Genomic DNA, 55,927 nt, shown 5'->3' with positions numbered 1-55,927 from the left:
TGCGGAATGCCCGGTCCGAACCGCTTCTTCTCGGTGGCCTCCGGCGGCTCCGTCTGCGTCGACTGCCGGGTGCCCGGCAGCGTCGTACCCTCGCCGCAGACCCTGGTACTCCTCGGCGCGCTGCTTACGGGAGACTGGGAGACGGCGGACGCGTGCGAGGCGCGCTACGTCCGGGAGGGCAGCGGGCTGGTGTCCGCCTACCTGCACTGGCATCTGGAGCGCGGACTGCGCTCCCTCCGCTACGTGGAACAGTGAGCAAGGGAGACGAGAAGCACATGGTCGTACGCGGGATCCTGGGCCGCCAGCGCCGCGAGTACAAGTCGCCGGAGCCGCACCCGTCCGGTGCCCGCGCACCGAAGCTCCCGGGCGAGCTGGTGCCGAACCACGTGGCGATCGTCATGGACGGCAACGGCCGCTGGGCCAAGGAGCGCGGGCTGCCCCGCACCGAGGGCCACAAGGTCGGCGCCGAGCGGGTGCTCGACGTGCTGCAGGGCTCCATCGAGATCGGCGTCCGCAACATCTCCCTGTACGCCTTCTCGACCGAGAACTGGAAGCGCTCGCCCGACGAGGTCCGCTTCCTGATGAACTTCAACCGCGACTTCATCCGCAAGACCCGCGACCAGCTCGACGAGCTGGGCATCCGGGTGCGCTGGGTGGGCCGTATGCCCAAGCTGTGGAAGTCGGTCGCCAAGGAGCTGCAGGTCGCCCAGGAGCAGACCAAGGGCAACGACCTGCTCACGCTGTACTTCTGCATGAACTACGGCGGCCGTGCCGAGATCGCCGACGCCGCGCAGGCGCTCGCCGAGGACGTGAAGGCGGGCCGCCTCGACCCCTCCAAGGTCAACGAGAAGACCCTCCAGAAGTACATGTACTACCCGGACATGCCGGACGTGGACCTGTTCCTGCGCCCCAGCGGCGAGCAGCGCACCTCCAACTACCTGCTCTGGCAGAGCGCGTACGCCGAGATGGTCTTCCAGGACGTGCTCTGGCCCGACTTCGACCGCCGCGACCTGTGGCGGGCCTGCATGGAGTTCGCCTCCCGCGACCGCCGCTTCGGCGGGGCCGTCCCGAACGAGGAACTCCTCGCCATGGAAGCCGCGATGAAGGGTGACGCCACCTCCTAGCCATCGGCGGTTCACGCGGGCCGCCGAGGATGCGGGACTCATGAGACGTCTCACGCCTGTCCTCGCCCTCGGCGCCCTGCTGCTCACCGCGCTGCCGGCCCACGCGTCCGACGGTCCCGCGCACCGGGACTCCTACGGCACCAAGGCGCCCTACACGCCCGAGCAGAACCCGCGCACCTACCAGCGGACCCCCGCCGGCTACACCCCCGTCTTCACCGAGAACGTCTCCCGGCACGGCTCCCGAGCCGCCACCGACAGCGAGGACGGCGACCTGATCCTCGCCCTGTGGGACAAGGCGCAGGAGCAGGGACAACTCACCCGCAAGGGCGAGGAGTTCGGGCCGACGGTACGGGCCCTGCAGGCCGCCATGGCGCAGGTCGGCTACGGCAACCTCAGCGGACGCGGCAAGCAGGAGCTGAAGGACACGGCCGCGCGCATGCAGCAGCGGCTGCCCTCCCTGTTCGGGAAGATCGCCGCGGACGGCGAGAAGATCGACGTGGTCAGCTCCGGCCAGGGCCGGGCCGTCGACAGCGGCACCGCCTTCACGGGCGCGCTGGCCGAGGCCGACCCGGCGCTGGGGCCGCTGATCGGGCCCACCCGCACCGACAAGGACCTGCTGTACTTCCACAAGGCGGCGGGCGGCGCGGCCTACCGCGACTACATCGCGCACGACCGGCGCCTCGCGGACACCCTGAAGTCGATCACCGACCAGCCCCGGACGCACGAGGTCGCCCGCGGCGTCCTGCGCAGGATCTTCAAGGACGACTTCGTCGACCGGATCGCCGACCAGGTTCCGGCCGCCCAGGCCGTCTACAACCTGTACGCCATCGCGCCCGCGATGAGCGAGGAGAGCCCCGACGGGCGCGGCTGGGGCATGGAGCGGTACATCTCCCGCTCGGACGCGGCCTGGTTCGGGTACCTCGGCGACGCCGAGGACTTCTACGAGAAGGGTCCCGGCTTCGCCGACAGCGACATCACCTACAAGATGGCCGGCGTCCTCCTGGACGACTTCTTCAAGCAGGTGGAGGCCGAGCGGGACGGCACCAGCGACCTCGGCGCCGAACTGCGCTTCACCCACGCCGAGGAGATCATCCCGCTGGCCGCGCTGATGGGCCTGCCCGGCAGCACCGAGCCGGCGACACCCGGGAAGCCGTACACCTACGCCGACAACCCCTGGCGCGGTGCCTCCGTGTCCCCCCTGGGTGCCAACATCCAGTGGGACGTCTTCCGGAACAACGGCGACGACTACCTGGTCCGCATGCTCTACAACGAGAAGGAGACGGCGTTCAAGGCGGGCTGCCGTCCCATCGCCAAGGGCAGCGCCTTCTACGACCTGGACGAACTGGAGCGGTGCTTCGGGCGCGACTGATCAACCCTGAGGCTGATCAGCGCTTCGCGGCGCACTCCGCACACGTGCCGAAGATCTCCACGGTGTGCGCCACGTTGACGTAGCCGTGTTCCGCCGCGATGGCCTCGGCCCACTTCTCCACCGCGGGGCCCTCGACCTCGACCGCCTTGCCGCAGCCGCGGCAGACGAGGTGGTGGTGGTGTTCGCCGGAGGAGCAGCGGCGGTAGACGGACTCGCCGTCGGAGGTGCGCAGGACGTCGACCTCACCGGCGTCGGCGAGGGACTGCAGGGTGCGGTAGACCGTCGTCAGGCCGACCGAGTCGCCCTTGTGCTTGAGCATGTCGTGCAGTTCCTGCGCGCTGCGGAACTCGTCGACCTCGTCGAGGGCCGCCGCCACGGCTGCGCGCTGCCGGGTGGAGCGGCCCTTCACGGGCGGTCCAGCGGTCGTCACCGTCGTCTCCTCACGTCTCGCGTCTGCCCGGGCCATTGTGCCAGCCCGGGCTGTGCGCGGTCAGACGCCGACCTCGTCGCCCGCCCCTCGCGTGGCCGGAATCGAGCACTCCGCGGGGTCGCCCGCGGGCTGTGCCGCGGCGGCCGCGCGGGCGCGTCGGCGGGCCAGCGGGGTGGCCAGGGCGGTGAGGACGACGAACGCCCCGATGGTCAGCAGGACGATCGTCGCACCGGGCGGAACGTCCTGGTAGAACGAGGTGACCGTGCCGCCGATCGACACGGTGACGCCGATGGCGACGGCGATCGCGAAGGTCGCGGCGAAGCTGCGGGTGAGCTGCTGCGCGGCGGCGACCGGTACGACCATGAGCGCGGAGACCAGGATCAGGCCGACCACCCGCATGGCGACGGTCACCGTGACCGCCGCCGTGACGGCGGTGAGCAGGTTCAGGGCGCGCACCGGCAGCCCGGTGACCCGCGCGAACTCCTCGTCCTGGCTGACCGCGAACAGCTGGCGGCGCAGTCCGAGGGTCACGGCGACCACGAACGCGGCGAGGATCATGATCGCGGTCACGTCCGAGGGGGCGACCGTCGACAGCGAGCCGAACAGGTACGACATCAGGTTGGCGTTGGAGCCGCCGGGAGCGATGTTCACGAACATCACGCCGCCGGCCATGCCGCCGTAGAAGAGCATCGCGAGAGCGATGTCTCCGCGGGTCCTGCCGTACCAGCGGATCAGTTCCATCAGCACCGAGCCGAGCGCGGCGACGGCCGTGGCCATCCACACCGGCGAGGCGTTCAGCAGGAAACCGAGGCCGACGCCGGTCATCGCCACGTGCCCGATGCCGTCGCCCATCAGGGGCTGGCGGCGCTGGACGAGGTAGATGCCGATCGCGGGCGCGGTGATGCCGACCAGGACGGCGGCGATGAGCGCCCGCTGCATGAAGGCGTAGTCGAGGAGGTCCATCAGCTCAGCAGTCCCGTGCGGAGAGGTTCGGTGCCCGCGGGTGCGTGCGGGTGTACGTGGTCGTGGCCGGGCAGGGCGTGCTGGCCGACCGCCTGCGGGGGCGGGCCGTCGTGCAGCACGCAGCCGTCGCGCAGGACGACCGCCCGGTCGATCAGGGGCTCCAGCGGGCCCAGTTCGTGCAGGACCAGCAGGACCGTCGTACCGGCCGCGACCTGCTCGCGGAGCGTGCGCGCGAGCACCTCCTGGCTGGCCAGGTCGACGCCCGCCATCGGCTCGTCCATGATCAGCAGCTGGGGCTCGGCGACCAGGGCGCGGGCGATCAGCACCCGCTGGTGCTGGCCGCCGGAGAGCGCGGTCACCGAGTCCTTGGCCCGGTCCGCCATGCCGACCAGCTCCAGGGCGCGCTGTACGGCCGCCCGGTCCGCCTTGCGGAAGACGCCGAAGCGGGTGCGGGCCAGGCGGCCCGAGGAGACGATCTCGGTCACCGTGGCCGGGACGCCGCCCGCGGCCGTGGTGCGCTGCGGCACGTACCCCACGCGCGCCCAGTCCCGGAAGCTGCTGCGCGGGGTGCCGAACAGCTCGATCGAGCCGCCGCTGACCGGCACCTGGCCGATGACGCTGCGCACCGCCGTCGACTTGCCGGAACCGTTCGCGCCGAGCAGCGCGACGACCTCGCCGCGGCGCACGGTGAGATCGATGCCGCGCAGGACCGGGCGCGAGCCGAGTTCCGCGCTCACCCCGCGCATGGCGATGACGGGCTCGCCCATGGTGTCGTCCTCCGTGCCGGTCACTTGGCGCCCAGGGCCTGCTGGAGGGCCTTGAGGTTGGCCTCCTGGACCGAGAAATAGTCGGTGCCCCGGGACTTCTTCGTGATGCCCTCGATCGGGTCGAGGACGTCCGTCCTCAGGCCCGCGTCACCCGCGACGGTCTTCGCGGTCTTGCCGCTGACGAGCGTCTCGTAGAAGACGGTGGTGACGCCGTCTGCCTTGGCCATCGTCTCCAGGTCCTTCACGCGCGCGGCGCTGGGCTCCGACTCGGGGTCGAGGCCGCTGATGGCCTCCTCGGTGAGGCCGTAGCGCTCGGCGAGGTAGCCGAAGGCGGCGTGCGTGGTGATGAAGACCTTGGTCCTCGTGTTCGCGAGGCCGTCCTTGAACCGCGTGTTCAGGTCGTCCAGCTTCTTGACCAGCGCCGCGGTGTTCTTCCGGTAGTCGGCCGCGTGGTCCGGGTCGGCCTTCTCGAAGGCCTTGCCGACGCCCTCGGCGACCTGGGCGTAGCGCACCGGGTCGAGCCAGAGGTGCGGGTCCTTGCCGCCGGACTCCTCGCCCTCGTGCGTGTCGTGCGCGGCCGCGTGGCCGCCGACCTCGTTGCCGTGCTCCTCCAGCGTGGTCAGCGAGGCCGCGTCGATCTTCGTCCGCACCGGGGACTGGGCCACCGCGGCGTCGACGGAGGGCTGGAGGTTCTTCAGGTACAGGACCGCGTCGGACTCCTCGAGACCGGCGATCTGCTGCGGGCTGATCTCCAGGTCGTGCGGTTCCTGGCCGGGGGTGGTCAGCGTGGTGACGTGGACGTGGCTGCCGCCGATCCGCTCGGCGAGGAAGGCCATCGGATAGAACGACGCGACGACGTCGAACTTGCTCGTGTTGCCCGCGGCGCTCGCGCCGGAGCAGGCGGAGAGGGTGGCGAGGCCGAGGGCGGTGACCGCGGTCGTCGCCACCGCGGGTATGAGCTGTCGTCGTACGTTCATGACAGTCATTTTCAACAAACATGGAAACCGTTGTCAACAAGGCTTGTGAGAGGCTCAAGGTGGGGGGCCGATTTGGCCGTGGGGGAGGCTGCGCCGGTAACCTGAATCATTCGCTGGAAGCATCTCGCTTCAACGCCCGTCGTCGTAATGAAGAGAGCACCGTGGCCGCCGACAAGATCGACACCATCGTCAGCCTGAGCAAGCGCCGTGGCTTCGTTTTCCCCTGCAGTGAGATCTACGGCGGACAGCGTGCCGCCTGGGACTACGGACCGCTGGGTGTCGAGCTCAAGGAGAACATCAAGCGCCAGTGGTGGCGCTACATGGTGACGTCGCGCGAGGACGTCGTCGGTATCGACTCGTCCGTCATCCTGGCCTCCGAGGTCTGGGTCGCCTCGGGCCACGTCGCCACCTTCACCGACCCGCTGACCGAGTGCACCTCGTGTCACAAGCGGTTCCGCGCCGACCACCTGGAAGAGGCGTACGAGGAGAAGAAGGGCCACGCCCCGGCGAACGGCCTGGCCGACATCAACTGCCCGAACTGCGGCAACAAGGGCCAGTTCACCGAGCCCAAGCAGTTCTCGGGTCTCCTCTCCACCCACCTCGGCCCGACCCAGGACTCCGGCTCCGTCGCCTACCTGCGTCCCGAGACCGCCCAGGGCATCTTCACCAACTTCGCCCAGGTGCACACCACTTCGCGCAAGAAGCCGCCGTTCGGCATCGCCCAGATGGGCAAGTCCTTCCGCAACGAGATCACGCCCGGCAACTTCATCTTCCGCACCCGCGAGTTCGAGCAGATGGAGATGGAGTTCTTCGTCAAGCCGGGCGAGGACGAGAAGTGGCAGGAATACTGGATGGAGCAGCGCTGGAACTGGTACACCGGCCTGGGTCTCCGTGAGGAGAACATGCGCTGGTACGAGCACCCGCAGGAGAAGCTCTCCCACTACTCCAAGCGCACCGCCGACATCGAGTACCGCTTCCAGTTCGGCGGCAGCGAGTGGGGCGAGCTGGAGGGCGTCGCCAACCGCACCGACTACGACCTCGGCGCCCACGCCAAGGCCTCCGGCCAGGACCTCTCCTACTTCGACCAGGAGGCCGGCGAGCGCTGGACTCCGTACGTCATCGAGCCCGCGGCCGGCGTCGGCCGCACGATGCTGGCCTTCCTGCTCGACGCCTACGTCGAGGACGAGGCGCCCAACGCCAAGGGCAAGATGGAGAAGCGCACCGTGCTGCGCCTGGACCACCGCCTGGCCCCGGTGAAGGCCGCGGTGCTCCCGCTGTCCCGCAACCCCGAGCTGTCCCCGAAGGCCAAGGGTCTCGCCCAGGCGCTGCGCCAGCACTGGAACATCGAGTTCGACGACGCCGGCGCCATCGGCCGCCGCTACCGTCGCCAGGACGAGATCGGTACGCCGTACTGCGTCACCGTCGACTTCGACACGCTCGAGGACAACGCGGTGACGGTCCGCGAGCGCGACACGATGAAGCAGGAGCGTGTCTCGCTGGACCAGATCGAGGGCTACCTCGCCAGCCGCCTGCTGGGCTGCTGACCCACAGCTCGTCCCGGTGCCGGGCCCCTGTCCACAGGGGCCCGGCACCGCTGTGTTTCACAGGTCCAGGTCCACGAACAGCGCCGCGTGGTCGGAGGCCGCGTTGCCCTTCGACGTGACGGTGTCGAAGGACTTGATGCCCTCCGCGAACAGGCCGCGGGTCTCCAGCCCGACGTGCTGCACCTCGGGCCACAGCGGCGGCGGGAGCAGCAGGTAGTCGAGCTTGTCGCGCTCGCTCTTGCAGTCCCCGTGGGTGCCGGGCAGCCCGCGATAGGCGTGGTGCGTCATCACGTCCCGCAGATCGGTTTCCCCCAGCTCCACGGCCGGCGCGCTGTTCGGCTCGTCGTTGAGGTCCCCGGCGACCACGACGTGCGGGGTACGCTCCAGCGCGGCGCGATAGATCTCCACGACCTGCCTCGCCTGGGCCAACCGCAGGTCCGGGTCGTCATGGGACTTGCTCTTGAGGTGATTGCCGAGGATCACGAGCGGCGTGCCGTCGAGCTGGATCTCGAACTCGGGGCAGTCACGGCTGAAGAGGCGCTGGTCGGGGCGTTCCGGGTGGGTGTCGAAGACGTGGGTCCGGACGGACGTGATCGGGTGCCGGCTGAAGATCCCGATGTCGATGCCGCGGGGGTCGTTGCCGTCGATCAGCAGGTTGTAGGGGTACGGCCGCCTGCCGAGCGCCCCCTGAAGGACCTGCGTGTTGAAACGCTCCAGGGCGAGCCGGTCCTCGACCTCCACGGTGAGCAGGATGTCGGCGTCGACCTCCGACACCACCCGCCCGGTGTTGCGCACCGTGTCCAGGTCCAGGTCGTCCTGTCCCAGTTCGGCCCAACCGGCCCATGCGGCACGGCCCTTGGCGGTGACCTCGACCGTGGTGTTCTTCCCCGACCCGGACGTCTTGAACAACCCGGAGCCCTTGCCCGGGCGAGACTGGTTGATGAAGATCAGCGGCGGGTCCTGCGGGTCGATGCCGAACGCCCGGTACTTCGTGATGAGCCGGGCGATCTCCGCCTTGTCGGCGTCCTGATACACCGGCAGGTCGAGGAGAGTGACCAACTTGGCGAAGTCACCGAGGACGTCCTCGCGATCGGCCGGGTTCGAGAGGCGGAAGGCCGTGGGCCGGCGGAAGAGGTTCTCCATGTTGAAGGTGGCGATACGGATGCTCATCGCGGGCCTCCCCGGCGGCGCATGAGCACCGCACGGCCGACGGCAGGCGCCGCCTGAGAGACTGCGCGCCGGCACTCCCATTCTCCGAGCCCCGCCGAACCGTGTCCAACGGAGCCGGTCCTTTCGAATTGGTCCTCCATGAAGGCCCGGGATTGGCTCTGTCCGGGGATCACCCGGGTCACCAGGGTGGCCTCATGAGCCTTGCCTTCCTGCTGACCACCCTGGTGGTCGTCGCCACCCCGGGTACCGGCGTCGTCTACACCCTCGCCGCCGCCCTGTCCCACGGCCGCCGGGCGAGCGTGGTCGCCGCGTTCGCCTGTGCGCTCGGGATCGTGCCGCACGTCCTCGCCACCGTCACCGGGCTCGCCGCGCTGCTGAACGCGAGCGCGGCCGCCTTCCAGATCCTCAAGTACGCCGGTGTGGCCTATCTGCTGTACATGGCGTGGGCGACGCTGCGGGACAAGGAGGCGATCGTCGTCGAACGGGACAGCGGGCCCCGGTCGGCGACGCAGGTGATCGTCAGGGGCGTGCTGATCAATCTGCTCAACCCCAAGCTGACGATCTTCTTCTTCGCCTTCCTGCCCCAGTTCGTCAGCCCCGACGAGCCGCACGCGCTCCCGCGCATGCTGGTCCTGAGCGGCGTCTTCATGCTGCTGACCTTCGTCGTCTTCGCCCTGTACGGGGTGCTGGCCGCCTCCGTGCGCCGTCACGTCACGTCCCGGCCCAGGGTCATGGCCTGGCTGCGACGGAGCTTCGCCGGGTCCTTCCTCGCACTCGGCGCCAAACTCGCCCTCACCGCCCGCTGAAAGGCGGCTGCCGGAGCTGATGGCGCAGCAGGGTCGTCAGCGGCCCTGAAGCGCCTTCACGTTGTCGCCGAAGGTCCAGTTCTTCGATCCGTCCCAGTTGATCGACCAGGTCATCAGGCCCTTGAGCGAACTGCCGTAGTGCTTCCAGGCCTGGGAGACCAGGGACGGTGACATGTAGCCGCCGCCCGCGCCCGACTGCGCCGGCAGGCCCGGCACCTGCTTGTCGTACGGCACCTTGACGGTCGTGCCCTGCACCACCAGGCCCTTGTCGAGGCAGTCGGTCTGGGCGGTGAAGCCCGCGACGGTGCCCGCCGAGTAGGAGTCGCCCGAGCAGCCGTACATGCTGCCGTTGTAGTACTGCATGTTCAGCCACCACAGCCGGCCGTTGTCCGCGTACTTCTTGATGATCGGCAGGTACGCGCCCCAGATCGAGCCGTAGGTGATGCTGCCGCCGGTGACATAGGCGGTCTCCGGGGCCATCGTCAGGCCGAAGTTGGACGGCATCCGGGCGAGAACGCCGTCGATGATGCGGATCAGGTTGGCCTGGGACGCGGACGGCTGGGCGATGTTCCCGCTGCCGACCAGACCGGTCTCGATGTCGATGTCGATGCCGTCGAAGTTGTACTTCTTCAGGATCGGGACGATGGTCGCCACGAACCGGTCGGCGACCGCGCTGGAGGAGAGGTCGATGCCGGCCGCCGCGCCGCCGATCGACAGCAGTATGGTCTGGCCGGACGCCTTGGCCGCGCACATCTCCGCGGGCGTGGCCACCTTCACGCCGCTGTCCATGCCGTCCTCCCACAGGGCCGTGCCGTCCGAACGGATCACCGGGAAGGCCGCGTTGACGACGTTGTAGCCGTGCGCGGGGATGCGGGAGTCGGTGATGGGGGTCCAACCGAAGGGCGGGTGGACGCCGTTGGCCGAGCCGTCCCAGTTCTCCCAGTAGCCCTGGAGCACCTTTCCGGCCGGGCGGGACTTCACGGCGCAGGTGTCGGCGGCCGAGGCGGTGGGAGCGGCGGCGACCGCGAGGGGGGCGAGGACGGCCGTGGTGAGCGCTGCGGTGAGCAGCCTGAGCGTGCGGCGGAGCATGCGGATCCTCCCGGTGGGGGTGCGGTGAGGTGTCGTAGGCATGTCGGTGCGTCATGCGTGGGGGTGTGCTGTCCATGACAGTGCATGTGGTCCAGACCTCTCGTCAATAGGTCTGGACCAAGCTGGGGCCAACTGGCGATCCGGGGAGGGTCGGCGAGGGCTGACAAGTATGGACTGACAGATATTGAAATCTGTCATCTGTCATGGCAAGGTGGAGGGCATGACGATGCGAACCCGAACCCTCGGAACCACCGGCCCCCAGGTCTCCGCCCTCGGCCTCGGCTGCATGGGCATGTCCGCGCTGTACGGCGACGCCGACCGCGCGGAGTCCGTCGCGACCATCCACGCCGCCCTGGAGGCCGGCGTGACGCTGCTGGACACCGGCGACTTCTACGGCATGGGCCACAACGAGATGCTGATCGGCGAGGCCCTGCGCTCCGCGCCCGCCGCCCGGCGCGAGCAGGCACAGGTCAGCGTGAAGTTCGGCGCCCTGCGCGGCCCCGACGGCGACTGGACCGGCTACGACGGCCGCCCCGCCGCGGTGAAGAACTTCGCCGCCTACTCCCTGCAGCGCCTCGGCGTCGACCACATCGACGTCTACCGGATCGCCCGCCTCGACCCGGACGTGCCGATCGAGGAGACCGTCGGCGCCATCGCCGAACTGATCGAGCAGGGATACGTCCGACACGTCGGCCTGAGCGAGGTCGGCGCCGAGACCGTCCGGCGGGCCGCCGCCACCGCGCCGATCGCGGACCTGCAGATCGAGTACTCCCTCATCTCCCGCGGCATCGAGGCGTCGATCCTGCCGGTCACCCGTGAACTGGGCATCTCCGTCACCGCGTACGGAGTCCTCTCCCGCGGCCTGATCTCCGGCCACTTCCCCCGCGACCGGCAGCTGGCGGCGAACGACTTCCGCGCCTACTCGCCCCGTTTCCAGGGCGACAACCTCCAGCACAACCTGAACCTGGTCGACGCACTCCGCAAGATCGCCGAGCAGAAGGGCGTGACGGTCGCGCAGATCGCCATCGCCTGGGTGCTCTCCCGCGGCGAGGACATCGTGCCGCTGATCGGCGCCCGCACCCGCGAGCGGCTGAGCGAGTCGCTGGGCGCGCTGGACGTGACCCTGGACGAGGCCGACCTGACGGCGATCGAGCAGGCCGTACCGGCGGACGCCGCGGCCGGCGACCGCTACCCGGCCGCCGCCATGGCCCACCTCGACAGCGAGCGCTGACCATGGCGCCCGGTACGGTCTAGGCATGGCACCGCCCACCGAGACCCTGACCGCCGAGCGCATCCTCGCAGCGACCGAGGAGGTGCTGCGCCGGCACGGCCCGGCCAAGGCCACCGTGGTCGACGTGGCCCGCGCGCTCGGCGTCAGCCACGGCAGCGTCTACCGGCACTTCCGTACCAAGGCGGCGCTGCGCGAGGCGGTGACCAAGCGGTGGCTGGACCGGACGTCGGAGCAGCTCGCCGACATCGTCACCGCGGGCAGCACCCCCGAGCACCGGCTGCGGGCCTGGCTTGGGGCCTTGTTCGAGGCCAAGCGGCACAAGGCCGGCGACGACCCCGAACTGTTCGCCACCTACACGGTGCTGGCCGACGAGAACGGCATGGCGGTCGGCGAGCACATCACCGACCTGACGGGCCAGCTCACCCGGATCATCCAGGACGGTGTCGCCGTCGGCGTCTTCACCGCCCCCGATCCGGCCGCCGCCGCCCGCGCGGTCTTCCAGGCCACGGGCCGCTTCCACGACCCGTGCTACGCCCGTGAGTGGGAGCAGCCCGGGGTCGAGGAGGAGTTCACCGCGGTGGTGGATCTGCTGGTGCGGGGCCTGCGGCCCTAGCCTCAAGACGCTGGTCTGATCCTGCTGTCCCGCCCTTGCCCAGCGAGGATCCCGGCTCGTTCACCGTGCCCTGGCCGCTGCAGGGGGTCATCAGGGGCGGCACGGTGAATCCGTCGGCTGGTGCGTCCAGGTGCCGTCTGCCAGGGCTGCCACGACGTGTTGCTTAATGGCGGCACGCCGGGCACCGGAAACGAGTGACAGGGGGAGGAAGCCGTCGCGCTCCTCGTACGGGCGCAGCACGGCACGGATGAAGGCGTACTCGGACGGGTGCCGTTCCACCAGGAGCCGGCTGGCTTCCGCCTTGGCCTCGGTCAGGGCGATCACCTGCGGCTGTTCGCGCGCTCGCTCGCGCAGTGCCTGGGTGATCTGGCGGACGTACCGCTTGCACTCCAGGCGCCGCTGCTGGACCGCCGCGAGGAACCGGCGGGCGTTGAGCACCCCGGTCGCCTCCGCCGGGGGGAGCGCGTAGAAGTCGTCCGGGAGGGTTCCCAACGCGTGCGGAGTCTGGGCGCGAGCCGCTTTCACCGTCATCTCGCCCAGCTCCGCCAGGGCGCTCTCCCAGCGTCCCAGCAGTAGCGGATGCCGCAGCGCCGGGTTGCGTCCTTCCTGGTCCTTGGCGTCGTCGGCCGCGGCGAGTCTTGTGTGGGTGTCGGTAGCGGCGAGCAGGGCGTCGACGTCCGCGGTGCGCGGCGCAGTGAGCCGACCGCGTGCCCAGGCGTACTCGATCTGCTCGTACACGTCGCGGAACGAGGGGTCCTTGGGTACGTCGTCCACGTTCCGTCGAGCACGCTCCTGGTGCAGAAGCTCCGCGTATTCGTCCGGAAACGCGTTCCGTAGCCAGCCCTCGGCGGTCAGGCGGGAGCTCGTTCCGCTCTTGCGTTCCGTGCTGTTGTGGAAGTCGGTGCGGCGCAGCTTCTTGACCAGGACACCGGCCTCGTTGGTGCGGAGCCGCACGCGACGCAGTCGGCGCTCGGTGACCTCCAGACGCGGGTCGCCGGTATAGCGCATCCGTTCGGTGGCGACCTGGAGTTCTCCGCAGGCGCAGAGCAACGCGTCCTGCCAGTCCAGTCGCCATTCCGCCTTCCGCAGCAGTCGGCGGGTGCGCTGCGGAATGTAGCCATTGGTGGCTTCCGCGACGGCTGCGGTGACGAGGTTGTCGAAACGGTCGCTGATCAGTGTTTCGAGCTCGTCCGTCGGAAGGTGTTCGACATCGGCCAGTCGTAGCCGTTCCCCCATGCGCACCTGCTTTCGACCCGCTTCGCCGCCCCACGATGGCCGCGGTTGCCACCGTCCCCGGTCAGCCTAACGAGCTTCACCGGTAACGGTGTTGGAACCGCCCGCCGTGCTCCGCCAGAAGTCCCGCATCAGCGGCGTCAATGTCGGATCGGCCATCCCCACCTGGGTGAGGAGCAGCTTGACCGTGCCGGTGGCCGGGACTAGGTGGGCCGTGGTGCCGGTGACGTCGACCCAGCCGTAGCGGCCGAGCACGTTCCAGGGCTCGGCCGGGGTGACGTCGACCCGGCCGCCGTAGCCCCAGCCCTGACCCTGCAGGAAGAGGCGGCCGATCTCCCGCTGGCGCTGATGTGATTGCATGCGGCCCGCCGAGGTGGGCGACAGCAGGCGCCGGCCGTTCGCCTCGTCGGTGACCAGCAGCATGCGGGCGAAGGCCAGGCAGTCGTCGGCCGTCGAGACGAGGCCCCCACCGCCGGAAGTCATCGCCCGTGCCCGGTCCGTCAGCGGGGCGGCTGCCCGCTGCCCGCCGGGTCCACCGTCGCCTGATGGGCCTCGGCCAGATGTTCCTCCGCCTTCAGCCAGGGCAGGAACTGGGCGCTCTTGCGCCAGCCGCAGGTGTCGCATCTGATCGTGCGCTGCACACCCGTGCGCTGCACCCGGACCACGTGCTCCCGGCCGTGCTGGTCCCAGCGGCTGACCTTGCTCGTGCTGTTGTCCTGCGGCATGACGCCTCCCCGCGTCCGGCACACCTCGACGGCAGGAGTGTGCAGCAGGACCAACATCGACAGGGAGAGGTTCACGGCGAGTTGGCCAAGCTGTGTCCCGGCTCAGCCGACCGCGCGGGGCAGCCGCAGGGTCCGTCAACAGTGGATCGATTGGCCTGGGTTTTCTGGGTTTTCGCTGGTTCCACAGAAGCGTCGTACGGGGGTGCGTAACCCGGATGGAGGTTTGATCGTTGGTGTGATCGTCGGGTTGGTGCGGGGTGTGTAAGGGGGTGGGGTGTGCGGCGGAAGGTGGTGCTGGGCGAGGGGGAGGTGCAGCAGGTCGCGGCGGCCTGCGCCCGTGCCGTGCGTGGTGTGGATACGACGACTGGGGAGCAGCTGGACGAGGCGGCCTTGGTGACGCGGGCGGGCTGGCTGACCGGGCTCGTCGAGGCCTTGGTGGCGGCCGTGGTGCGCGAGCACTGGAACGGGGCCGATCTGGCCCAGCTCGCCTCCGGCGTCGACCCGGCGGGCGCATCGTTGCCGTCTCAGGGGTGGATGGCGTTGCGGCGTCTGGGCTGGACGGTGACCCTTCCGGAGGGCGTGTATGTGCCGGACCGGGTGGTGCGCATCGTGCAGGAGCAGGCGGGGCGGGTGCTGCGGTCGGCCTGGTGGCGGGCCGAGGTCACCGCCGCGCTGCTGGCTACCTGGCCCGCCGATCCCGCCCGGCGCACCGAGGCGGAGTGGCAGGCGCTGCGCGTCGTGCTGCCCGAGGGCGAGGTCGTGCCCGGTGCTGTACTGCTGGCCAGGACCCGGCAGATCGCCGCCTTCCAGGCCCGCCACCGGCGGCTGCCGGCGGGCCTGACCGAGTGTGAGCAGGCGCCGGGTGGGGGTGGGCAGGTGGTGCTCGCGGCGGTCGACAAGCAGCTCGCCACGCTTCAGCGCTGCCCTGAAGACCCGGCCCGCTACGCGGTGTTGAGCCTGCGGCTGCCGGTGCGGCCCGCTCCCGCCACCCGGGCCGACTGGCATCCGGTCCGGATACGGTTCCGGCTGCCACCCCACGTGCCTGCCCACGCGGTGCTGTGCCCGCCGACCCTGCGCATCCGCCAGGGCCGCCTCCTCCTCGATGTGCCCTACGCGCTCGCCGTGGCGAAACCGCAGCGGGCCGGACACCGCACCGCGGTGGCGTTCGACTGGGGCCTGAACACCCTGCTCACCGGCGGCACCCTCCGCCTGACCGACGAGACCCAGCCGCGGGTGCTGACCGACGCCCGCCCCGTGTTCTTCCGCGCGGCCGGGGTGCTGGCCAAGGCCGACCGGCTGCGCATCCTGGGCGAGCGCATCGGCGCCCGCATCGACCGCCTGCGCACTCTGATCGCCTCCCGCGAGGACCGCGGTGAGCGTCCCAGTCCGCACCTGGTGGCGAAACTCGCCCTCCTTGAGACCGAGCGGGACCGCATCGCCGCTCGCCGCACCCGGCTGAATGCGGCGCTCGCCAGGGCCGCCGCCCGCTTCATGACCGATACCGCGATCGCTGTCGGGGCGAGCGTCATCTACCTCGAGGACCTGCGGGACATGGAGGCGCGCGGCAAGGGCCGCACGCTGAACACCCGCCTGTCCCAGACCGTGCGCGGCGCGATCGTCACCCATCTGCGCCACCGGGCCGCCGCCCACGGCATCACGGTGGTCATCGTCCCGCCCCGGGGCACCTCGAAGTACTGCCCCCGGTGCCTGGGCGAATTCCGCCACCACAAGGCCCCCAACGACCGGGCGGCGGGCTGGGCCTGGGCGACCTGCCCGAACACCGCCTGCGGGTACAGCACCGGCCGCGACAACGCCGCCTGGCAGAGAATCGGCGCCCGCGGCCTGACCCACCAGCACAAGACCAGCCTCGACCGCACCAGCGGGACGTATCTGATCCGCACCGTGACCGAGGCCCTGGACCGGGAAAGCTGGGTCCAACTCCAGACCCGGGACCGCACCAAGAGCGGCCCCACGAACAGATGCCCTGTGCCCGGGAAGCGGCGCAAGGCCCCCGCCCCACCCGGCCACCATGCCTCCACGGCACGGCCGGGTGGACAGCGTCCGGCGGGGCGGACCCCCACGCACCCGACACACTCCAGCCAGGAGCGGAGAAGGCAGCAGGGACCGAACACGATCGGCACCCCCGCACGGCCACACCGGCCGGACGGGGCCAGACTCGGGGCAGGCTTCCACCGCCACGCCCACACCACCCCCATCCGGGGACGGCCGAGTCACCCTCCCGAGCGATCCCGAACACCCAGGATCACCCAGGAAACCCAAGCCGATCAGAGACGCTCCAGGCACCCGGGGCCAGCCCGCACCAAGACGAAGGAGTTCGTCAACCCGTACGTGGGCCACCTGACCTTGGAACACACGGATCTGTGGCTGGGGCCTGAGGTGGGGGCGAGGATGGTGACCTACTCCCCGAAGAACGAGGAGGCGCGACAGCGCCTGGAGAAGCTGTACGAGCTGGCACTGGGGAGTTAGGCGCGCTCCGAAGCCCCCACAACCTGCCGCACCTCAGCCGACTCCAGCATCTCGGCCGTACGCTCAGCAGTCCTACGGGCCCACCGCCCACTGCTCACCCACCCAAGGACAAGCACGGCCACCCCACACGCCGTCAGAATCCACCAGCCGGGCCGGGCCGCCGACACGAACGTGTCCTTGTACGGCGACGAGCCGACCCCCGCGGCGAGCACCGCTCCCACGATCGCCACGCCCAGCGTCTGCCCCAACTGCCTGCTGGTGGAGGCAACCGCAGCCGCGACCCCCGCCTGAGCCCGCGGCATGCCGGACACCGCCGTGTTCGTGATCGGCGCGTTCACGAACCCGAACCCGATCCCGAACAGCACATACCCGGCGAACAGCATGGCATCGGAGGTCTCCGCCTCGAACGCGGCGAACAGCACCCCGCTCGCGGTCATCGCGGCGCCGGCCACCAGCAACGGCACCCGCGGCCCCCGGCTGCCCACCAGCCGTCCGGACAGCGGCGCGCACAGGAACGTCGGCCCGGCCATCGGCAGCATCCACAGGCCCGCGTGCAGCGCGTCGAGGCCGCGCACGTTCTGCAGATACAGCGTGGACAGGAACAGGAAGCCGCCGAGCGCGGCGAAGGCGCTGATCGCGATCACGGTGGCCCCGCTGAACGGAGCGGAGCGGAAGAAGCGCAGGTCGATGAGGGGTTCGGCGCGCCGGGGCTCGTACCGGAGCAGTGCCAGCAGCGCGGCACAGGCCACCGCGGCGAAGGGGAGGACCGTGCCGAGCCCGGAGTCCGGTGCCTCGATGATCGCGTACGTCAGCGAGCCGAACAGGGCGATCACCAGCACCTGGCCGACCGGGTCGGGGCGGCGGGCCTTGGGCGCGCGGGACTCGGGGACGAAGCGCAGGGTGAGCAGCAGGGCCGCGAGGCCGACCGGGAGGTTGACCCAGAAGATCGAGCGCCAGCCGACCGACTCCACCAGCAGACCGCCGGCGAGGGGTCCGGCCGCCATGGAGATGCCGACCACGCCGCCCCAGACGCCTATCGCGCGGGCGCGTTCGCGTGCGTCGGTGAAGGTGTTGGTGATGATCGACATGGCGACCGGGTTGAGCATCGAGCCGCCGACCGCCTGGACCATGCGGAAGACGACCAGCAGTTCCAGGCTCGGCGCGAGCGAGCACAGCAGGGAGCCGATCGAGAAGACGACCAGGCCCGCCATGAACACCTTCCGGCGGCCGATCCGGTCGGCCGTGGAGCCCGCGAGCATCAGCAGCGAGGCCAGCACCAGCGTGTAGGCGTCGATCGTCCACTGCAGGCCGGAGGTGGGGGCGTCCAGGTCCCGCTGCAGCGAGGGCAGCGCCACGTTCAGGACGGTGTTGTCGAGGCTCACGATCAGCAGGCTCATGCAGCAGATCGCGAGGATGAGCAGACGTCGGCGGTGGCTCAGCTCCGGCATGCGGCCCATCGTACGCCGATTTCAATAGTGCGGCTAACTAATGACTGTTACATGATCTTTGCCGATACGCGACAATGGGGCAATGCCCACGCCCGAGTCGCCCTTGCAGATCGGCCCGCACATCGTGCAGCCGCCCGTTGTGCTGGCCCCCATGGCCGGCATCACCAACGCGCCCTTCCGCACCCTGTGCAGGGAGTTCAGCGGCGGCAAGGGCCTGTTCGTGAGCGAGATGATCACGACCCGGGCGCTGGTCGAGCGCAACGAGAAGACCATGCAGCTGATCCACTTCGACGCGAGTGAGAAGCCGCGCTCGATCCAGCTGTACGGCGTCGACCCGGCGACCGTCGGCAAGGCCGTCCGCATGATCGCGGAGGAGGACCTCGCCGACCACATCGACCTGAACTTCGGCTGCCCGGTCCCGAAGGTGACGCGCAAGGGCGGTGGCTCGGCTCTGCCGTACAAGCGGAACCTGCTGCGGGCCATCCTCCGCGAGGCCGTCACCGGCGCCGGGGACCTCCCCGTCACCATGAAGATGCGCAAGGGCATCGACGACGACCACATCACCTACCTCGACGCCGGCCGCATCGCCGTCGAGGAGGGGGTGACGGCGATCGCCCTGCACGGCCGCACGGCCGCCCAGCACTACGGCGGCACCGCCGACTGGGACGCCATCGCCCGCCTGAAGGAGCACGTCCCGGAGATCCCGGTGCTCGGCAACGGCGACATCTGGACGGCCGAGGACGCGCTGCGGATGGTGCGGGAGACGGGCTGCGACGGCGTGGTCGTCGGGCGGGGCTGTCTGGGCCGGCCCTGGCTCTTCTCCGACCTGGTGGCCGCGTTCGAAGGCCGTACGGAGGACATTGAGCGGCCCACCCTCCGCGAGGTGGCCGACATCATGGTCCGCCACGCCACCCTGCTCGGGGAGTGGATCGGCGACGAGGCGCGGGGCGTCATCGACTTCCGCAAGCACGTCGCCTGGTACCTGAAGGGCTTTGCGGTCGGCTCGGAGATGCGCAAGCGCCTCGCGATCACGTCCTCGCTGGAGGAGCTGCGGGCCGGCCTGGACGAGCTGGACCTCGAACAGCCCTGGCCGACCGGCGCGGACGGCCCCCGCGGCCGCACGTCCGGCAACAACCGAGTGGTGCTGCCGGACGGCTGGCTGAAGGACCCGTACGACTGCGCGGGCGTCAGCGAGGACGCCGAGCTGGACACCTCCGGAGGCTGATCAACCCCGCTTCGGGTGCGGGGTGGATCCGTACGCCGTCAGGAAGCGGTCGCGGAACGCGCTCATCTTCCAGACCGGGGCGCTGTGCGCGGGGCGCAGGCCGTCCGTCCAGCCCCAGCCGGCGATCTTGTCCAGGACCTTCGGGTCCTTGGCGACGATCGAGATCGGCACGTCACGGCTGGCGTGGTTGCCGCTGACCCGGGCGATCGGCTGGTGGTCGCCGAGGAAGACGAGCACGGTGTCGTCGGTGCCGTAGCGCTCCAGCCACTCGGTCAGCGCGGTCACCGAGTACTGGATCGACTTGCCGTACTCCTCGCGGGACTTGGTGGTGTCGGCGATGACGTCCGCCGGCTTGTTGCCCGCCGCCTGGATGCCCTTGAAGACCGAGCCGTCGCCCAACTGGTCCCAGCCGACCATCTTCGGGATCGGCGCCCACGGCTGGTGGCTGGAGGTCAGGATGATCTCCGACATCATCGGCTTGTCGTGCTTCTGGCCGTGCACCCGCTGCTGGAACTGCTCCAGCGCGTACTGGTCCGGCATGGTCGACCAGCTGAACTTCGGTCCCTTGTAGCCGAGTTCGAAGGCGTTGTAGACCTTGTCGAGGCCGTAGAAGCTCTGCTCCGGCCAGGCCTTCTGCACGCCCGGCATCACACCGACCGTGTTCCACGCGCCGGTCTTCTTGAAGGCCTTGGTGAGGCTGAGGTGGTCGCTCGCCATGACGGTCCGGTAGCGCTGCTGGTTGTTGATCCACAGTCCGGACAGCGTGGTGGAGTGGCCGAGCCAGCTGCTGCCGCCGTAGGTCGCCGAGGTCAGCCAGCCGCTCTTGGCGTGGTAGCCGGCCTTGGCGAGGGCCTTGGTGCGGGCGTCCAGGGTGCTGTCGACGCCGGGCGCCATGATCGGGTCCTCGACGGCGCTGCGGCCGTAGCTCTCGATGAACGTGAAGACCATGTCCTTGCCGCGCAGGTCGGGCACGAGCTGGGAGGGCGGGGTGTTGCCGAAGGCATCCACCTTGGCCACCTTCTGGAACTCCGCCTCGTCCCGCAGGGTGTCCGCCACCCGGCGGGCCTGGATCTTCACGGCGGTGGCGGTGCGGTCCGAGGCGATCGGCACGCCGGAGATCTGCAGGCCGAGCGAGGAGCAGGTGATCCAGACGACGCCCGCGATCAGCGTGCCGCGGGTCGCGGTGCCGGTGTGCCGGGCGAGGAGGTTGCTCAGCCGGACCGTGGACAGCGCGAGCAGCACGAACAGCAGCAGGATCACGGCGATCAGACCGGCGGTGGCGGCGAGGGTGGCCGTGCGGCCCAGCGAGTCCTCCAGGTACGACTGCGCGTCGCCGAGCAGGCTCCAGTCGAGGACGAGGTTGAAGCTGCGGCCGAGGTACTGGTTGAACCCCATGTCGAGCAGGTTCAGCACGGTCATCGCGCCGAGCGCGACCCCGGACACGGCGGCCAGCACGATCCGGGGCCGGCGGGGCAGAGCCAGCATCAGCGCGGCGCCGATGACGGCCTCTCCGGGTATGCGCAGGAACTTCTCGGGCCCGAGCCGGACGACGCTGTTGGGCATCACGAGCGCGGCGACGACGAGGAGCGTGGCCAGCACGTTGACGCTCACGGAGAGGACCTGGGCGGCGGTGGGGTGTGCCTCCCGCCAGCGCCGCGTCCGCGCGGACCAGGCCGCCCAACTGCGGCGGGTGGGGCGGGGGGTGCCGTTTTCGGTGGGTTCCTCAGCGGCTTCCGCGGTGGGTTCCTCGACGGGCTCCTTGGGCGCTTCCGCCAGGGTTTCCGCTGCGGTGGGCTCCTCGGCTATGGAGTCCGCGACCTCGACCACCGGTGCGGCCTCTTCGGAGCTGTCCTCCGCGGCCTCCGTGGTGCCGACGGCTTTCGCCGCCGGCCTTCGCTCCTCGTCCCGTTCGTCGTCCCGTTCGTCGAGGACAGCCTCGGCTCCCCCTGCCGTACCCGATGACTGGCGCGTGCTCGTGTGCTGAGGCAACCCGGAGGTCCTTCCGTGCGAGACCCGTGACGGAGTCGGCGGGCCACGCTGGGGAGGCTGGACAGGGCCGGGGAAACCCCGGCCCGCCTGGCCCGCCGTCATCCGGTACGGCCCGCCCGAGTCCGCTGTTCACGGCCCTCGGCAAACACCGGGCAAACGCCCGGTCAAAGTCCCTTCTCCTGCCGCGACTAGGCCCCTCCGACCGCCGTGAGCAGCGCGAGCGGTGCCGCCGCCGAGCGGGATTCGCGGATGCACGCGTGCGGGTAGGGGACCGGCTCGGGATGGGTGTCGCGGCCGTACCCCGCCAGCACCTCGGGCAGCCGGTGTCCGGCGGCCGTCGCCGCGTCGACCAGGGCGTGCGCCACCGTCCGGGCCTCGTCGTGCAGGCCGTAGCGGGCCAGGCCCAGCGTGATCAGCGCGTTGTCGTGCGGCCAGACCGAGCCCCGGTGGTAGGAGAGCGGGTGGTACGCCGGCTGGCCGGAGGCGAGGGTGCGGACGCCCCAGCCGGAGAAGAAGTCCGGTTCCAGCAGCCGCCGGCCGACGACCTCGCCGTACTCCTTGTCCAGCAGCCCCGACCACAGCAGATGCCCCGCGTCCGACGCCAGCGCGTCGACCTGGTGGCCCTCCCCGTCCAGCGCGAGTGCCGGGAAGGACCGATCCTCCATCCAGAAGTCCCGCTGGAAGCGGTCCCGGAGGTCGGCCGCCGCCTGTTCCAGCAGGGCGGCGTACGTCTCGTCGCCCCACACCGTGCGCGCCACCCACGCCGTGCGGCGCAGTGCGTCGTACGCGTAGCCCTGGGCGCCCGCCGCCATCACCGCGCCGGTGGGCCGGGTGCCGTCGGACCAGCAGATCGCGCCGGGGGAGTCCTTCCAGTTCTGGTTGGCGAGGCCGCCCTCGTCGGCGCGGTAGACGAGATAGCCGCGCGAGGTCAGCCCGCCGTGGTCCAGCATCCAGCCGATCGCCGCGCGGGCGTGCGGTTCGAGGCGGCGGGCCAGGACGGCGTCCCCGGTCTGTTCGACGTACGCCCCGAGCAGGATCAGGAACAGCGGGGTCGCGTCGACCGAGCCGTAGTACCGCCCGAACGGCACCTGCCCGAAGTGCGCCAGCTCGCCGTGCCGCACCTCGTGCACGATCTTGCCGGGCTGGGCGACCCTGGACACGCCGGTCCCGGTCGCCTGGGTGGCGGCCAGCGCGGGCAGCACGGCCGCGGCCAGCTGAGGGCGGTACTGCAGGGTGAACAGGGCGGTGAGCAGGGCGTCCCGGCCGAGCAGGGTGAGGAACCAGGGGGCGCCCGCCGCCGGGACGCGCAGCTCCTCGCCGTCCGGTCCGGTCGCCGGGACCTGCAGTGCGGCCAGGTCGGACAGGCCGCGGGCACAGGCCGCCGCCAGCTCCGGCCAGCCGGTCGGGAAGGCCACGCCCTCCACGAACCTCTCCTCCAGCGCGAGGACCTGCTCGTTCACGGAGGCGGGGGAGCGCGGCACGCGCAGGGCCCGCTTGTCGCCGTGCGGGCGGGCCATGACGCGCAGTATCAGCTCGGTCGTGCCGTGGGGTTCCAGGTCCAGGGTCCACACCAGGCGGCGGGCGCCGGTGCCGGTCTCCTCGACGGCGTCGGGCGCGGGGTCGGCCGTGATGGTCGTACAAGAGCGCCACTCCGCTCGCCGGTAGGCGAACTCGATGCCGTCGTCGAGGACGTGGCGGGAGCGTACGGCGCCGGCCTTGACGTAGGTGCGGTGGTCGGAGCGCAGCTCGAACTGGTCGGTGAAGTCGGCGTCGGCGGTGATGGCGAGCCGGACGGTGGTGGGCGTGGGGCGGTTGCTGGTCACCCGCAGGGACTCGACGAACGAGCTGTCGCCGACGGCCTGTTCACGGAAGAGGGTGTGTGCGGGCGGCTCCTGCCGGCCGCCGCGCGGCACCAGCACACACCGGGTCGTGTCGCCGTCCGTGACCGGCGTGAGCACCTCGGGCACCGCGCCGTCGACGGTGAGCTGCCAGCGGCTGAGGTGCCGGGCGTCCCGTACGAATAACCCGTCCGGGGCGCCGCCGCCCCGCACTCCGCTGATGTCGCCCCGGTCGCCCACGGCGGCGAACGTCGCCCCGTGCACGAGCAGATGATGCCGGTCCGTCATGCCCGGTCCCCTCCCTTGTCACTTCTGTCGAACGTGCCGGGGCCCGTGGGGGACACGCCGTGTCCCACGGGTCGGTGGAGCAGGTCGAGTGCGAGTGCGGCGGTCCAGCCGAAGCCGGTCGCGCCGCATGCCTCGCCGGTGTACGGGTCGACGTACTCGGCGAAGTCGGTGGCTCCGGCGAGGCTCAGCACCGCCTCCCGCAGCGCGTCGGCCCGCTCCCGGTCGCCGTGTGTGCGCAGCCCGCGCTCCAGCAGCCAGCTCGTGTTGAACCACGCCGGGCCGCGCCAGTACCGGTGCGGATCGAAGGCCTCGCCGAGGAGGTCGTAGCTCGGCACCAGCCTGGTGTCGCTGCCGAGCCCGAAGTGCGGGCCGCCGAGGGTACGGACGAGGGTCGCGACCAGATCGCGCGGAAGGCCGGGGAGGAGGAGCGGGACGAGGCCGGAGACGCTGCGCTCGGGAACCAGCCCGCCGCCCCGCAGGTCCCGGCACAGGAACATCCCGCTCGCCGGGTCCCACAGCCGGTCGACCAGGGCCGCCGTCAGCCGTTCGGCGCGCGCGTGGCGGGCGGTGCCGGGCGCGCCCAGTTCCCCGGCGATCCGGGCCAGCGCGTGCTCGGAGGCGATGAGGAGGGCGTTGAACGCCGGGTCCTCGACGGCGAACTCGCCCGCCCGTCGCCCACCACCGCCCTCGACCGAGGCCCTGCGGGCCGCCCCCCTGTCTGCCCCGTCGGCATACCCGGCGTCCCGGTAGTCCGTGGCCAGCCGCACGTACCGCCCGTAGTCCAGATCCGTCGGCCGGTCCTCGGCGGCGCCGTGGTCGAGGTCGGCGCGCCGGAAGGAGCGGGCCGGGGCCGGGGTGACGCGGGCCAGCGGAGCGTCCCAGCAGGGGCTGTTGTCCATGCCCTGTTCCCAGGGGTGCACGACGGACACCAGACCGCCCCCGCCCAGGTCCCGCCGGTGCAGCAGATACCGGTGCCAGGCGGCCAGCCGCGGATACACCCCCGCGAGGAAGCCGCGCGCCCGCGACAGGCCGGGGTCGGCGCAGTGCACCAGCCAGGCCGCCAGCGCGTGCACCGGTGGCTGCACGATGCCGGAGGTCTGTACGGTGCGCGGGGCGCCCGCAGCACGCCCCGCGGTCGAGGAGCGCCAGAAGTCGGGGCTCGGGAAGTACGCGTCGAGCGGTACAGAGGGGTTGAAGACGATGTGCGGGACGCGCCCGTCGCCCCACTGGGCCGCCAGCAGCGTCTCCAGCTCCGTCTGCGCCCGCAGCGGCGAGAGGTGCCTGAGGCCGATCGCGATGAACGCCGAGTCCCACGACCACTGGTGCGGATACAGGCTCCGGGAGGGCACGGTCGAGCTGCCCGTCCAGCTCGCCTCCAGCACCCCGGCCGCCCTGACATGCAGGGACGTGTACGCGGCGGGCGGATCGTATGCGATCTCGCGCTCCGTGACACGGGCAGTGAGCTGGGCAGTGCGATCCACTCGGGGCTCCCCGAAGATGTCCGGCCGACCTGGTTTGGTTGGTGCTACCGCAGGGTTACGTCTATTTAACACGCAAAACTCAATATGTAAGGCAAACTTGAGAAACACAAGGGGGTGCGCATGACCGGACGGCCCGGCAGGGCAGGCAAGAGTGGCAGTCAGGCCAGCGCCGGCGATCTGCTCGAACTGGTGCGCAGCGGACGAGCCGTGACCCGCGGCGCGCTCCAGCAGGCCACCGGACTCTCCCGCGCCACCGTCGGCCAGCGCCTCGACCGGCTGTTCCGGGCCGGCTGGCTGCGCGAGGGCGCCGGCGGCCCGGTCGACTCGCCGCTCGGCGGGCGCCCCTCCATCACCCTGGAGTTCGACGACGCCCACGCGGTCGTGCTCGCCGCCGACCTCGACACCCGGCACGCCCGGGCGGCCGTCCTCACCCTGACCGGCGAGATCCTCGCCGAACACTCCGGCACCCTGGTCGTCGAGGACGGACCCGAGGTCGTCCTGGGTGAACTCGGCCGCTGGTTCGGGGAGTTGCTGATCAAGGCGGGGCACCGGGCGGAGGAGGTGTGCGGCATAGGGCTCGCGGTGCCCGGGCCGGTGGACAGCGAGAGCGGCCGGGTGGTGCAGCCGCCGATCATGCCGGGCTGGGACGGCTACGACATACGGGGCCGCCTCTCCCGCGCCTTCACCGAGCACACCGGCGCCCCCGCGGTGCCGGTCCTGGTGGACAACGACGCCAACCTCATGGCCTACGGCGAACAGCGCACCGGATACCCCGACTGCTCGGCGTTCGTGCTGGTCAAGGTCTCCACGGGTATCGGCGCCGGAGTTGTGGTCGACGGCTCGATCTTCCGCGGCGTCGACGGCGGGGCAGGCGACATCGGGCACATCCGGGTGGGCGCCGAGGCGCTGTGCCGGTGCGGTTCGTACGGCTGTCTCGCCGCCGTCGCCAGCGGCGGCGCCGTGGCCCGGCGGCTGGCCGAGTCCGGGGTGCCGGCCGCGTCCGGCTCGGACGTACGGGACCTGCTGGCCTCCGGGCACCCGGAGGCGGCCGCGCTGGCCCGGGAGGCCGGGCGCCGGGTCGGGGACGTGCTGGCGACGGTCGTGACCCTGCTCAATCCGGGCGTCCTGATGATCGCCGGGGATCTGGCCGGAACCCCCTTCCTCACCGGTGTCCGGGAGCTGCTCTACCAGCGGGCGCTGCCCCGCTCCACGGCCCACCTGGACGTCGTGACGTCCCGGCTGGGTGAGCGGGCCGGGCTGCTGGGGGCCGGGGCGCTGGTCGTGGAGCATCTGTACGCGCCGGAGCGGGTGGAGGCGCGGCTTCTCGCGCTGGGCGTGTGACGTGTGCGTTTCGGTCTGTTTTCGGTCTCAGAAGCCGTCCGCATGGTGAAATCCGGTCTCCTGTGGCAGCGTGATTCTCGCCACCCTTGATAAGGGTTGCGCTCAGATGAGCGGATCATGGGCGACTGCACTTCTCCAAGGGGTGGCACTCGGTGCCACCCCTTGATCGTTCATCGATCGAAATCAGATGTGCTGTAGGTGCGCTCATCTGAGCGGAAAAGTGGCCCTGTGGGCCTGGTTGCCTTCAAGAAGTGAAAACATCAGCCGCGCTTAGCTTGTCAAGCTTTGACTTTCGATCCGCTGGCGGACGACTGGTTACAGGCCCATGACGCACAAGTGGACGTACCCAGACGCCTTTGATCTGGGTATGTTCCTGGCCGTCAGGGCAGCCACCGCGGCCTCAAGGAGTCGAGACCCGTGTCGGAAAACAAAGAACCCCACGTAGCGAAGTTCGTTTACGACTTCACCGAGGGCAACAAGGACCTCAAGGACCTCCTCGGCGGCAAGGGTGCCAACCTCGCCGAGATGACCAACCTGGGTCTTCCGGTCCCTCCCGGCTTCACCATCACCACGGAGGCCTGCAAGGTCTACCTGGAGAGCGGCGAGGAGCCCGCGGCACTGCGTGACGAGGTGAGTGCGCACCTCGACGCCCTTGAGCGGAACATGGGCAAGAAGCTCGGCCAGGCCGACAACCCTCTGCTGGTCTCCGTCCGCTCCGGCGCGAAGTTCTCCATGCCCGGCATGATGGACACCGTCCTGAACATCGGCCTCTCCGACAAGTCGGTGCAGGGCCTGGCCAAGCAGGCCGGCGACGACCGGTTCGCGTGGGACTCCTACCGCCGTCTCATCCAGATGTTCGGCAAGACCGTTCTCGGCGTCGACGGCGAGCTGTTCGAGGAGGCCCTCGAGGCGGCCAAGGCGGCCAAGAAGGTCACCGTGGACACGGACCTCGAAGCGGCCGACTGGAAGAAGCTGGTCACCAAGTTCAAGAAGATCGTCAAGGCCGAGGCCGGCCGGGACTTCCCGCAGGACCCGCGCGAGCAGATGGACCTCGCCATCGAGGCGGTCTTCAACTCGTGGAACACCGACCGCGCCAAACTGTACCGCCGCCAGGAGCGCATCCCCGGTGACCTGGGCACGGCCGTGAACGTCTGCTCCATGGTCTTCGGCAACCTCGGCCCCGACTCCGGCACCGGCGTCGCCTTCACCCGCGACCCCGCCTCCGGCCACCAGGGCGTCTACGGCGACTACCTCCAGAACGCCCAGGGTGAGGACGTGGTCGCGGGCATCCGCAACACGGTCCCGCTCGCGGAGCTGGAGTCGATCGACAAGAAGTCGTACGACCAGCTCATGCAGATCATGGAGACCCTGGAGAACCACTACAAGGATCTCTGCGACATCGAGTTCACCATCGAGCGCGGCCAGCTCTGGATGCTCCAGACCCGCGTGGGCAAGCGCACCGCCGGTGCCGCCTTCCGCATCGCCACCCAGCTGGTGGACCAGGGCCTGATCGACGAGACCGAGGCGCTCCAGCGCGTCACCGGCGCCCAGCTGGCGCAGCTGATGTTCCCGCGCTTCGACGAGCACGCCAAGGCGGAGCAGGTCGGCCGGGGCATCGCGGCCTCGCCGGGCGCCGCGGTCGGCAAGGCGGTCTTCGACTCGTACACCGCCGTGAAGTGGTCCCGCTCGGGCGAGAAGGTCATCCTGGTCCGCCGGGAGACCAACCCCGACGACCTCGACGGCATGATCGCGGCCGAGGGCATCCTGACCTCCCGCGGCGGCAAGACCTCCCACGCGGCCGTCGTCGCGCGAGGCATGGGCAAGACCTGTGTGTGTGGCGCCGAGGAGCTCGAGGTCGACACCAAGCGCCGCCGGATGACGGTCCCGGGCGGTCACGTCGTCGAGGAGGGCGACGTGATCTCCATCGACGGGTCGAGCGGCAAGGTGTACCTCGGTGAGGTCCCGGTGGTCCCGTCCCCCGTGGTGGAGTACTTCGAGGGCCGGATGCACCCGGGCGCCGACGACGCCGACGAGCTGGTCGAGGCCGTGCACCGCATGATGGCCTTCGCCGACCGCAAGCGCCGCCTGCGGGTGCGCGCCAACGCGGACAACGCCGAGGACGCGCTGCGCGCCCGTCGCTTCGGCGCCCAGGGCATCGGCCTGTGCCGCACCGAGCACATGTTCCTCGGTGAGCGCCGCGAGATGGTCGAGAAGCTGATCCTCGCGGACACCGAGGAAGTGCGCGAGGCCGCCCTGCAGGAGCTGCTGCCCCTGCAGAAGAAGGACTTCGTCGAGCTGTTCGAGGCGATGGACGGCCTGCCCGTGACCATCCGTCTCCTCGACCCGCCGCTGCACGAGTTCCTGCCCGACATCACGGAGCTGTCGGTCCGCGTGGCCCTGGCCGAGTCCCGCCAGGAGCCGCACGAGAACGACCTGCGCCTGCTCCAGGCGGTCCACCGCCTGCACGAGCAGAACCCGATGCTCGGCCTGCGCGGTGTCCGCCTCGGCCTGGTCATCCCCGGCCTGTTCACGATGCAGGTCCGCGCCATCGCCGAGGCCGCGGCCGCGCGCAAGAACGGCAAGGGCGACCCGCGCGCCGAGATCATGATCCCGCTCGTCGGCACGGTCCAGGAGCTGGAGATCGTCCGCGAGGAGGCGGACCAGGTCATCGCCGAGGTCGAGGCGGCCACCGGCACCCAGCTGAAGCTGGCGATCGGCACGATGATCGAGCTGCCGCGAGCGGCCCTCACGGCCGGCCAGATCGCGGAGGCGGCGGAGTTCTTCTCCTTCGGCACGAACGACCTGACCCAGACGGTGTGGGGCTTCAGCCGCGACGACGTGGAGGCCTCGTTCTTCACGGCCTACCTGGAGAAGGGCATCTTCGGCGTCAGCCCCTTCGAGACGATCGACAAGGACGGCGTCGGCTCCCTGGTGAAGGCGGCGGCGAAGGCGGGCCGCGAGACCCGTCCCGACCTGAAGCTCGGCGTCTGCGGCGAGCACGGCGGCGACCCCGAGTCGGTCCACTTCTTCCACGAGGTCGGCCTGGACTACGTCTCCTGCTCCCCGTTCCGCATCCCGGTCGCCCGCCTGGAGGCAGGCCGCGCGGCCACCCAGTCGGAGGGCAGCGACCACCGCTGACCTCCGCCGGAGGCCCGGCCCCAGCGCCCGGCCTCCCCAGACCCCGGAGCCGCCGTCGGTCCCCGACCCTCAGACCGATCGGCGGCGGCTCCGGCGCACGAAAGGAGGGGCGCCACCCTGTGCGGGGGTGGCGCCCCTCCGGCGTTTGCGAAGCAGCTTGCTAGGGTTTGCGGCTCGAACGGCCTGCAAGTCGGCGGCCCTTGGACTGTGGGGAGGGCTGGATGACGGTGAAGTTCGTGTACGAGAACCTGGCGGCGCAGGACCTGGATCGGCGCGGCCTGAGGCCCGAGACGGCGCCCACGGCCCTCCTCCTCGTGGACATCGAAGCCGACCTGACCATCCGGGACGAGGGCCGTGTGGTGATGGCGGAGGGGCTGTTCCCGGTGGCCGAGCTGGCGCGAAGCCTGGTGGGCTGGCTGCGGCGGCCGGCCGGTGAGCGTGGGGATTTCGAGTTCGACTCGATGTCCTACGCGGACGTGGGCGAGGTGCGGATCCTGGGGTCCGCCGAGGGATGGCGGGTCGGCTCCGTCTCCGAGCCGGACTCCTGGACCTCACCGGTCGGCTGGGAGGTCCTCGTCGCGGAGATCGAACGGTTCGTGACCGCAGTCCGCAAGGACGTCGTGGCGCCGGGCGCCGAGCCCGGCCTGATCCCCGAACTCTGAGACACGGCCCGTCGGGGCGGCACCCCGTGCGCGGGTGCCGCCCGTTTTCGCTGCCCGACGGCACTGTCAGAAGGTTCAGAAGGTGCCGTCGGTGTTGACCGGGCCGACCTGGAAGGTGTTGGAGCAGATGGTCCAGCGAGCCGGCACGAGGACCGCGGTGTGCGAGGCCGGCGGGTAGATCCGCAGGTAGGTGCCGGTGCGCAGGCAGGGCCCGCCGACGGGGCCGTTGGTGGTGCGGATGACCGCGAAGCCGGCGTGGGCGGGGGCGAGCGTCACCGTCGAGTAGGACTCGCCGGTGCGGGTGGCGGCGGGTCCTATCTGCCGGTGTGCGGTGTCCAGGGCACTGACGCCCGGGTAACCGCGCAGCGCGCACTTGGTGGTGCTGGTGTTGGTGAACCGGATGGTCCAGTAGAGAGAACCGGCCGCACCCTCCTTGCGGCCCATGGAGAGATAGAGATCGCTCGCGGAGCAGGTACGGACCCCGGCCGACGCCTGCGCCGCCGTCGAGGTCACGCCCCAGGCGGCTCCGCCGGCCGTGAGCCCGGCGAGCGCCGCGGTCAGCAGGGCGACCGTGCCGCGACGGGACAAGTGGTGAGAGAACAGAGACATGGCGCATCCGCCTCCATCGGGCGAATGGGTGGATGAAGGTCATTGTGTTGGATGCACCCTCGACCCAAAAAGTTGTGCCGTTCACCGGGGAAAGTCCCGCCTGGCCGGGGGCGGCTCCCGGGCGGTGGTGCCGCCTGGTCGGGGCTCACCATCCCTCGACGCCCTTTGCAAGACGCCGGTGCCACCAAGGCCCTGTCCGTGCCGCCAGCGGGTCGGGAAGGGTGAGGAGCAGGTAGCGGCGGTCCAGCGGTGTCAGCGTGCGTTGCAGTTCGGCTCGGGCGCGGGGAGGGAGTAGGGGCAGGATGTCGGCCAGGGCGTCACGGGCCTGGCGTACGTCGTCGAGGGCGCAGCCCGGGCAGCCGGCGCAGTAGGACTCGCGGGGGTAGCGGGGGCGGCGTCCCGGCGGGTGGAGAAACGCGCGGTAGCGGCGGAGGGCGGTCTCGGTCGCGCCGCGTGGGAACCAGAAGCCGGGGGAGAGGCGCTCTGCGCGGTGGATGGCGAGGCTGGTGCGGTGGGACAGGCCGGGTATGCGGGCCGGTGGGGGCTCTTTCCAGATGCGGGGGGACGGAGTGGTTCGGTGGGCGTCGCGCAGGGCGGCGGGCCGGTTACGCGGCATGGGCCTTTCGGGGTGTGGTCATGAACTCCATGATGCCTTGGGGGACTTTGTGACGTCACTGCGCGGATGTCACCCTCCACCCTCCCCCCCGCCTCATGCGGGCAACGCCGGTGCCTTCCGCTTGGGTCGGCCCTGTGTGCCCGAGTCGTGGTCAGGAGAGTGGGGCGGTGGTTCTGCGGACGGCAGGTGGACCACGGCGTCCAGCCCGCCCGTGGCCGCCGGGTGCAGAGTCACCTCTCCGCCGCCGGCCTGGGCGAGGCGTTGGACCAGTGAGAGTCCCAGGCCCGTACCGCCCTTGGGGGCGTCCGGGGCGCGCCAGAAGCGGTCGAAGGCCCGGGCGCGCTGCTCCGTCGGCATGCCCGGACCCTCGTCGGTGACGTGCAGGTCGACCCGGCACGGGCGGCTGTCGCGGAAGGGACGGCGGGCGGGGGTGTGGAGCCGTAGCTCCATGGTGACCGTGCTGCCGGCAGGAGAGGCGCGCAGGGCGTTGGACAGGAGGTTGTCCAGGATCTGTTCGACGGCCCCGGGCAGCGCGAGCACCGGACCCACGCTGCCGGCGAAGAGGACGAGCGAGACGTCCCCGCGTTCGAACAGCGGCGCCCAGGCCCGATGCCGCTCCGCGCAGACCGCGCCCACGTCGACCGGGCCCGGGGTGGCCGCGTCCTCCTCCAGGCGGGCCATCGCCAGCAGGCCCTCGACCAGTCGGGCCAGCCGGTCGGTCTCGGTGACGGCGGCGGCGAGGCCGGGCCGGGCACGCCGGGTGATGTCGGGCTCCAGGCTCTCCAGCCTGAGGCGCAGGGCCGAGAGCGGGGTCTTCAGCTGGTGCGAGGCCTCGCCGGCGAAGGCACGCTGGGAGGCCAGCAGGTGTTCCAGGCGGGCGGCGGTGCCGTTGAAGGCGATGGCCAGGCTGCGGACCTCCGGCGGCCCCGAGGTGACCTGCACGAAGGCGGGCCGGGAGCCGTCGGCCAGCCGGTGCGTGGCCTCCTCCAGCCGGCGGATCGGGCGGCCCGCCCAGCGTGCGAACGCGAACGCCACCGCCACGACGCCGGTGAGGACCGCGAGGCCGGCCAGGCCCAGCCCCAGCCAGACCCGGTGGACGCGTCCGTGCACCTGCTGCGTCGGCAGCGTGATCCGTACCGCGCCCTGCGCCCGCTCCGGGTGCCCGACCGGGGCCGCCACGGACAGCCGGCGTACCCCGCCGATCGTGGACGTGCGCACATCGGTGGCGGCCCGGCCGCTCAGCGCCGCGACGACCTCGGGACGGGACGGGAGGGAGCGTTCCTCCGTGTCCGACAGGCGGTGCGAGGCGGCCAGCAGAGTGCCGTCCGCGTCCAGGACGACCACCTGTCCACCGGTGCGCTCGGCGCAGTGCACGGCTCGCGCGACGAGCGCGTCCTGGCGCCCGGCGGCGAGGGACAGCTCGGCGTACGAGGCCACCGAAGCCGCCTCGTCGTTGGCGGAGGTGACGATCCGCTCCCTCTCGGCCCGTGAGTAGAGGAACCCCAGCGGGACCTCCAGGCCCAGCAGGACGAGGGCGGCGAGGCTGAGGTAGCTCAGCAGCAGACGGCGGGTCATGAGGCGGCGTCGCCGGCGGGGCCGAAGGGCCCGGTCCGGGGAGGTCCTGGGCTGCGTACCGCGAGCCTGAAGCCGACACCGCGCAGCGTCTGGATCCATGCTGGATCGCCCAACTTCCGGCGCAGGGTGGCGACATGCACGTCCAGGGTCTTGGTCGGGCCGTCGTAGTGCTCGTCCCAGACCCGGGCGAGGATCTGCTGCCGCGAGTAGACCGCGCCGGGGTCTTCGGAGAGCAGCGCCAGCAGCTCGAACTCCTTCGGTGTGAGCGTGACCGGTATCTCGCCCACCCACACCTGCCGCGTCCTGCGGTCCACGACGAGGGGCCCGGGCTCGGGACCGTCCAACTCGCTCTCGTGCGGCGGCTCCTGCGGGTACGGCTCGGTCGGCGCCCGTTGGCCCCGCCGGTGCACGGCCCGGATGCGGGCGACCAACTCCCGTACGCTGAACGGCTTCGCCAGGTAGTCGTCGGCACCCAGCTCCAGGCCCAGTACGCGGTCGGCCTCCTCGCCCCGCGCGCTGAGGATGATGACGGGCACGTCGGAGGCCCGGCGAATGCCACGGCAGACGTCTATCCCGTCCATGTCGGGCAGACCGAGGTCCAGCAGGACGACATCGCCGTACGGCCCTCTCAACCCGTCGGTACCGGTGGTCACATGATGAACCGTCAGCCCGAAGTGCCGCAGTCCGTCGGCGAGCGGTTCGGCGATCGTCTCGTCGTCCTCGATGAGCAGCACTCGTACGCCCATGGCGTCCTGTCTCTCCATGAAGTCCGGACAACACGAATCCACGTGCTGTGGGGATCGACACGCTACAAGAGAATGCACACCGGTGGGCAGCTGATCCGAGGTTGTGAAATGACACTCAGAAACCGCTTGTATTCAGCGGGTTGTGTGGTATCGACGATGGGTCGGGGGGAAATATATGAGAAACCTGGTGCTGGTTTAGTGTTCGCTTAACCTTCCTCTGTGTATCGCCTCCCTAGGGTCGTAAGACCTGGTCGGAACCAGTGTCAGGAGGCATGGTGAAGGAATTGCTGGACCGCGCCCGGTCGTTCAAGCGCCGGGTCGACTTCGAGGGCGACGAATACCGGAAACTGACCGTCGGGCAATTCCCTGAAGCGCTGTTCATTACCTGCTCGGACTCACGGGTGATTCCCGCGTTGATCACCGGGGCGCGCCCGGGAGAGATATTCGAGCTGCGGAATGCGGGCAACATCGTGCCGCCGCACGACGCGTACGGAGCCGCCTCCGGGGAGGCCGCCACCATCGAGTACGCGCTCGAGGTGCTGGGTGTTCAGGACATCGTGGTGTGTGGTCATTCCCACTGCGGCGCCATGGGCGCGCTGAAGTACGGCGCCGACCTGTCCGGGCTGCCCCGGGTGGACGCCTGGCTCGACCTAGCCCGGCCCGCGCTCACCTCCGTCCTCGGCGAGCGGGGCGAGGACCCGGCCCTGCGGGAGGTCGTACAGCTCAACGTCCGCAACCAGCTCGACGTGCTGCGCGAGTACCCGGTCGCCCGGCAGACGATCGGGGCAGGGCGACTGCGGCTGCACGGCTGGTACTACGAGATCGACACCGGCAGGATCCACGAGCTGGACGAGGACGGCCGGTTCCGGGTGCACGGCTCATGAGCGGGGCGCACGCACGCCACGCGGCAGGCCCCCGCAAGGCGTCCCCGAGCACCCGTCAGGGCTCCGGCGCGGACCTCGCGACGGAGATCACCGCCTCGCTTGTCGTGTTCCTGGTCGCGCTGCCCCTGTGCATCGGGGTGGCCGTGGCCTCCGGGGTGCCGGCCGAGCTGGGGATCATCTCCGGGGTGATCGGCGGGCTGGTGGTCGGCGCGGTGCGGGGCAGCACGCTCCAGGTCAGCGGCCCGGCGGCCGGCCTCGCCGCCCTTGTCGCTCAGACCGTGGCGGAGCGCGGCGTCGCCGTACTCGGCGTGATCGTCCTCTTCTCCGGCCTCCTGCAGATGGTGCTCGGGCTGGTGCGGCTCGGCCGGATGTTCCAGGCGATCTCCCTCGCCGTCGTCCAGGGCATGCTCGCGGGCATCGGACTGCCGCTGATGTTCAGCCAGGTGTATCCGATGTCCGACGCCAAGGCCCCCGGCAAGCCGCTCGCCAACATGTCGGGAGTACCGGGCCTGGTCGCCGACACCGCGGCGGACCCGCAGGCGCTGATCGCGGCCGGGCTCGGCGTCGTCACGATCGTGCTCGGCTTCCTGTGGAAGAAGGCCCCGGGCCCGGTGAAGAAGATCCCGGCCGCGCTCGTCGCCGTCGGCATCGGCATGGCGGTCGCCGCGCTGCCCGGCGTGCACGTGAAGACCCTCAGAGTCGGCAGCCTGGCGGATTCCGTCACCGTCCCGGGACCGGAGCAGTTCGCGGGACTCGCCGACGCCGGGATCATCACCGCGATCCTCACCTTCACGGTCATCGCCTCGGCGGAGAGCCTGTTCACCGCGGCCGCCGTGGACCGCATGCACACCGGCCCGCGCACCCTCTACAACGCCGAACTCATCGCCCAGGGCGCCGGAAACACGATCGCCGGCCTCCTCGGGGCGCTGCCCATCACAGCGGTCGTGGCCCGTAGCTCGGCGAACGTACAGGCCGGGGCGAAGACCCGCCTCTCCCGCACCCTGCACGGTCTGTGGCTGCTCGCCTTCGCCCTGCTGCTGCCTCAGGTCCTCGCGCTGATCCCGATCTCGGTGCTCGCCGGGGTGCTCGTGCACAGCGGCTGGAAGCTGTTCGCGCCCGAGGAGTTCCCGAAGATGTGGCGCCAGGACCGGGGCGAGTTCGCGGTCATGACGCTGACGACCGTCGTCATCGTGGCCACCGCACTGCTGGAGGGGGTCCTCGTCGGCCTCGCCGCCGGGGTGGTCCTGGCCGCGCTGCGCATGTCCCAGGCCGTCGTACGGCACCACGTCGAGGACGACACCGCGAAGGTCGTCGTGGCGGGCAACGCCACCTTCCTGCGGCTGCCGCGCCTGATCGACGCCCTGGAACAGGCCGCGGCCTCGGGGCGTCCCCGCATCCGCCTCGACCTGCTCGGGGTCACCCACCTGGACCACGCGTGCCGCACCCAGATCGACGAGTTCGTGGCGCAGCAGCGGGGGGCGGGCCTGAGGGTGGAACTGCTGATGCCGGATGCGACGGGGCCGGCGGCCGGGGGGCCGTCACCCGGCACGGAGCCCGTGGCGGCGCCCGCGGCGGAGTCGGCACCGGTACCAGGACCCACGGCCGAGTGGTTCTACCTGGACACACAGCCCGTGCCGAGCATGCCCGAGGCGCGGCCGCCCCTGCGCTGAAGCCGCGACTTTCCCGGAGTGTGGTCACGGCGGCCGCCGGGCCGGGCGTGACAATGCTGGCGACGGTGCTTTCACGGCGCCCCGATGCGGAAGGACTCGCCCCATGCCCGGCTGGACCGTGACCGACATCCCTGACCAGACCGGCCGCCTGGCCATCGTCACCGGCGCCAACAGTGGCCTCGGCTACGTCACCGCGCGGGAGCTGGCCCGCAAGGGGGCCCGGGTCGTGCTCGCGTGCCGGAGCGAGGCGCGGGGGCGTGACGCCGGGGAGCGGATCGTGGCGGAGGTGCCGGGGGCCGAGGTCGAGGTGGAGCGGCTGGATCTCGGGGATCTGGCGTCGGTGCGGGACTTCGCGGACCGGGTGCCGTACGAGCGGATCGACCTGCTCGTCAACAACGCGGGTGTGATGGCGTCGCCGTACGGGACGACCGCGGACGGGTTCGAGACGCAGTTCGGGGTCAATCATCTCGGGCACTTCGCCCTCACCGGGCTGCTGTTGCCCGCCCTGCTCGCCACCCCGGGTGCCCGCGTCGTGACCGTCTCCAGCATGATGCACGCCCTCGCCAACATCGACATCCGCGACCTCAACAGCGAGCGTCGGTACCGGCGTTGGATCGCCTACGCCCGGTCCAAGACCGCGAACCTCCTGTTCACGCACGAGTTGGCGTGGCGGCTGACCAGACAGCACGCCGACCTCGTCGCGGCCACCGCCCATCCGGGTTACGCCGCCACCAACCTCCAGACCGCCGGGCCGCGCGCCGAGGGGCGCAGGGGTGCCGAGCGGGCCATGGAGATCGGCAACCGCATCTTCGCCCAGCCGGCGGAGGCGGGAGCGCTGCCCACGCTGTACGCGGCGACCGCGCCCGGCGTACGACCGGACGCCTTCTTCGGGCCCTCGTTCGCGAACTGGCGGGGTGCGCCCGCGCCGTCCTGGCGGGCGCCCTGGACGCTCAACGACGAGGTGGCGAGCATGCTCTGGGACGCCTCGGTGCAGCTGACAGGCGTGGAATTCGGCGCTCTCAAGGCGTGAACACACCGCCGCAACACCCCCCCTCGTAATCCCGGCGCATGGTTGATCGTTGGGCCGTGCAACGACGACCGACGTCAGGGGGCACACGATGAGGAGCATCAGCCGGAGGACGCTGCTGGCGGTGGGTGCGGGCGCCGGGCTGCTCACGGCGTGCGGGTCCGACACCGGGCGCGGGGGCGGCTCGGGGCCGACGCTGTCGCAGTGGTACCACCAGTACGGCGAGACAGGCACCCAACAGGCCGTGCAGCGGTACGCCGCCGCATACAAGCAGGCCGACGTCGGCGTGCAGTGGCGGCCGGGCGATCCTTCGCACGCTCCCCCACGTACTGGCTGGTGGTCGTGCCGAACGCGCGGCCGGTGTTCGCCGCCGTCGGGACCATCGTGTTCCTCGGCGCGTGGAACTCCTTCCTGTGGCCGCTGGTCATCGGGCAGGACCAGAGCGCCTGGACCGTGCAGGTGGCGCTGTCCTCCTTCACGACGTCCCAGGTGATCAGGCTGCACGAACTGTTCGTGGCCGCCGCCGTGTCGATCCTGCCGCTGCTGGCGGTGTTCCTGTGCTTGCAGCGGTGGATCGTGGCGGGGGCCGAACGGTCGGGGATCGACTAGGTCCGTAGAGTTCCCGGCATGCGTTGCTGGATATGCGGCTCGGACCGGCTGAGTCCGGTCGGGGAACTCACCTCGGGTGAGCGATGGAACGAACGCCTTCAGCTCAGGTTCCGCCGCCCGGGAATCCTGAAACCCCGGCCGACGTTCGGCGCCGGACTCGCGCGGGCCTGCCGGGACTGCGGAGCCCTGTTTCCGTTCCTCGACGAGTACGCCCGGCAGGAACTGGACGCGGTGGCCGATGACCTGACCGATGTCGAGGGGGCCCAGGCGCGCCACTACCGGGGGTCCGACGGCTCCGGCCCGTGAACCCGGGTGCTCACAGCGAGCCGCCGCTGTCCACCACCAGGTCGGTGCCGACGACCGAGGCCGCGTCGTCGGAGGCCAGGTAGAGGACGGCTGCGGCGACCTCCTCGGTGGCGGAGATCCGGCCGAGCGGGAGGGTGGCCTTCGCGCGCTCGGTGCGGTCGGCGTCCGTCTCGCCGGGGCGCAGCGACATCGAGGTGGCGGTGGCGCCTCACGATCGCGCCGCGCCGGTATCTGGGCCTGAGGACCCAGTGGGTGAGCGCGGTGCGGACGAGGCTACGGCCCTTACCGATGTCATGATTTCGCTCTCATCAGCATGACATAGGACCTATGATCGAGCTTGTGAAGATCGTGAAGCAGATCAAACTGATGCCGGATGCCGCGCAGGCACCGGCATTTGAGCGCACCCTGCCCGCGATCAACGATGCGGCCAACTGGGCGTCCCAGATGGCGTTCGAGCACTTCGGCCTCAAAGGAAGCGTCCGTGAGCTGCGGAAGTTGTGTTACGGCGAACTCAAGGCCCGGGGCTTCGGGGCGCAAGCCGCTCAACACATCATCAAGCGCGTGGCCGATGCCTATACGGCGCTGCGAGCGAACATCCGGGCTGGAAACCTGGGGCCAGAGAAGTCCAAGCGGCGCCGCAAGGCGGAGTCCAAGCCGATCGTCTTCCGTCCGCACGCCGCGCACACGTACGACGACCGCTGTCTGTCGTGGAACTACGATGCGCAGACCATGAGCATCTGGACTTTGGACGGCAGGGTCAGGAACATCCGCTTCGCCTGTTCCCCGGAAGTGCTCAAGGAGCTTGCCGAGCACCGCCAAGGAGAGTCCGACCTGGTGTTCCGGGACGGCAAGTGGTTCCTGACAGCCACGTGCGAGGTGCCCGAGCCCGAGGTGTTCGAGCCGAAGGACTTCATCGGCGTGGACCGGGGCATCGTCAACCTTGCCACCACCAGCGACGGGGACAACCACCAGGGCAGGCGCCTGGGCCGCTACCGGCGCTGGCAGGCTCGCAAGCGGGCCGAACTCCAGGCCAAGCAGACTCGCTCGGCCAAGCAACTCCTCAAGAAGCGGGCGAGGAAGGAAGCCCGCCACGCCACCCACGTCAACCACAAGGTGGCCAAGGAAGTCGTTGCTGTCGCCCAACGCACCGCGCGCGGGATCGCCCTGGAAGAACTCCAGGGCATCCGCGAGCGGGTCACGGTTCCCCGCGACCAGCGAGCACGACTCTCTTCATGGCCCTTCCACCAACTCGGCGCATTCATCGCCTACAAGGCGAAGCGTGCCGGTGTGCCGTTCATCGAGGTTGACCCGGCCTACACCTCGCAGCGCTGCCCACGCTGCAGCCACACCGAGCGGGGCAACCGCCCCACTCGGGACCACTTCCACTGTCGTCGGTGCGGCCTCGCTGGGCCGGCTGATGTCGTCGCCGGGGTCAACGTGCGCACCCGCGCACGCTCGGCGTGGGTATTCGTCAACATGCCCGATTCGGTCCCGGCGATATAGCCGGGACCGGTAGATGTGACCCGTGACCGCCCTGTCGTAGGGGGCAGTCAGGAGCATAAGCGGAGCCCTATCCGGAGTGAGTCGACAAGCTCAGTCCTTTGGGGCCGAGTCGTTGACATACAGCTCGTGCTTACTGCCGACGACGTCGCCTTTTAAGCGCTTCGCGTCTCATACGCCGCCACCCGCACCGACTCGTCGTCCAGGCACTGCCCGGTCTCCAGGTCGAAGCGCTGCTTCAGCAGCGGCGAGGCGACGAACGGGCGGCCCTGGTGGGTTCCGGTCAGGCCGCGGGAGAGGACCGCCGCGCCACCGAAGGGGTCGCGGTTGTCGATGGCGTAAAGCTGGTCGGCGCGGTCGCGAAAGACGGCCACCTGGCGGCCGTCCGGCAGCAGGGCCGCAACGCCCCGGCCGGGCACCAGCCGGTGCAGGTCGCAGACCGTGAACCAGCCGTTCTCCAGTCGCAGTTGAACCTTCAGGTCGGTCGTCTCGGGTGCCAGGGTCATCGCTGGGCGCTTCCTTCCAGGGGGCGGTGGCCGATGGTCAGCAGCGGCAGGTCGGGCTTGATCTGGTCGCGCTCGGGCACGAAGCCGACGACCGGGTCGGGGGTGTCCGGCGCGTTGACGAAGGACACGAACCGGGCGAGCTTTTCCGGGTCGTTGATGGTGGTCGCCCACTCGTCGGCGTAGTGGGCCACGTGGTCCGCCATCAGGGACTCCAGCTCCTCGCAGATGCCGAGGGAGTCCTCCACGACCACGTCGCGCACGTGGTCCAGGCCGCCGGGGATCCGCTCCAGCCAGGTCGAGGTGCGCTCCAGGCGGTCGGCGGTGCGGATGTAGAACATCAGGAACCGGTCGATCAGGCGGACCAGTTCGGCGTCGGACAGGTCCTGCGCGAGCAGGTCCGCGTGGCGCGGGGTGGCGCCGCCGTTACCGCCGACGTACAGGTTCCAGCCGTTGGAGGTGGCGATCACGCCGAAGTCCTTCGACTGGGCCTCCGCGCACTCGCGGGCGCAGCCGGAGACCGCCGACTTGAGCTTGTGCGGGGAGCGCAGGCCCCGGTAGCGCAGCTCCAGGTCGATAGCCATGCGGACCGAGTCCTGGACGCCATAGCGGCACCAGGTCTGCCCGACGCAGGACTTCACCGTGCGCAGCGCCTTGCCGTAGGCGTGGCCGGACTCGAAGCCGGCGTCCACCAGGCGGGTCCAGATCAGCGGGAGCTGCTCGACCCGCGCGCCGAACATGTCGATCCGCTGACCGCCGGTGATCTTCGTGTAGAGGCCGAAGTCGCGGGCGATCTCACCGATCACGATCAGGCCCTCGGGGGTGATCTCACCGCCGGGGATACGCGGGACGACCGAGTACGAGCCGTTCTTCTGCAGGTTGGCGAGGAAGTGGTCGTTGCTGTCCTGAAGGGCCGCCTGCTCACCGTCCAGGACGTAGCCGCTCACGCCGATCGTCGGTGCGAGGGAGGCGATGATCGAGCCCACCGCCGGCTTGCAGATCTCGCAGCCGTCGCCGCCCCGGGCGTCCTCGCGGCCGTAACGGTCGAGCAGGTCCTGGTACGTGTTGATACGGAGCGCGAGGACGATCTCGTACAGCTCCTCGCGGGTCTGGGAGAAGCAGCCGCACAGGCCCTTGTCGACCTCGACGCCGGAGGCCTCCAGTTCGGCGGTGACCAGCTGGCCGAGCACCTTGACGCAACTGCCGCAGCCCGTACCGGCCTTGGTGCACTTCTTCACCTCGGGCACGGTCGTGCACCGGTGGTCGCTGACCGCGCCGCGGATCGTGCCCTTGGAGACGTTGTGGCAGGAGCAGATGATCGCCTCGTCCGGCAGTGCGGACGGACCGAGCTGGGCCCCCGAGCCCGCTCCGGCGGGCAGGACGAGCGACTCGGGGGAGATGGGTGGGACGGAGCCGGTCAGGGCGCGCAGGGTGCCGTAGGCGTCCGCGTCGCCGACCAGGATGCCGCCCAGCAGCGTGCCGTCGCGGCCGATGACCAGCTTCTTGTAGAGGCCCGCGCGGGAGTCGGAGTAGACGACGTCCAGGCAGTCCTCGGTGGTGCCGTGCGCGTCGCCGAAGGAGGCCACGTCCACGCCGAGCAGCTTCAGCTTGGTGGAGAGATCGGCGCCGGTGAAGGACGCTTCATCGGCGGCGATCGTGGCCGCCGCGGTCTCCGCCTGGTCGTAGCCCGGCGCGACCAGGCCGTACACCCGGCCGTCCGCCGCCTGCGCGCACTCGCCGATCGCGAACACGTGCGGATCGGCGACGGTACGGCACTGCTCGTCGACCGTGATGCCGCCGCGCTCGCCGACGGTCAGGCCGCACTCGCGGGCCAGCTGGTCGCGGGGGCGGACACCCGCGCTGAACACCACCAGGTCGGTGGCCAGCTCGGAGCCGTCGGACAGCTTCATGCCGGTGACGGCACCGGCCTCGTCGACCACGATCTCCTGGGTGCCCACGCCCGTGTGGACGGTCAGGCCCATGTCCTCGATGGTGCGCAGGAGAGCCGCGCCGCCGCCCTCGTCGACCTGCACCGGCATCAGGCGGGGCGCGAACTCCACGATGTGGGAGGTGAGTCCGAGACCCTTGAGCGCGCCGGCCGCCTCAAGTCCCAGCAGACCGCCGCCGACCACGGCGCCCACCTGGGCCTTCGCCTTCGCGTACGCCTCGATCGCGAGCAGGTCCTCGATCGTGCGGTAGACGAAGCAGCCCTCGGCGTCCTTGCCCGGGACCGGCGGCACGAAGGGGTAGGAGCCGGTGGCGAGGACGAGCGTGTCGTACTCGAAGACCTGGCCGGACTTCGCCGTGACCGTCTTCGCCGCGCGGTCGATCGTCTCCGCGGGGTCGCCGACGTACAGCTCGATGCCGTGCGTCTCGATGAACTCCATGTCGGTCATGGAGAGTTCCTCGGGTGTCCTGCCCGAGAAGTACGAGGTGAGGGCGACGCGGTCGTACGCGGGACGCGGCTCCTCGCACAGCACGACCACGCGGTGCGTGGCGGTCAGGCCGCGCTCGGCGAGCGCTTCGAGGAAGCGCTGGCCGACCATGCCGTGGCCGACGAGCACGATCGTGGGGGTGGCCCCCAGGGTGGCGGTCATTCAGGAGCCTCCATCGTTGGTGAGCAGGTGGAGCAGGGGGCCTTCGTCGGGGAGCGGCTCTGCTCCCTCCCAGGCGCGGGCGAGCGCGCCGACGGTGCCGAGTTCGCCGACGAGGACCCCGCCGACCAGGCGGTCGTCGCGGACGACGACCTTGCGGTAGGTGCCCCGGGTGGCGTCGGTGAGCTGCACGACGTCGTCGCCGGGGCGGGGCTCGGTCTCGCCGAACGCGGCGAGGTCGAAGGGGGAGTCGGGACCGGTGAGCGTCAGCCGGGTCAGCGCGCGGGTGCCGGTGTACCGGGCGTTCGCGTCGCCCGCGAGCAGCTCGGCGAGCAGGTCGGCCTGTTCGAGGGCTGGGGCGGCGAGGCCATAAACCGTGCCGTCGTGCTGGGCGCAGTCGCCGATGGCGTGGATGTGCGGGTCGGAGGTGCGCAGCTGGTCGTCGACGAGGACGCCGCCCCGGACGGCGAGGCCCGCCTGCTCCGCCAGACCCGCGCGCGGCCGCACCCCGCAGGCGAGGACCACCAGATCGGCGTCGAGGGCGTACCCGTCGGCCATCTCCACCGAGCGGACCGCGCCGCCGACGCAGCGCACGTCCCGCACCCGGCACTCGGTGTGCACCTCGACGCCCAGATCCTTCAGGTGCCGCAGCACCAGCCGGGACGCGTTCGGGTCGAGCTGGCGTTCCATGAGCCGCTCGGCCTGCTGGGCGAGGACCACCTGCGCGCCGCGCACGGCCAGCGCACGGGCCGCGGAGACCCCGAGCAGCCCGCCGCCGATGACGACCGCCCGCACACCCGGGCGTACCGCCTTGGACAGGCCCAGGCAGTCGTCCATCGTGCGGAACGCGTGGACGCCCTCCGGTAGCTGGTGGTCGGGCGTGAACAGGCCGCGCAGCGGCGGCAGCACGGGGTTGGAGCCGGTGGCCAGCACCAGCGTGTCGTATGCGATCGACGAGCCGTCGGCGCAGTGCAGCTGCCGCGCTGTGCGGTCGATGCCGGTGACCCGGGTGCGCACCAGGCCGCCGGGCGTCGGGAGGGAGATCACCTCCGGGGCGTACCGGCCGGCCAGCACCTCGGCGAGCAGCACCCGGTTGTACGGCCGGTGCTCCTCATCGCCGACGAGCAGCGCGGGCATGCCCAGCTCGCCGAGCCGCCGGGCGAGCCGTACGCCCGCGAGGCCGGCGCCGATCACCACCACACGCGTATTCGAGGTCATGCAAAGGAGCGTGCGGCCCCGACGTTACCCGGCCGCATCACTCCTGTTTCCCACGAGGAACGCTGCCCTCAGCAGGGGCGGACCGGCGGTGTGAGGGTCCCGTACGCGCACCTCGGAGCGCTGTGAGGGTCAGCGGCTGCCCGTCAGATGGGCGAAGACCACCACGTTGCCCTGGTAGCCGGTGGCCCTCGAATAGGCGCCGCCGCAGGTGATGACCCGCAGCTCGGGGCGCCTGGCCGCGCCGTACACCTTCTCGTCGGGGAAGTTGCGGGCCGCGTACACCTCCACCGCGTCCACGGTGAACACGGCGGTGCTGCCGTCCTCGCGGTCCACCTCGACGACGGCGCCCCGCTTCAGGCCGCCGAGGTTGTAGAAGACGGCGGGGCCCTCGGTGTTGTCGACGTGGCCCGCGACGATCGCGGTGCCCGTCTCGCCGGGCGTGGTGCCGGCCTCGTACCAGCCGGCGAGGTTCTTCTCCGCGGCGGGCGGCACGTCCAGGCTTCCGGAGCCGGTGAGCGCGAGGCCCATGAGCGGGGCGTTCACCTTGATCGCGGGGATGCGGATCCGGGTGGGCGGGGACGGGTCGAGCGCGGGGGCCGTGAGCCGTTCCTCGCCCGGGTCGGGGCGGCCCTCGGCGGCCGTCGGCTGCGGCGGCGCGTGCGTGGCGGCCCCCGTGCCGAGCAGCCACACCGCCGAGCCGAGGGCTGCGACGGTGACCGCGGCTATGGCGGTGTCCCCGATCCTTCGCATACGAAACCCTCTCCGGAGGCGAACCTCCCGCGAGGCGGGACCTGGGTGGATCCCTGAAACCTGGGTGGATCCCTGAACGGGACCCCCGTCCCCCTCCGAGCCACGAGGGGCATCGGACCCGGAGGGGGTGGGACTTGCGGTACCGGCGGACGGACAGCGGAGGGTGTCCGTCAGATCCCGTCGCCTCTCGCCCGGCGATGCAGGAGCCAGGTACCGCCCGCGGCGGCGACGGCCAGAGCCGCCACACCCGCCGTGGTATGCACGGGGTCGGTGCCGAGTGCGCCGCCGACCCCCGTCTTCACGCTTCCCCGCGGCTGCACCTGCTCGTGCGCCGCGCCCAACGCCACGACCAGGTCGCCCGTGACCTGCTTGGTGCCCTCCGCGCACTGCGCGACGATCTCGTACGTTCCCGGCTGCGCGCTGGGCGGCACCCGGAACTGTCCGATCGCCTCGCCCTCGTGCGTGCTGGGCGCCAGCGTGAAGGTGCCGGCGCCGACCGCGCCCGCGTCACCGACCGCCGTGCCCTTGTCCCCGCACGCCGCCGTGTTCACCGTGACCTGGCTGCCCGGCATGGTGGTGGACGGGTACACCTGCAGACTGCCGGTCCCGCCGTAGGCCGGTGCCGTGGCGAGTCCTGCCGCGGCGACGGCGAGCGCGGTACCGGTCAGCAGACGGGCGGTGCGTCGCATGGTGCTCCCCAGGGCTGGTCCGACTCGTTGATCCGACTCGTACAGGGGGCGCGGCCCCTGCCCTTCCGAGGAAAGTCGTACTCGCGCCCGCCCGCTTCCTGACGGCTCGTCAGAAATGCGATGAACGGGTGGCGCCCATGCCCCCCGCACGGCCTAGTCGGGACGAATTACGGCAGGTCATGGACGTGCGTGAGGATCAGTATGAAAATGACACGAATGGCGCGGCGATCGCCGGTGAACGGGTGACCGACGCGCACTGCCTCACGGATCGTCAGCCTTGCGCAACACCGTCGGTGCGATGGGTCGCCGCGAGAAGGGTGAATGCATATGGACGTGTACCTAGAGGCGACCATCGCCCCGCTTGATCCCGCTGAGCGGGGAAAGGTGGTGGTCGGCTGGTTCGAGGCGACGCTCTCCGGGCCGCTCGCCGATCTCGTCTGGCAGGAGGAGCGCGCTGAAACGGGCGTGTACACCAGGACCTCTGTGTGGCCGTCCGAGGGCCGGCAGCGCATTCACATGCCTCACTTGGGAAGGAATCGCCATCGCCTGAACACGGAACTGGCGAAGAGTCCGGAGTGGGCCATTACGGAATTCTATGGCGAGGATGTCCTGGGCAGGGTGCAGTGTTCCTACTTCGCAGCCGAGGGAGAGTGGTCCCAGTTTGTCGTAGCCCTTGAAGCCGGCGCTTCAAGGCTTGCCGACTCCGCGTACTGCACAAGTCTCGTGGACTTCCTCGCTCAGGCACTTGACGATCTCGACCCGATCTTCGCCCGTATTGAATACGACGTCTTTTCGGACTGGTCCAACATTGAGGCCGTTCTGAACCGGGGCCCCGACGAGTCTCTCCCGGAAGGGCGGGAGTTCCTGCGTGGCTATGCGTGGGTGACCGTGTGTCCTGAAGAGTTGGCTGAGCGACTGGGTGGCTCCGCGGCATTGTCCGTTTGCGGGGCGTTCCACCAAGTCGTCCCGCTCCGGGCCGGCGGGGTGCTGCTGCAGGCTACGGAGACCCTGGCCGGTTACACGGATGAGGCGATGGAGCGGGTATTCAGAGCCATCGCCCCCGTGCTTCCCGAGGGCGAGCCGTGCCCCGACCCAGCACACCCGGAACACCGCTTCGTGCCCTTGGATGCCGCCCAGCTTCGCTGAACGCCGCAGCGCGAGGCGGCCGCCCCGGTCCCAGTCAACCGAAGCGGCCGCACAACGCACATCAGTGCAGGCTCAGTTCACGTTCACCGCGCTCCAAGCCGCCCCCACCGCGTTGTACTCCGCACTCCCCGCGCCGTAGAGGTCCTTGGCCGCGTTGAGGGTGGCCGTGCGGGCGGCCTTGTAGTTCGTGGAGGACGTCATGTAGACCGTCAGCGCCCGGTACCAGATCTTGCCGACCTTGTCCCGGCCGATGCCGGTGACCGTCGAGCCGTTGTAGGTGGGGGAGTCGTAGCTGACGCCGTTGATGGTCTTCGCGCCGCTGCCCTCAGAGAGCAGGTACGCGAAGTGGTTCGCGACGCCTGACGAGTAGTGGACGTCCAGATTCCCCACCGACGAACTCCAGTAGTCCGCCGAGTTCCCGTCCTTGGACGGCCTGTCCATGAAACGCAGGGCGGGCTTGCCGAAGCCGGACTTCACGATCTTCTCGCCGATGAGGTAGTCACCGGGGTCGGACGGGTTGTTGGCGTACCACTCGACCATCGTGCCGAGGATGTCGGAGGTGGCCTCGTTGAGTCCGCCGGACTCGCCCGAGTAGGTCAGCGCGGCGGTCTTCGAGGTCACGCCGTGGGACATCTCGTGCCCGGCCACGTCCAGCGCGACCAGCGGCCCGAAGGTGCTGCCGTCACCGTCGCCGTACGTCATGCAGAAGCAACTGTCGTCCCAGAAGGCGTTGTTGTAGCTGTTGCCGTAGTGGACGCGGTTGTACGAGCCCTTGCCGTCGCCCGCGATGCCGCTGCGGCCGTGGACGTTCTTGTAGTAGTCCCAGGTCTCGTTGGTGCCGTACTGGGCGTCGACGGCGGCCGAGGAGCGGTCGGCGGTGGTGCCCGTGCCCCAGTGGTTGTCGGCGTCCGTGAACAGCGTTGCGGGGGCCCGGCTGAAGCAGATGCCGAAGAAGCACAGGTCGGTCTTGTTCTCCGCGTCACCGGTGTAGGTGTTGCCGCGGGTCGGGTCCTTCAGCTGGTACGAGGAGCCGGACTGGGTCGTCTCCAGCGGGACCGTTCCGCCGTACAGCGACTTGCCGTCGCCGGTGGCCGTCTCGATGCTGTCCCAGGCGTCGATCTGGGCGCCGGTACGGGCGTCGGTCAGCACGGTCCGGGCGACCGGGTTGCCGAGCGAGTCCTGGCCGACGGCGTTGGTGCGCCAGGCGAGCTTCGGCGCGCCGTGCAGGGCGTCGACGACCAGCTCGGGCTTGGCCTTCAGGTTCTTCAGCGTGTCACCGAGGTTGACGGCGCGCAGCGCGTTCACCGCGAGGTCGGCGGCCTTGGGGGCCGACACCTCGGGGACGATCGAGGACAGGGTGATACGGCTCCGGGTCGCCCGGTCGGCGCTGCGGAAGGTGCCGCTCGGAGCGAGGTGGACCACGAAGTCGCCGCCGAGCACCGGGAGTTGGCGGTAGGTGCGCTCGTAGCGGACGTGCTGGGTGCCGTTCCGGTCGACGATCACGTCCCGGACGCTGGTGTCCTGGGCGGAGGTCAGGCCCAGGCTCGCGGCGTGCGCCACGAGGGCGGAGGCCGCGTTCTCGATGGCTCCGGCCCGGGTCGGCCGGGTGTCGGCGTGGGCGGCGGGGGAGAGGGCGGCGGCCAGCAGGGTCGCGGTGGTGGCGGCGACGCCGGCGGTGGCGAGACGACGGGTTCCTCGGACGTGCAGACGTATCCGACTCATCTGTCTCCTTGGGGAGGCGCCTTCGAGGCGTGGGGGGCAGGCGTGGGGGTGGCGCTGAGTTCGACTGAGATTTAAGGGCGCATGACATGTCATGTCCATAGCGGCGTCATGGAGATGTGTGCGAAGTCGGAGGGGGTAGAGAATCGTTTCCGTGATCGCTCCGGACCATCGAGACCCGCTGCCGTTCTTCGTCTACGGCACGCTTCGCCCCGGCGAGCCCAACCACGACCTGTTCCTGCGCGGCCGCACGCACACGGAGGAACCGGCCCGGCTCCCGGACGCGGTGCTCTACGACGGCCCCGGCTATCCCTACGCCGTCGAGGCCCCCGGGGAAGCGGTCAGCGGGGACCTGGTCACCGCGCTCCCGGAGGCCTACGGCCGGCTGCTCGCGGAACTCGACCGGCTGGAGGAGTACGCCCCGGGCGACCCGCGCAACCTGTACGAGCGCGTCGCCCGGGACGTCGTACGCGCCGACGGCACGGCCGTCCGGGCCTGGGTCTACGTGGCCGCGCCGCGCATCGCCGGCCGGCTGCGGGCCCGGGGGCGGCTGATTGCGGGCGGGGACTGGCTCGCCCGCAGCTGACTCAGCCCAGCAGCGTGATCCCCTCGGGCACGGCGATCCCGAACTCCTCCTCCACCACGCGCCGTGCCTCCGCCTCGTCGGTGAGCCTGCGCTCGGTCACCGTGCCGTCGGCCCGGGTCTCGATCAGCCGGTCGCCGTCGAGGGCGAGGTGCCGTTCGGGAGTGGTCCGCTGCAGGTAGGGGCGGTGGGTGAAGGGGGAGCGGGGGTTGGTGCCGACATGCCAGTTGAACACCTCGAAGTCGGGCGCGACGAACGGCTCCATGGTGAACACGTACTGGCTCACCCAGTCCCGCGCGTCCCGGTCGTACGTCTGCAGTGCCCACAGCTCCAGCGGCCCGCCGTGCGGCAGATGCACGAACCGGTGCCTGCGCCCCGCACCCTCGAACTCCTCGCCGACGGTCAGCGGCACCGGCGCCAGCAGCGCCCCGGCCGCCCCGAACCCGACGTCCGCCAGATACGGCCGCGGCTCACCCGGCACCTCCACCCGCAGCGTCATGTGCGTACGAGGCCGGCTCTCGGGCGTCTCCGCCCCCAGGACGACCCGGCCCGCCAGCCCGGTCACGCCGAAGCCGAGCGCCTCCAGGGCCAGCCTGAGCAGGGTGTTGTGCTCGTAGCAGTAGCCACCGCGCCGACCGCGGACCATCTTGGCCATCAGATCGCACGGGGCGAGGGACGGAGCCCTGCCCGACAACGGGTCCAGGTTCTCGAAGGGCAGGGACAGCGCGTGGGCCAGGTGCACACCCCGCAGGGTCGCGAGATCGGCCCGCCTGCCCCCCTCCCATCCGATGCGCTCCAGATAGGCGTCGAGGTCGAACTGCTCGGTGTCGGACATACCGCGAACCTACGCGAGCCCCACCCGCCACCACCGCGTCCCGCGGACGGAACCGCGCTACTCCTGCGGACCTAGGGCCCCTGTCACACCGGCCGGACGGCCTCCACCCGCACCGCACACGTCTTGAACTCCGGCATCCGCGAAGTCGGGTCCAGGGCCGGGTTGGTGAGGGTGTTGGCGCGGCCCTCACCCGGCCAGTGGAAGGGCATGAAGACGGTGTCGGGGCGGATGGCGGTGGTGATGCGGGCGGGTGCCACGGCCCGGCCGCGCCGGGAGACGACCGCCACAGGGTCGCCCTCGGCCGTCCCGAGCCGGGCGGCCAGGCGCGGGTGCAGCTCCACGAACGGGCCGGGTGCGGCCGCGTTCAGCTCCGCGACCCGCCGCGTCTGCGCGCCCGACTGGTACTGCGACACCACCCGGCCGGTCGTCAGCAGCAGCGGATACTCCGCGTCCGGCTCCTCCGCACTGGCCCGGTGCGTCACGGGCACGAATCGCGCCCGGCCGTCCTCGGTGGCGAAACGGTCGAGGAAGAGGCGGGGGGTTCCGGGGTGTACGTCGGGCAGGGGGGCGGGGGACACGTCGGCGGCGTCGGCTTCGGCGGCCTCGGCGTCGCCGGCCGGATCCTCCGGCAGCGCGTCGAGCCGCGCGTCCTCGCCGTCGTCGGTGCCGGAGACGTCGTCGGCGCCGGCGGTGGTACGGCTGTCGGTGTCCGCCCGGGTCGGGTCGACGGTATCGGCGGTGGTACGGCCGTCGGTGTCCGTTCCGGCTTCGCCCTCGGCGGGGCCTGCAGGGCTAGCGTCCGCAGGGGCTGCGCCCGCAGGGCTTGCATCCGCAAGGCTCGCGTCTGCCGGGCTTGCGCCCGCAGGGCCTGCCGGACATGGCCAGAACACCCCGTTCTCCTCCGCCAGCCGCCGGTAGGTGATCCCCGAGTAGTCCGCCGGGCCGCCCGCGCTGGCCCTTCGCAGCTCCTCGAAGACCTCCTCGGGGTCGGTCGGGAAGCCCTTCTCCACGCCCAGCCGGGCGGCCAGCTCGTGCAGGACGTGCAGGTCGCTGCGGACCTCCGGCGGCGGGGCGATCGCCTGCCGGCGCAGCAGCACCCTGCCCTCCAGACTGGTCGTCGTGCCCGTCTCCTCGGCCCACTGGGTGACCGGCAGAACGACGTCCGCCAGCTCCGCCGTCTCCGACAGCACGACGTCCGCCACCGCGAGGAAGTCCAGCGAACGCAGCCGCTCCTCGACATGGGCCGCGCGCGGCGCCGACACCACCGGGTTGGACCCCATCAGCAGCAGCGTCCGGACGTCCGTGCCGAGCGCGTCCAGCAGCTCGTACGCACTGCGCCCCGGCCCGGGCAGCGAGTCGGGGTCCACGCCCCACACCTCGGCCACGTGCCGCCGCGCCGCCGGGTCGTCCAGCTTGCGGTAGCCGGGCAACTGGTCGGCCTTCTGGCCGTGTTCCCGTCCGCCCTGCCCGTTGCCCTGCCCGGTCAGACAGCCGTACCCGGACAGCGGACGGCCCGCCCGGCCGGTCGCCAGGCACAGGTTGATCCACGCGCCCACCGTGTCCGTCCCCTTGGCCTGCTGCTCCGGCCCGCGCGCCGTCAGCACCATCGCCGACTCCGGCTCGCAGAACAGCCGCACCGCCTCCCGCAGCTGTGGCACGGACACCCCCGTGATCCGCTCCACGTACTCCGGCCAGTGCGCCATCGCCGCCGCCCGTGCCTCCTCCCAGCCGGACGTGCGCTCCTGGATGTACGCCTCGTCCGTACGGCCCTCCGCCACCACCAGGTGCAACAGGCCGAGCGCCAGCGCCAGATCCGTCCCCGGACGGGGCGCCAGGTGCAGGTCCGCCTGCTCGGCGGTCCGCGTGCGGCGCGGGTCCACGACGATCAGCGTGCCGCCGTTCTCCCGCAGCTCGCTGAAGAACCGCAGCGACGGCGGCATGGTCTCGGCGAGGTTGGAACCGACGAGGATCACGCACCCGGTCTTCGGGACGTCCTCCAGCGGGAACGGCAGCCCCCGGTCCAGACCGAACGCCTTCGTGCCGGCGGCCGCCGCCGACGACATGCAGAAGCGGCCGTTGTAGTCGATCTGCGAGGTGCCCAGCACCACCCGCGCGAACTTGCCGAGCGTGTACGCCTTCTCGTTCGTCAGCCCGCCCCCGCCGAACACCCCCAGCGCATCGGGGCCGTACCGCTCCCGCGCCGTCCCGAGCCGCTCGGCGATCAGGTCCAGCGCCTCCTCCCAGGAGGCGGGCACCAGCCGGCCGCCGGACCGCACCAGCGGCGAGGTCAGCCGCACCGCCGACGACAGCACCGCCGGGGCCGTACGACCCTTGCCGCACAGTGCGCCCCGGTTCACCGGGAAGTCCGCGCGCTCGGTCACCTCGACGCCACCCTGCGGCAGGGGCGTGATGTTCATCCCGCACTGCAAGGCGCAGTACGGGCAGTGGGTGGGCGTCGAGGTGGTCTCCATGCCGACCAGCGTGCTTCGGGCGTGTTACGTCCCGTGACGGCTCCCTGTTACACGGCCGGGAAGCCGACCTCCCCGCCGGGCCGGGTGCGGCGTGAGGTACCGGTTTCCGTTCCTACTGCCGGTTCAGGGAACGGGTGACGCCTGCAGCGATCGTCGTCGCCAGCACCCAGCCGGTGGCGATCAGCAGATACGACAGCCACTGGTACCAGCCGCGCGGCGCGAACGCCGCCTCCTGGCCGAAGTCGATGATCGGCAGCAGCAGGTCGAGAGTGTAGAAGAGCGGGTTGAACGCGGGCGCCTCGGAGGGCTTGAGCGCGGACGGATGATGCAGGGCGAACGCGAGCGTGCCGGTGCACAGCAGCAACAGCAGCCAGCCCGCGGCCCGCATCGGGCGGAAGCCGTAGCCGACGGCCGCGTCCTGGAGGTAGCCCCACAGCCGGGCGTACGGCGGCAGGGTGCGGCGGTGACGACGGAGCTTGGCCAGCTGGACGGTGCGCGCGGCGGCGTCGTCGCCCACCGTGCGATACGCCGTGGTCAACTGCTCGTAGGGTTGGGGAAGATACCCGTCCGGCTCGCCTTCCAGCAGAGGAAGACGCTGCTCGGCCGGGAGGTGCGGGGTCAGGACGCGGTAGCTGAGCCCGTCGGTCTGGACCTGCCGGGGCCACACCTCGGGCGGCACATGCAACAGGTCGAACTGGGCACGGCGCAGATTGACCGACCCCTCGATCGGCGCGGCCTCCCGCAGCCACAGCTCGCCGACGACACTGCTGCTGGCGCGCAGAGCCCTGCCGCCCGGGTTGGACAGCCGGGCGTAGGCGAGATTGAGCTGACGGGGAATCCGGGCACCGCCCAGGTTGACCCGGCCACGGGTCCGCAGCCGCATGGCGTGCAGGTCGGTGCCGACCGTCAGCACCTCGGCGTGCAACGCGGTGTCTCCGGGGGCGTTCAGCTCCGCGTCGTTGAGGTTCACCTGATTGCGGACGACCGCCCCGTTCAAGTGCACCTTGCCGTGCGCGACCAGCCCGGGAGCCCACACGTCCGTGCCCACCTCGGCGTGGTTGAGCTGGAGCACGGGCTCCTCGGGAACCTCACCGGGCCTGCCGAGCCGCGCACCGTTGGCGAAGAACGCTCCGGCCAGCTTCGCCCCCTGGAGCCGTACCGGCCCCGTGACACGGCAGCAGGTGATCCGCACGACCCCTTCGGCGCGCAGACTCCCGGCCGTCAGCCCCGGCAGCACCGAGTCGCTCAGGACCAGAGCCACGACCTGTGCCCCGTACAGATCGGGCGCCTCCTCGAAGTGGCAGAAACGCAGCCGGACGGGATGGCCGACGGTGCCGTACTTGAGGTCCAGACACCCGGTGATCCGCGCGCCCGTCACCTTCAGACCGGCTATCCGCCCCTCCCGCACCGGCCCGTCCAGCAGCAGCTCCCGCAGCACCTCCGCCCGCAGGGTGCGCCCGGGACCCCACGAGGCGCCCTGCGCGGGGTCCTCGTCGTCGCTCTCCCGGAAGTCGACCCCCTCGCCGAGCGGGAAGGCGTCCCGGACGCGCCGCTCGGCCGGCGTCAGGTTCGTGATCTCCATGCTCAGTCCCGTGCCCCCGCCAGCGCTTTCGTGACCCCGTGCTCGCGTGGCCCCAGGAACGTCGGATCCGGATGGAACACCGCGTCCAGCGCTGCCTTGCCCGCCGCGAACACCTCGCGCGTGCCGCCGTAGTACCAGGTCGCATCGTGTTTGGCGTCGACCCCGATCCCGTACGAGTCCACCCCCGCGGCCTCGCACAGTGCCACCGCCCGCCGGATGTGGAACCCCTGGCTGATCAGCACCGCCCGGTCCACCCCGAAGATCTTCCTGACCCGCACACAGGAGTCCCAGGTGTCGAACCCCGCGTAGTCGCTGACGATCCGGTCGTCCGGCACCCCGTGCTTCCTGAGGTACGTGCGCATGGCGTCCGGCTCGTCGTAGTCCTTGCGGCTGTTGTCCCCGGTGACCAGCACGACCTTGATCCGGCCCGCCCGGTACAGCTTCGCCGCCGCGTCCAGCCGGTGCGCGAGATACGGCGACGGCTCCCCGTCCCACAGCCCGGCCCCGAACACCACGGCGACGTCGGTGCGCGGCACGTCCGCCGTCGTCCGCAGCCGGTCCGCCGTCGACACGTACAGCCAGGTGGCCGGCAGCAGCGACAGCACACACACGGCCATCACGGCCTGCACCAGCCGCCGCTGCCCCCTGCGCGTGCGCGGCAGCCGCGGTCGACGGATCTTCATACGGTCCCCCAGTGCTCGGTTCCCCCAGTGGTTGGTCCCCCAGAGATCGGTTCCGACCTTGGAGGACGCGCGGGACACCGATCCGGTTCGCCTCACATCGTGCATTCGTACGAAGTGAACGCACGGAAAATACCCGTGACGGCCCGGCAACGGCGGCGCAACCTCCCGGCGCCAGGATCCTTCCATGACGGCGTCGAACCCTCCTCGCGACGAGTCCCGCATCCACCTCGACAGCACGGCGCACCTCATGAACAGCATCAGCAGCCAGCTCGCCGGCCGGCTCCGGCTCGTCTCGCCGATCGGCCGCCGCCCGGCCCCGCCCGCCCTGGTCCTGGTCGCCCACGGCAGCCGCGACCCGCGCGCGCTCGACACCGTGCGAGCCCTGATGGACCGGGTACGCGAACTGCGCCCCGCCCTTCCCCTCCACCTGGGCCACATCGAGCTGAACGAGCCCCTGCTCCCCGACACCCTCGCCGCCCTCGGCTGCGCCCCCGCCGTCCTCGTCCCGCTGCTCCTCGGCCGCGGCTACCACGTCAAGCAGGACATCCCCGAGATGGCCGCCGCCGCACCCGCACGCACCCGCGTGGCCGCCCCCCTCGGCCCCCACCCGCTCCTGGTCGACGCCCTGCACACCCGCCTGACCGAGGCCGGCTGGCCCACCACCATGGATGCCACCACGCGCCGCTCGACCGCGGTCGTCCTCGCGGCAGCGGGCTCCCGCGACCCCGACTCGGCGACCGACACCCGCCGCACGGCCCGCCTCCTCGCCGACCGCCTCGGCGTCCCGGTGATCCCCGCGTACGCCTCGGCGGCGACCCCCACGGTCGAGACGGCCCTGCACGCCCTGGCAGCGAGGGGCCGCCACAGAGTGGCGATCGCCTCGTACTTCACGGCCCCGGGGCGTTTTGCGACGCAGTGTGCAGAGCAGGCTCCCTGGCTGGCTTCGGCTCCCCTGGGAGCCCAGGAGGCGATGGCCCGCCTGATCCTCCACCGCTACGACCAGGCACAGGCGGGCGCGGAGACTGAACTGGCCTCAGCCTGAAACAAGCGGCGAGGGCAACTCCCCAGGGGCGCGGGGAACTGCGCGACAAGCCACCCACAACCGGCACTCGCCCGAAAACAGAACTAGGCAGACGACTAGGCGCACCGCCACCCCCCATTTGTCACTGCCGCCCCTTACTGTCGAATCATGGAAGGCACCGCACAAGAAGACACCGCCTACGACCCGACGTCAGTCGACCGCTGGGCCCCCGAACCCGACAAACGCCCAGGCCGCACCGCCTTCCAACGCGACCGCGCCCGCATCCTGCACAGCGCAGCACTTCGTCGCCTGGCCGGCAAAACCCAGGTGGTCACGCCCGGCACACGCAGCCTCGCATGGGACGCCAGCCCCCGCACCCGCCTCACCCACTCCCTGGAGTGCGCCCAGGTGGGCCGAGAGCTGGGCGCGGCCCTCGGCTGCGACCCCGACCTGGTGGAGGCGGCCTGCCTCTCGCACGACCTGGGTCACCCGCCCTTCGGCCACAACGGCGAAGTCGCGCTGAACGAATTCGCCGACGACTGCGGCGGTTTCGAGGGCAACGCGCAGTCCCTGAGGCTCCTCACCCGCATCGAGCCCAAGCGCTTCACCCCTGAGGGCTCCGTCGGCCTCAACCTCACCCGTGCCGCCCTGGA

General features: G+C 70.9%; 48 protein-coding genes and 3 pseudogenes (2 of these 51 only partly in view). 23 read left to right on the top strand and 28 right to left on the bottom strand.

What is annotated here, in order from left to right; genetic code table 11:
- The 3 genes in view from recO to ACFY3C_RS33340 are tightly spaced (at most 40 nt apart) and all read left to right on the top strand, a layout consistent with a single transcriptional unit that may run on beyond the window.
- A protein-coding gene (gene recO / locus ACFY3C_RS33350) for a DNA repair protein RecO (RefSeq protein WP_386571960.1) crosses the window boundary here: on the top strand, positions 1 to 255 show its end. The gene continues 492 nt to the left of window position 1, outside the view; only the last 255 of its 747 coding nucleotides appear in the window; its start codon lies beyond the left edge, outside the window; its stop codon occupies positions 253 to 255.
- 20 nt (positions 256 to 275) lie between these two features.
- On the top strand, positions 276 to 1,124 hold the full coding sequence (locus ACFY3C_RS33345; protein ID WP_386572457.1) for an isoprenyl transferase: 849 nt from the start codon (positions 276 to 278) through the stop codon (positions 1,122 to 1,124).
- Positions 1,125 to 1,164: 40 nt separating this feature from the next.
- Complete coding sequence (locus ACFY3C_RS33340) at positions 1,165 to 2,493, top strand: histidine-type phosphatase (RefSeq protein ID WP_390773427.1); 1,329 nt, start codon at positions 1,165 to 1,167, stop codon at positions 2,491 to 2,493.
- Positions 2,494 to 2,509: 16 nt separating this feature from the next.
- Here the strand turns inward: ACFY3C_RS33340 and ACFY3C_RS33335 are convergent, their stop codons facing one another.
- Genes ACFY3C_RS33335 through ACFY3C_RS33320 form a run of 4 tightly spaced genes read right to left on the bottom strand, consistent with a single transcriptional unit; the run spans position 2,510 to position 5,630 of the window.
- Complete coding sequence (locus ACFY3C_RS33335; protein WP_386571962.1) at positions 2,510 to 2,923, bottom strand: Fur family transcriptional regulator; 414 nt, start codon at positions 2,921 to 2,923, stop codon at positions 2,510 to 2,512.
- A 60-nt stretch (positions 2,924 to 2,983) separates the two neighbouring features.
- Entirely contained in the window at positions 2,984 to 3,886 is a 903-nt protein-coding gene (locus ACFY3C_RS33330) for a metal ABC transporter permease (RefSeq protein WP_386571963.1), read from the bottom strand.
- The gene (locus ACFY3C_RS33325; protein ID WP_386571964.1) at positions 3,886 to 4,653 is read right to left on the bottom strand and encodes a metal ABC transporter ATP-binding protein; all 768 of its coding nucleotides are present in this window, start codon (positions 4,651 to 4,653) and stop codon (positions 3,886 to 3,888) included. Before ACFY3C_RS33325 ends, ACFY3C_RS33330 begins: the two co-directional genes overlap by 1 nt.
- Before the next feature lie 20 nt (positions 4,654 to 4,673).
- Entirely contained in the window at positions 4,674 to 5,630 is a 957-nt protein-coding gene (locus tag ACFY3C_RS33320; protein ID WP_390773426.1) for a metal ABC transporter substrate-binding protein, read from the bottom strand.
- 161 nt (positions 5,631 to 5,791) lie between these two features.
- Here ACFY3C_RS33320 and ACFY3C_RS33315 point away from each other — a divergent pair, with 161 nt between their 5' ends.
- Entirely contained in the window at positions 5,792 to 7,174 is a 1,383-nt protein-coding gene (locus tag ACFY3C_RS33315) for a glycine--tRNA ligase (protein ID WP_386571966.1), read from the top strand.
- Positions 7,175 to 7,231: 57 nt separating this feature from the next.
- Here ACFY3C_RS33315 and ACFY3C_RS33310 read toward each other — a convergent pair whose 3' ends face one another.
- A complete protein-coding gene (locus ACFY3C_RS33310) occupies positions 7,232 to 8,344 on the bottom strand; it encodes an endonuclease/exonuclease/phosphatase family protein (protein WP_390773425.1) in 1,113 nt (370 codons plus the stop codon).
- A gap of 194 nt (positions 8,345 to 8,538) precedes the next feature.
- Between ACFY3C_RS33310 and ACFY3C_RS33305 the strand changes: the two genes are divergently transcribed.
- On the top strand, positions 8,539 to 9,150 hold the full coding sequence (locus ACFY3C_RS33305) for a LysE family translocator (protein ID WP_390773424.1): 612 nt from the start codon (positions 8,539 to 8,541) through the stop codon (positions 9,148 to 9,150).
- 36 nt (positions 9,151 to 9,186) lie between these two features.
- On the opposite strand, the gene ACFY3C_RS33300 is transcribed toward ACFY3C_RS33305, so the two are convergent.
- On the bottom strand, positions 9,187 to 10,239 hold the full coding sequence (locus tag ACFY3C_RS33300; protein WP_390773423.1) for a chitinase: 1,053 nt from the start codon (positions 10,237 to 10,239) through the stop codon (positions 9,187 to 9,189).
- 220 nt (positions 10,240 to 10,459) lie between these two features.
- Between ACFY3C_RS33300 and ACFY3C_RS33295 the strand changes: the two genes are divergently transcribed.
- Positions 10,460 to 11,470, top strand: a complete 1,011-nt coding sequence (locus ACFY3C_RS33295) for an aldo/keto reductase (protein WP_386571970.1) — start codon at positions 10,460 to 10,462, stop codon at positions 11,468 to 11,470.
- 25 nt (positions 11,471 to 11,495) lie between these two features.
- Positions 11,496 to 12,083: a TetR/AcrR family transcriptional regulator gene (locus ACFY3C_RS33290; protein WP_390773422.1), complete on the top strand. Its 588-nt coding sequence runs from the start codon at positions 11,496 to 11,498 to the stop codon at positions 12,081 to 12,083.
- Between the two features lie 90 nt (positions 12,084 to 12,173).
- Here the strand turns inward: ACFY3C_RS33290 and ACFY3C_RS33285 are convergent, their stop codons facing one another.
- The 3 genes from ACFY3C_RS33285 to ACFY3C_RS33275 form a co-directional block, all read right to left on the bottom strand.
- Positions 12,174 to 13,319, bottom strand: a complete 1,146-nt coding sequence (locus tag ACFY3C_RS33285; RefSeq protein ID WP_390773421.1) for a hypothetical protein — start codon at positions 13,317 to 13,319, stop codon at positions 12,174 to 12,176.
- A 66-nt stretch (positions 13,320 to 13,385) separates the two neighbouring features.
- A complete protein-coding gene (locus ACFY3C_RS33280) occupies positions 13,386 to 13,799 on the bottom strand; it encodes a hypothetical protein (protein ID WP_390773420.1) in 414 nt (137 codons plus the stop codon).
- Between the two features lie 17 nt (positions 13,800 to 13,816).
- Entirely contained in the window at positions 13,817 to 14,041 is a 225-nt protein-coding gene (locus tag ACFY3C_RS33275; protein ID WP_390773419.1) for a hypothetical protein, read from the bottom strand.
- Positions 14,042 to 14,317: 276 nt separating this feature from the next.
- On the opposite strand from ACFY3C_RS33275, the gene ACFY3C_RS33270 reads away from it, so the two are divergent.
- Positions 14,318 to 16,528, top strand: coding sequence for a zinc ribbon domain-containing protein (locus ACFY3C_RS33270; protein WP_390773418.1), 2,211 nt, complete (start codon positions 14,318 to 14,320; stop codon positions 16,526 to 16,528).
- On the opposite strand, the gene ACFY3C_RS33265 is transcribed toward ACFY3C_RS33270, so the two are convergent.
- Positions 16,525 to 17,976, bottom strand: a complete 1,452-nt coding sequence (locus tag ACFY3C_RS33265) for an MFS transporter (RefSeq protein ID WP_390773417.1) — start codon at positions 17,974 to 17,976, stop codon at positions 16,525 to 16,527. The genes ACFY3C_RS33270 and ACFY3C_RS33265 overlap by 4 nt on opposite strands.
- Before the next feature lie 82 nt (positions 17,977 to 18,058).
- Here ACFY3C_RS33265 and dusB point away from each other — a divergent pair, with 82 nt between their 5' ends.
- A complete protein-coding gene (gene dusB / locus ACFY3C_RS33260; protein ID WP_390773416.1) occupies positions 18,059 to 19,201 on the top strand; it encodes a tRNA dihydrouridine synthase DusB in 1,143 nt (380 codons plus the stop codon).
- On the opposite strand, the gene ACFY3C_RS33255 is transcribed toward dusB, so the two are convergent.
- From ACFY3C_RS33255 to ACFY3C_RS33245, 3 genes are all read right to left on the bottom strand, one after another.
- On the bottom strand, positions 19,202 to 20,812 hold the full coding sequence (locus ACFY3C_RS33255) for a sulfatase-like hydrolase/transferase (protein ID WP_390773445.1): 1,611 nt from the start codon (positions 20,810 to 20,812) through the stop codon (positions 19,202 to 19,204).
- 566 nt (positions 20,813 to 21,378) lie between these two features.
- On the bottom strand, positions 21,379 to 23,316 hold the full coding sequence (locus ACFY3C_RS33250; protein ID WP_386571980.1) for a glycogen debranching N-terminal domain-containing protein: 1,938 nt from the start codon (positions 23,314 to 23,316) through the stop codon (positions 21,379 to 21,381).
- Entirely contained in the window at positions 23,313 to 24,797 is a 1,485-nt protein-coding gene (locus ACFY3C_RS33245; protein WP_390773415.1) for a hypothetical protein, read from the bottom strand. The genes ACFY3C_RS33250 and ACFY3C_RS33245 overlap by 4 nt, the downstream gene beginning before the upstream one ends.
- Positions 24,798 to 24,917: 120 nt before the next feature.
- Here ACFY3C_RS33245 and ACFY3C_RS33240 point away from each other — a divergent pair, with 120 nt between their 5' ends.
- The 3 genes from ACFY3C_RS33240 (at position 24,918) to ACFY3C_RS33230 (ending at position 29,938) form a co-directional block, all read left to right on the top strand.
- Positions 24,918 to 26,138, top strand: a complete 1,221-nt coding sequence (locus tag ACFY3C_RS33240) for an ROK family protein (RefSeq protein WP_386571983.1) — start codon at positions 24,918 to 24,920, stop codon at positions 26,136 to 26,138.
- 417 nt (positions 26,139 to 26,555) lie between these two features.
- Positions 26,556 to 29,276 carry a pyruvate, phosphate dikinase gene (gene ppdK / locus ACFY3C_RS33235; protein ID WP_390773414.1) on the top strand — a complete coding sequence of 907 codons (2,721 nt, stop codon included), beginning with the start codon at positions 26,556 to 26,558 and terminating at the stop codon, positions 29,274 to 29,276.
- A 221-nt stretch (positions 29,277 to 29,497) separates the two neighbouring features.
- On the top strand, positions 29,498 to 29,938 hold the full coding sequence (locus ACFY3C_RS33230; RefSeq protein ID WP_390773413.1) for a hypothetical protein: 441 nt from the start codon (positions 29,498 to 29,500) through the stop codon (positions 29,936 to 29,938).
- 75 nt (positions 29,939 to 30,013) lie between these two features.
- Here ACFY3C_RS33230 and ACFY3C_RS33225 read toward each other — a convergent pair whose 3' ends face one another.
- The 4 genes from ACFY3C_RS33225 to ACFY3C_RS33210 all read right to left on the bottom strand — a co-directional run bounded on the left by ACFY3C_RS33225 (position 30,014) and on the right by ACFY3C_RS33210 (position 33,484).
- Positions 30,014 to 30,547 (bottom strand): DUF4232 domain-containing protein, encoded by a 534-nt coding sequence (locus tag ACFY3C_RS33225; protein WP_386571987.1) that lies wholly within the window; start codon positions 30,545 to 30,547, stop codon positions 30,014 to 30,016.
- A gap of 145 nt (positions 30,548 to 30,692) precedes the next feature.
- Positions 30,693 to 31,163 (bottom strand): hypothetical protein, encoded by a 471-nt coding sequence (locus ACFY3C_RS33220; RefSeq protein WP_390773412.1) that lies wholly within the window; start codon positions 31,161 to 31,163, stop codon positions 30,693 to 30,695.
- A gap of 93 nt (positions 31,164 to 31,256) precedes the next feature.
- Complete coding sequence (locus tag ACFY3C_RS33215) at positions 31,257 to 32,738, bottom strand: ATP-binding protein (protein WP_390773411.1); 1,482 nt, start codon at positions 32,736 to 32,738, stop codon at positions 31,257 to 31,259.
- Positions 32,735 to 33,484: a response regulator transcription factor gene (locus ACFY3C_RS33210; protein ID WP_386572459.1), complete on the bottom strand. Its 750-nt coding sequence runs from the start codon at positions 33,482 to 33,484 to the stop codon at positions 32,735 to 32,737. The genes ACFY3C_RS33215 and ACFY3C_RS33210 overlap by 4 nt, the downstream gene beginning before the upstream one ends.
- A gap of 275 nt (positions 33,485 to 33,759) precedes the next feature.
- Here ACFY3C_RS33210 and ACFY3C_RS33205 point away from each other — a divergent pair, with 275 nt between their 5' ends.
- The 6 genes and pseudogenes from ACFY3C_RS33205 to ACFY3C_RS33180 all read left to right on the top strand — a co-directional run bounded on the left by ACFY3C_RS33205 (position 33,760) and on the right by ACFY3C_RS33180 (position 37,980).
- Positions 33,760 to 34,368 (top strand): carbonic anhydrase, encoded by a 609-nt coding sequence (locus ACFY3C_RS33205; RefSeq protein WP_390773444.1) that lies wholly within the window; start codon positions 33,760 to 33,762, stop codon positions 34,366 to 34,368.
- Positions 34,365 to 36,038 carry a SulP family inorganic anion transporter gene (locus ACFY3C_RS33200; RefSeq protein WP_390773410.1) on the top strand — a complete coding sequence of 558 codons (1,674 nt, stop codon included), beginning with the start codon at positions 34,365 to 34,367 and terminating at the stop codon, positions 36,036 to 36,038. Before ACFY3C_RS33205 ends, ACFY3C_RS33200 begins: the two co-directional genes overlap by 4 nt.
- A gap of 103 nt (positions 36,039 to 36,141) precedes the next feature.
- Entirely contained in the window at positions 36,142 to 37,068 is a 927-nt protein-coding gene (locus tag ACFY3C_RS33195; protein WP_390773409.1) for an oxidoreductase, read from the top strand.
- An 88-nt stretch (positions 37,069 to 37,156) separates the two neighbouring features.
- Positions 37,157 to 37,372, top strand: a pseudogene (locus ACFY3C_RS33190) (sugar ABC transporter substrate-binding protein); the annotation flags it as partial.
- Between the two features lie 17 nt (positions 37,373 to 37,389).
- A pseudogene (locus ACFY3C_RS33185) lies at positions 37,390 to 37,674 on the top strand (ABC transporter permease subunit); the annotation flags it as partial.
- Between the two features lie 18 nt (positions 37,675 to 37,692).
- Positions 37,693 to 37,980 (top strand): hypothetical protein, encoded by a 288-nt coding sequence (locus ACFY3C_RS33180; protein WP_390773408.1) that lies wholly within the window; start codon positions 37,693 to 37,695, stop codon positions 37,978 to 37,980.
- Positions 37,981 to 37,990: 10 nt separating this feature from the next.
- Here ACFY3C_RS33180 and ACFY3C_RS33175 read toward each other — a convergent pair.
- Positions 37,991 to 38,188: pseudogene (locus ACFY3C_RS33175) on the bottom strand (SDR family oxidoreductase); the annotation flags it as partial.
- Positions 38,189 to 38,307: 119 nt separating this feature from the next.
- Here ACFY3C_RS33175 and ACFY3C_RS33170 point away from each other — a divergent pair.
- A complete protein-coding gene (locus ACFY3C_RS33170) occupies positions 38,308 to 39,483 on the top strand; it encodes an RNA-guided endonuclease InsQ/TnpB family protein (protein WP_390773407.1) in 1,176 nt (391 codons plus the stop codon).
- A 152-nt stretch (positions 39,484 to 39,635) separates the two neighbouring features.
- On the opposite strand, the gene nirD is transcribed toward ACFY3C_RS33170, so the two are convergent.
- The 5 genes from nirD to ACFY3C_RS33145 all read right to left on the bottom strand — a co-directional run bounded on the left by nirD (position 39,636) and on the right by ACFY3C_RS33145 (position 45,234).
- Positions 39,636 to 39,986: a nitrite reductase small subunit NirD gene (gene nirD, locus ACFY3C_RS33165; protein WP_386571998.1), complete on the bottom strand. Its 351-nt coding sequence runs from the start codon at positions 39,984 to 39,986 to the stop codon at positions 39,636 to 39,638.
- Positions 39,983 to 42,580, bottom strand: coding sequence for a nitrite reductase large subunit NirB (nirB, locus tag ACFY3C_RS33160; protein WP_390773406.1), 2,598 nt, complete (start codon positions 42,578 to 42,580; stop codon positions 39,983 to 39,985). Before nirB ends, nirD begins: the two co-directional genes overlap by 4 nt.
- Positions 42,581 to 43,795: an NAD(P)/FAD-dependent oxidoreductase gene (locus tag ACFY3C_RS33155; protein ID WP_390773405.1), complete on the bottom strand. Its 1,215-nt coding sequence runs from the start codon at positions 43,793 to 43,795 to the stop codon at positions 42,581 to 42,583.
- Between the two features lie 129 nt (positions 43,796 to 43,924).
- Complete coding sequence (locus ACFY3C_RS33150; protein ID WP_390773404.1) at positions 43,925 to 44,545, bottom strand: class F sortase; 621 nt, start codon at positions 44,543 to 44,545, stop codon at positions 43,925 to 43,927.
- 170 nt (positions 44,546 to 44,715) lie between these two features.
- Complete coding sequence (locus tag ACFY3C_RS33145; RefSeq protein WP_386572004.1) at positions 44,716 to 45,234, bottom strand: hypothetical protein; 519 nt, start codon at positions 45,232 to 45,234, stop codon at positions 44,716 to 44,718.
- Between the two features lie 327 nt (positions 45,235 to 45,561).
- Here ACFY3C_RS33145 and ACFY3C_RS33140 point away from each other — a divergent pair, with 327 nt between their 5' ends.
- Positions 45,562 to 46,380, top strand: coding sequence for a hypothetical protein (locus tag ACFY3C_RS33140; protein ID WP_390773403.1), 819 nt, complete (start codon positions 45,562 to 45,564; stop codon positions 46,378 to 46,380).
- 72 nt (positions 46,381 to 46,452) lie between these two features.
- On the opposite strand, the gene ACFY3C_RS33135 is transcribed toward ACFY3C_RS33140, so the two are convergent.
- Positions 46,453 to 48,102 carry a M4 family metallopeptidase gene (locus ACFY3C_RS33135; RefSeq protein WP_390773402.1) on the bottom strand — a complete coding sequence of 550 codons (1,650 nt, stop codon included), beginning with the start codon at positions 48,100 to 48,102 and terminating at the stop codon, positions 46,453 to 46,455.
- A 151-nt stretch (positions 48,103 to 48,253) separates the two neighbouring features.
- On the opposite strand from ACFY3C_RS33135, the gene ACFY3C_RS33130 reads away from it, so the two are divergent.
- Positions 48,254 to 48,685, top strand: coding sequence for a gamma-glutamylcyclotransferase family protein (locus ACFY3C_RS33130; protein WP_386572019.1), 432 nt, complete (start codon positions 48,254 to 48,256; stop codon positions 48,683 to 48,685).
- A gap of 1 nt (position 48,686) precedes the next feature.
- Here ACFY3C_RS33130 and ACFY3C_RS33125 read toward each other — a convergent pair whose 3' ends face one another.
- From ACFY3C_RS33125 to ACFY3C_RS33110, 4 genes are all read right to left on the bottom strand, one after another.
- Positions 48,687 to 49,517 carry an arylamine N-acetyltransferase gene (locus ACFY3C_RS33125; RefSeq protein ID WP_390773401.1) on the bottom strand — a complete coding sequence of 277 codons (831 nt, stop codon included), beginning with the start codon at positions 49,515 to 49,517 and terminating at the stop codon, positions 48,687 to 48,689.
- 83 nt (positions 49,518 to 49,600) lie between these two features.
- Positions 49,601 to 51,988, bottom strand: coding sequence for a molybdopterin-dependent oxidoreductase (locus ACFY3C_RS33120; protein ID WP_390773400.1), 2,388 nt, complete (start codon positions 51,986 to 51,988; stop codon positions 49,601 to 49,603).
- Positions 51,989 to 52,100: 112 nt separating this feature from the next.
- Positions 52,101 to 53,570, bottom strand: coding sequence for a membrane-associated oxidoreductase (locus ACFY3C_RS33115; protein WP_390773399.1), 1,470 nt, complete (start codon positions 53,568 to 53,570; stop codon positions 52,101 to 52,103).
- A gap of 2 nt (positions 53,571 to 53,572) precedes the next feature.
- The gene (locus tag ACFY3C_RS33110) at positions 53,573 to 54,253 is read right to left on the bottom strand and encodes a vancomycin high temperature exclusion protein (protein WP_390773398.1); all 681 of its coding nucleotides are present in this window, start codon (positions 54,251 to 54,253) and stop codon (positions 53,573 to 53,575) included.
- Positions 54,254 to 54,437: 184 nt separating this feature from the next.
- Between ACFY3C_RS33110 and ACFY3C_RS33105 the strand changes: the two genes are divergently transcribed.
- Together ACFY3C_RS33105 and ACFY3C_RS33100 are read left to right on the top strand one after the other, a co-directional pair.
- Entirely contained in the window at positions 54,438 to 55,295 is an 858-nt protein-coding gene (locus ACFY3C_RS33105) for a sirohydrochlorin chelatase (RefSeq protein WP_390773397.1), read from the top strand.
- A gap of 147 nt (positions 55,296 to 55,442) precedes the next feature.
- Positions 55,443 to 55,927, top strand: partial view of a deoxyguanosinetriphosphate triphosphohydrolase gene (locus ACFY3C_RS33100; RefSeq protein WP_386572030.1) — the 5' end (the start) only. 793 nt of this gene lie beyond the right edge of the window; the window shows 485 of its 1,278 coding nt (coding positions 1-485); the start codon lies at positions 55,443 to 55,445; its stop codon lies off the right edge, out of view.

The sequence above is a fragment of the Streptomyces sp. NPDC001410 genome (genome assembly GCF_042895235.1).
Taxonomy (GTDB): domain Bacteria; phylum Actinomycetota; class Actinomycetes; order Streptomycetales; family Streptomycetaceae; genus Streptomyces.
The sequence above is the reverse complement of the archived record's forward strand: the minus strand, read 5'-3'. Positions and strand labels throughout refer to the sequence as shown.

Excerpts from the sequence above, each read along its gene's own strand:
- ACFY3C_RS33345 (WP_386572457.1), top strand. The coding sequence starts at position 276 with ATGGTCGTACGCGGGATCCTGGGCCGCCAGCGCCGCGAGTACAAGTCG.
- ACFY3C_RS33340 (WP_390773427.1), top strand. The coding sequence starts at position 1,165 with ATGAGACGTCTCACGCCTGTCCTCGCCCTCGGCGCCCTGCTGCTCACC.
- ACFY3C_RS33330 (WP_386571963.1), bottom strand. The coding sequence starts at position 3,886 with ATGGACCTCCTCGACTACGCCTTCATGCAGCGGGCGCTCATCGCCGCC.
- ACFY3C_RS33325 (WP_386571964.1), bottom strand. The coding sequence starts at position 4,653 with ATGGGCGAGCCCGTCATCGCCATGCGCGGGGTGAGCGCGGAACTCGGC.
- ACFY3C_RS33320 (WP_390773426.1), bottom strand. The coding sequence starts at position 5,630 with ATGAACGTACGACGACAGCTCATACCCGCGGTGGCGACGACCGCGGTC.
- ACFY3C_RS33310 (WP_390773425.1), bottom strand. The coding sequence starts at position 8,344 with ATGAGCATCCGTATCGCCACCTTCAACATGGAGAACCTCTTCCGCCGG.
- ACFY3C_RS33305 (WP_390773424.1), top strand. The coding sequence starts at position 8,539 with ATGAGCCTTGCCTTCCTGCTGACCACCCTGGTGGTCGTCGCCACCCCG.
- ACFY3C_RS33300 (WP_390773423.1), bottom strand. The coding sequence starts at position 10,239 with ATGCTCCGCCGCACGCTCAGGCTGCTCACCGCAGCGCTCACCACGGCC.
- ACFY3C_RS33295 (WP_386571970.1), top strand. The coding sequence starts at position 10,460 with ATGACGATGCGAACCCGAACCCTCGGAACCACCGGCCCCCAGGTCTCC.
- ACFY3C_RS33290 (WP_390773422.1), top strand. The coding sequence starts at position 11,496 with ATGGCACCGCCCACCGAGACCCTGACCGCCGAGCGCATCCTCGCAGCG.
- ACFY3C_RS33285 (WP_390773421.1), bottom strand. The coding sequence starts at position 13,319 with ATGGGGGAACGGCTACGACTGGCCGATGTCGAACACCTTCCGACGGAC.
- ACFY3C_RS33280 (WP_390773420.1), bottom strand. The coding sequence starts at position 13,799 with ATGACTTCCGGCGGTGGGGGCCTCGTCTCGACGGCCGACGACTGCCTG.
- ACFY3C_RS33275 (WP_390773419.1), bottom strand. The coding sequence starts at position 14,041 with ATGCCGCAGGACAACAGCACGAGCAAGGTCAGCCGCTGGGACCAGCAC.
- ACFY3C_RS33265 (WP_390773417.1), bottom strand. The coding sequence starts at position 17,976 with ATGCCGGAGCTGAGCCACCGCCGACGTCTGCTCATCCTCGCGATCTGC.
- dusB (WP_390773416.1), top strand. The coding sequence starts at position 18,059 with ATGCCCACGCCCGAGTCGCCCTTGCAGATCGGCCCGCACATCGTGCAG.
- ACFY3C_RS33250 (WP_386571980.1), bottom strand. The coding sequence starts at position 23,316 with ATGACGGACCGGCATCATCTGCTCGTGCACGGGGCGACGTTCGCCGCC.
- ACFY3C_RS33240 (WP_386571983.1), top strand. The coding sequence starts at position 24,918 with ATGACCGGACGGCCCGGCAGGGCAGGCAAGAGTGGCAGTCAGGCCAGC.
- ACFY3C_RS33230 (WP_390773413.1), top strand. The coding sequence starts at position 29,498 with ATGACGGTGAAGTTCGTGTACGAGAACCTGGCGGCGCAGGACCTGGAT.
- ACFY3C_RS33225 (WP_386571987.1), bottom strand. The coding sequence starts at position 30,547 with ATGTCTCTGTTCTCTCACCACTTGTCCCGTCGCGGCACGGTCGCCCTG.
- ACFY3C_RS33220 (WP_390773412.1), bottom strand. The coding sequence starts at position 31,163 with ATGCCGCGTAACCGGCCCGCCGCCCTGCGCGACGCCCACCGAACCACT.
- ACFY3C_RS33215 (WP_390773411.1), bottom strand. The coding sequence starts at position 32,738 with ATGACCCGCCGTCTGCTGCTGAGCTACCTCAGCCTCGCCGCCCTCGTC.
- ACFY3C_RS33210 (WP_386572459.1), bottom strand. The coding sequence starts at position 33,484 with ATGGGCGTACGAGTGCTGCTCATCGAGGACGACGAGACGATCGCCGAA.
- ACFY3C_RS33200 (WP_390773410.1), top strand. The coding sequence starts at position 34,365 with ATGAGCGGGGCGCACGCACGCCACGCGGCAGGCCCCCGCAAGGCGTCC.
- ACFY3C_RS33195 (WP_390773409.1), top strand. The coding sequence starts at position 36,142 with ATGCCCGGCTGGACCGTGACCGACATCCCTGACCAGACCGGCCGCCTG.
- ACFY3C_RS33180 (WP_390773408.1), top strand. The coding sequence starts at position 37,693 with ATGCGTTGCTGGATATGCGGCTCGGACCGGCTGAGTCCGGTCGGGGAA.
- ACFY3C_RS33170 (WP_390773407.1), top strand. The coding sequence starts at position 38,308 with ATGATCGAGCTTGTGAAGATCGTGAAGCAGATCAAACTGATGCCGGAT.
- nirD (WP_386571998.1), bottom strand. The coding sequence starts at position 39,986 with ATGACCCTGGCACCCGAGACGACCGACCTGAAGGTTCAACTGCGACTG.
- nirB (WP_390773406.1), bottom strand. The coding sequence starts at position 42,580 with ATGACCGCCACCCTGGGGGCCACCCCCACGATCGTGCTCGTCGGCCAC.
- ACFY3C_RS33155 (WP_390773405.1), bottom strand. The coding sequence starts at position 43,795 with ATGACCTCGAATACGCGTGTGGTGGTGATCGGCGCCGGCCTCGCGGGC.
- ACFY3C_RS33150 (WP_390773404.1), bottom strand. The coding sequence starts at position 44,545 with ATGCGAAGGATCGGGGACACCGCCATAGCCGCGGTCACCGTCGCAGCC.
- ACFY3C_RS33145 (WP_386572004.1), bottom strand. The coding sequence starts at position 45,234 with ATGCGACGCACCGCCCGTCTGCTGACCGGTACCGCGCTCGCCGTCGCC.
- ACFY3C_RS33140 (WP_390773403.1), top strand. The coding sequence starts at position 45,562 with ATGGACGTGTACCTAGAGGCGACCATCGCCCCGCTTGATCCCGCTGAG.
- ACFY3C_RS33135 (WP_390773402.1), bottom strand. The coding sequence starts at position 48,102 with ATGAGTCGGATACGTCTGCACGTCCGAGGAACCCGTCGTCTCGCCACC.
- ACFY3C_RS33125 (WP_390773401.1), bottom strand. The coding sequence starts at position 49,517 with ATGTCCGACACCGAGCAGTTCGACCTCGACGCCTATCTGGAGCGCATC.
- ACFY3C_RS33120 (WP_390773400.1), bottom strand. The coding sequence starts at position 51,988 with ATGGAGACCACCTCGACGCCCACCCACTGCCCGTACTGCGCCTTGCAG.
- ACFY3C_RS33115 (WP_390773399.1), bottom strand. The coding sequence starts at position 53,570 with ATGGAGATCACGAACCTGACGCCGGCCGAGCGGCGCGTCCGGGACGCC.
- ACFY3C_RS33110 (WP_390773398.1), bottom strand. The coding sequence starts at position 54,253 with ATGAAGATCCGTCGACCGCGGCTGCCGCGCACGCGCAGGGGGCAGCGG.
- ACFY3C_RS33105 (WP_390773397.1), top strand. The coding sequence starts at position 54,438 with ATGACGGCGTCGAACCCTCCTCGCGACGAGTCCCGCATCCACCTCGAC.